Raw genomic sequence first — 57,671 nt, forward strand, 5'->3', positions numbered from 1 at the left:
CATTTACGTACAATGCCAACAATCAGGTATCGACGGCTGTAGAAGTATTAACGTCACCGATGGGCAGTATGACCGAGGAAAGCACTTTTTCCTATGATGTTGCGAATGCGAGGTTGCTCAATGTGCGGGTCACGGCATCGCTTGGCCATAGCACGTTCAAGTCATTCTCCTATGATGAGGACGGTCGCGTCGCTGGTATGGCCTTAGAGTTTTCAGGTCCGGGGAATGCCAATAGAACTGAGGCCCATACTGTCAGCTATGACGACGCAGGTCGCTTAGTCGGCATCGCCGTTACGACAGCAGGGGACACGGGTGGCTACAGCGTGACTTACGACGAAGATGGCAGGCCCGTATCCTTTGTTAAAAAACCTTTGTTCAGCCCAGAGTTCTCTGGGACAGTAACCTACATGCCTGAGGAAATTGTAATAAGGCAATTTGGGGATGTCGGTGGCGCGGAAGAAATCACCACGACTTTTACACCCGGCCCTTGCCGTATTCCAGAGATATCAGATGGTATCGTGATTGATAACTTATTCAAAAGTCCGCTCGGCTTCTATGCCGACGGGGTGTGCCGGAGGTAGTCGTCGGGTGAATTCTTGCTCAGCCTGCCACACTAAAGACTAGTATCACGTTACGCTTTGCAATGATGAAGGAATAGATATGACGCGAAGTCTCAGCAAATCCTTTTTGGTTACTGCCTTCGTCGGTTTCGCGACTTTGGCAACCGCCGAAAACATTGAGAACTTGGAACAGGCGATCGAAATGGTTCGGTCTTCCGATGAAGTCGCACTGAGCGATGCCGCGCGTATCAGCGGCTTGGAAGTGGCGCGTTTTAGCAATGGCAGACAGACGTGGGCCATGAAGGTCTTTGATCAAGAGCAACAACATGGGTATTGAAACATTCCTAGTTATTGCGGCCATAGCCATTGTTATTTGGGCGTTTTGGCTTGATCATCATATGAAGAAGAAGCGCCGGGCAAGCTTACGACGGGACGATACATCAAATGTGTGGCTCTGGGTTGGCTTGGACGGCAAAGAGAAATCGTCTGAAAAGCATCCTGACGAACAAGGCGGCGCTTGGCATACTGGAGGTCTTGGTGGGGATGGTTCAGATGGCGGCGGTGGCGGTGAATAGGCCCAACTGGCCTGCATGTGCATGTGTGGTCGTCTCTTCGAAGCCGCATCATCCGCACACCGATGTATCGTTTGAGGTGGGCAAAGAGCATTTCGACCTGCAAACGACTGGTTTGGCGACATACATTGCGCCGTAGCAATAAACGTGCCGCACGCGCGAAAGGATGCTGCGTAAGCAAAGTGAGAAAATCGCATGACGGCTTTGTCCGCTTTTTTCCAGTTTGTTCGGCCCGCAGCGAAGTTCGGCTATGGCCCTTACGCCAGTCTCATCAATAGAAAATGCTAAGTGATTGTTTTCAAGGTCGGCGCAGTCTCACTGTTAAAGGTTTCCGACAGTTCCGCTCCATCCTACGTGGGCTCCACTCTCCACTCGACCCCCTCGATTGCAAACAAAAAGGGTTGGCGAATGCCAACCCTTTTCATAATTAGTCCACTAGAGGCGCTTCCTTAGCACTTAGGGTTCGGAGTGGTCGTGAGACCTCGTGGAAAACAGCTTTGCTGCTAAAGCTGACGTCGGATGCCATGCTATTGATTACAGCAAACACATGGCACATGCCCTTACGTGCTATCTGCTCTAGACCAATTAACGCCATTTGTCAACATTTAGGCCTGTTCTTCACCGTTCGGCGGGTCAGTTTTATTGATCAACTTGGTGACCAGAGTACCGTGTTGTCGAGCGTTCGTGAACGCTGTTACGACCGAATAAATGAAGCCATGTGTGTGATGATGCCGTGGGCGCATATCCTGCTCACAGGCGAATACAGGTGGAAAAACCGAACCTGACCCGCCTTAACGTACTATTCTGCACTCTCCCGGAATCTACCCCTAGCTGGTCACAGTCGTTCCAAGATAGGGATGTACATCGCTTTTGCAGCCGGTGTGATCGCTGGTGCCTTGACCGTTGGCGCAGGGCTACTGCTGACGATGGCGCGAGATGCAGGATACGTGGCCCTGCCAGAAATCGTTCTTTGGCCCATAACCGGCGCGGCGGTTTTTGGTGCAATATTCTATCTATTTGATCGCTTTGGATGGCACTGGCGTGGCATTCGTTCAGCGGACGGGCATTAGGCTGGCCAAGAACATCAAGAATGATGCCGATATCGCCCTCAGCAGCTATGATATTGGTAGTCTGCTTTATCACTGTCCCAACGATTATATCACACACCTGGTTGCCCGGGACTTGATGATACTCTCGAGTGTAGAGCTTTGGTTTGACGAACTGTCGCGCGACTACACAAAGGCTGCTTCATTAATGACGCCTGATGGTACTCGGCGCATCTTGGATGAACACGATAAATGGGACGGGCTTATCAAGCTGTCGCGCGAGTTGATGGAGCTAGCCCAAACGGTTGAGCGTGAACTAGCAAATCCCTACGATGCTACTCCGGTAGACCGTGACACACTGCGAAAGCGGCTGAATGACAACTCCATTCCTCTGGCACCTGAAATGATTGGTAGCGGTGTCCGCTTTTGAGAATGGGCATGAAGATTGTGACGACTTCTTAGCTCAATTAGTGAGTGGCTGGCTATTTGTTCATCGCTACATACCATTGCTGGGGCCTGGTGGTAGGGTCTTTGGTGCGGGGAGCTTGGACCGGCGACGTTTCATCTCTGCTGCGTACTCATCTGCGATAGTGTCAAACACGGCGGGCTTGTGTCCGTAACGGTTGCGTAGGACATCAGTTAGTGCCGCAAATCCGCGTTCATAGAATTTTTCACGTGTTGAGAGCGGTTCTTTCGCGTGGAACTCGAGTCGGTCTTCACGCTTTTCGAGGGATAGTTCTGATGCTTTTACGAATTGCTCTCTTTCGTTCAGATCAGTTTTTCTCGTTGCGGCGTCTTCCATCAGCGTATTCAACCGTTTGCGTGCCTGTGCCACCTCTTTGGCCCATTCCGAGACTTTATCGAATGCGGTAACAATTGCATTTCGGATTTTCTCAGGCAACGCCAACGGCCCAGACCCATCAGAGTTATTCAAAGCCCAATATCGTGCGCGGAATCCAAGCGTTGGGCGATTGTTTGGTGCCGCATCTTTGAGGACTTGGTATTTATGTTGTTGGTTAGCCATGTCGCTGCTGGATATGTCATTGTCAAACGTCCCAGCGAGGACGCGACTGATCGCCACCTGAAGATTATGAACCGCGCGTTCAACCATGGTCGTCGTCGCCTCCCAATCTATGTGCGCCTTGCGTTTCTCCTGCTCAAAGTTTGACTGATCAGTTTTCAGCTGTTCTCGTTCTGCATCAACATCACGCATGTCGCGAAGGCGTCGTTGCATCGCCTGTTCCAAGCTGTTCAGTCTTGCCTCTTTTTCTTTAATCGCCTCTGTGCGTGCCTCAGCGTCGGACTGTATGTCCAAAGCTTCACTGGCGCGATCCCACTGGTCGTCAGCCAGTTGTTGCGCATTTTTGATGAAGTCTTCTTCTTCGGCAGCCAAGTCTTGCAGACGTTCGATTTCATCCTGCGTTTCCGCTAGTGCTGCCTTCTTTGCTTTTAACCGAAGTTTGTAGGTCTTTAGCAGTTTTTCCTTTTTCGCGGTGAGTTCTTCCAATGCCTCTAGCTTGGCGACGCGCTCAGCTTGCTTCTCAGTTTGTATCTGTAGATCCGCTAGCGTCTCCTTTGCAGCTGCAATCTCAGGAGCTAGGTCGTTGTGCAGTTCAGCAACCGAGCGGTGTACCGTATCGGCATAATCAGCGCCAGCTTTCAGACGTTCGTACTTGCTGTGCCCGCGTTCGACACGCGCCACGAACCGCTTCATCACTTTGGCCGTGATCGTTTGCAGTTCGGAGGTGACGGCGCGTTTGGTTGTCATGCTGAGTGCATTGCCGTCGAGGTCGTAGGCGGGAAGCTGGAAGTGGGCATGGGGCGCTGTTTCGTCACGATGCGCAACAAGACCGGTCAGGGTTGTGTTGAGCCGTTCTGCGATCGCATCCGCAACGGCGCGATATGCCATGTCTTGTCGTTCTATGTTCAGGGCTTCGAAGTCTGCTTGCACGTCTCGGCCGAAGATGATGATGCCTGACATTGCGACGCTGGCGTTGCTCTTCATCGCGCGCTGCGTCTTGCGCTTGGCGCGCCGCAGCTCACATAATTTCCGCAATGCCGCACCGGTCTCTGGCTCAATGATGACAGAGTTAAGATGCATCCTGTCTTGGTTGACATAGCCGGGCAGGGGGGCGTGCCGCAGATCGTGCTTGCGTTGTCCTGCAGCGCGAGCTGCTTGGTCGCTTTGAATGCGGATCGATGCAGCGCGGGGGTTGCTGGCAGAAGGGTCGAACATTTGTTAGCTCCTCGAATCGATTACTTTGTAATCTAACCTACTAGACATAGCGATGCTATATCATAGGCAAAGGGAAGGTAGCATAGCTACCCTCCCTTTTGAAACCCACCCTCTTCGGCGATGCCTGCGCGGCCCTGATAGGACCTTTGCACTCCGATCGTACGCCCCCTCCGATCTAGTCGATCTGCGCAGCAGGGCACTACGTTCCCTACTTTGCCAAGCCGCTGAGGGCGGCTGCAAAACCGATCCTTCCCCTGCCTTGTGGCGGGCGATGTCAGGTTGGGTTTTGCAATTGCTGCCCCGGATGCTGGATGACTGCCAGCGTGCTATGACTGACTAGAAGCCGTGCGCATCAGCGAGCTATCATCGCCAGATTTCTTGCATGGATGTCAGGTCAGCTCGGCACCATGTTCGACGTCACTCCAATGCGCATTTGGTGGCAGTGACTTGGCACGCCGGGCGACATCCTCAAACCGGACGGGCATGTAGTCCCACACATCAACGCCGACGTTCATACTGTTGCGGGTGCCGCGCCAGTTGTTGTGCACGTGACCAAACATTTGGAGTGCCTGTCGTCTGGCATGGTTCCATGTGATCATCGGATAGTGGCATAACGTGTGTGCCTGCTTGTTCGGACCATCCCTGACCTCTGCCAGATGCGAGACACTGTCCCAGGGCAGGGCCAACGTCGGCTCCAGATCATGGTTGCCCACGATCAGATGTTTTTCGGCGCCGGGCAGTTTGGCGAACAGCTTTGTCAGCCAGTCACTGTCTTTAGATTTCGGCCCATGTGCAAAATCCCCGACGATCCAAAGCGCATCCTTGGGACCAACCATCGCCCACAGGTTCTGCATCAGCACCGCGTCCATATGGTTCGCGGACCGGAAGGGGCGATTGCAGAACTTGATGACATTGTCGTGCCCGAAATGGGTGTCTGCGGTGTACCAGTTGGTCATGGGTCTTCTCCGTCGTCGCTTGGTGGTGCGGACGGCTCATGGCGGATGCGGAGATGGGTGATCATCCTCGGCGAACAGCGCAAAGTCGCCCGCCATAGGTGGGGGCGCTAGTGTTGGGTGATATGTTTGCGCGATATGATCATGTGCACGTCATAGTGGGTTCGGTTTGAGCTGGCTATCCATTCTTACAGATCCATGTCCGATGCTTCGACATCCTCGCCGCTGAGCGCTTCATGCCGCTGTTACCTTCTTTGGAAATGAAAACGTTGCGACAGGATCAGCCCTTCCCAGGCGCAGTCCTTGCAGAACCCATTGCACTTCGACAGTCAGCTCAATCACTCCCGCCCAAGCGGCTTGCGCCTCGCGAAACCGGCCATAACCCGGTTGATCGCTTTTACAGGCCAGCGTGGATACAAAGTGCCCAATGTCACCATGAATAATCTGATCGCTGATTGCCTCGCACCAGGGCAGTTCAGTTTGCAACACCGGAATACTGCCGAACACGTCGCGCGTTTCCGCTGCTTCCTCTGTGCCATTTCGGCAGCCGGGTATCAGTCCTGTGACATCATCGGGGTCACCAAGATACTTGTCGATGCCGGCGACAGCATGTTTTGCCTCAAAGACGCCGATGGCAGGTGCCAGGATAAGATCAGCCCGACCCAGTGCTTCGAGTTGTGCCTCAAGTGGCAGGACACGCGTGTCGATCAGGGCGATATCAAAGCCGCGGGCCTTTGCGGATGCCAGCGCATCTTCCACATGGTCACGGGCCCAGCATTGGATCAGCTCTAACCGGTCCTTGTACACGTGGCAGGCAGACATCGCCTTGCGCCACTTTTGCAAGGTCGAAGAAATTTCAGCTTTTGGATCCGTCGTAGCCTGATCGGTGCAATCCATCACCATCACACGCTTACCCAAGGCGAGAAATCCAGTAGCGAGCGCCATCGTCGAGATCGTCCGGCCAGCGCCGCCCTTGGTTGTGAAGAATGTGATCGTGTGCATAGGAGCCCTCTGACGGAATTCATAGAATACTTCATTATTCATAAAATACTTCATGGTGGCAAGCACTCGTTAGTTGCTCACTCTGCTCATGAAAAAAGAAGTTGATGAAGAGCTCTTGGACGCGTTCAGTCAGACGCTGCGGCGGCTACGTACCTCCGCCGGACTGTCTCAAGAAGAATTGGCTCATCGCGCGGGTAAGAGTATTCGCTACGTATCGCTGTTAGAGAGTAGAAAGCATCAGCCCAGCTTGGCGACGCTTAAGAGAATTTGCGATGGGCTGGGGGTTTCGATGACTGATTTTGTGTGTGAACTCGAGGCGAAGTGCGAAGACTGATATGTTGTTCTATTCCAGTCGGTTCTGAATTTCCATCAGCTTGGTCGCGAAGACTTCCGCCGGTGTCCGGTAATTCAAACACTTGCGCGGCGTTGAATTGAGGCGATGGCAAATCGACCTCAAATATCGATTTGTCAGCGCCGTCGGTTCGGTTGATCTGGGGAGATACTTCCGCAACCTGTTGTTCGTGTTCTCGACAGTGCCTTTTTGGTAGGGCGCTTGCGGGTCACAGAACCAAGCATCTGCACCGATCCCAGCTTTGAGGTGCTTCCAGGCCGAAAACTCGGTGCCTCTGTCGAACGTGATTGATTGACGCGCATCGGCGGGCAGGGGAGCCAAGCCTTGGATCAGGGCTTCCATGATCGGTTTGGACTGACGATCTTCATTGCGCATCACGACCGCGTATCGGCTGACGCGCTCGACCAGAGAGGTCACGTTCACCTTTCCATGCTCTTTGCGGAACATCATTAAATCGCACTCCCAGTGGCCGAACTCAGCGCGCGCTGCGATGCTCTTGGGCCTGTGTGAAAGGCTTTGCACATCGAAGATATGCGTTCGGTTGTGCCTGCGGTAACCTCGTGGCCTGCGGCGACGGCGATGTTCAGGCAGGTGGCGATAGAACTGCTCATCGCGACCGTCTTTGGAATAGGCGAACCGATAGATCGTCTCGTGGCTAACGCGGATCGGGTGGCGTTCAAGACGCATCCGCCCCGCGATCTGTTCTGGCGACCAGCCGGCCTTGAGCCGATCCTCAATGGCTGCCTTCAGTTCTGGATGGACGATCATTTTACGATGAACTGCACGACGGCGCTCATACATGTCCTGAGCGTTCAAAGCGTAGTAACCGTTGAGCTGTGGCAGTTCCCGGTCATCATAGTGGTTGCGTCGAACGTCTCGGTAGATCGTTGAGACATCGCGGCTCAGACGATCCGCAATCTCAGACATGGACATTTTGGCTTCACGCCACTTTGCGATCTTACGTCGTTCTTCTAAGCTCAGGTGAGAGTAGTGGGTTCCCATTCAATATCCTCCATGCAACATTCTGTTTTGATACAGAATTTGCACTTCGTTTGTGAATCCACCTAGGTAAGTAATTATGACGTATAATCAGGGTTATGGTAATTACTGAGACTATTGACCAAACGAACATCATTAATTCTGTCAGATACCCAATGTCCGATGAATCTCATCAGGGTCGACGATTTTTCTATCAACAAGTGTATCAGCTTGGTCAGCAATACTAACAAAACCGGATTGTTCAATGCCTGCAAGCAACTCCAAACCGCGCTCACCTCTGCCGATTGCTGCTGAAATATCTGGCGTCATTGTCAACATTTCAGAGATCGCCATGCGCCCGCGCAACCCGGTCTCGCCGCAATCTGCGCAGCCAGCCCCATGACATGTATCGCAATTTGTCCGCACCAATCGTTGTGACAAAACACCCCGCAGTGTGGCCCCCACAAGATAAGGTGCTACGCCAAGGTCGAGCAACCGATCCACGGCGCTGAGCGCATCATTTGTGTGGATTGTCGACAAGACCAGACGCCCGACTAAGGCTGCGCGCACCGCAATCTCGGCGGTTTCTTCGTCCCGTATTTCGCCGACCATCACGACATTAGGATCCTGACGCAGGATTGCGCGCAAAGCCTTTGCAAATGACATATCGATGGCATGGTCTACTTGGACCTGATTGACACCCTCAAGTGCATATTCAATGGGGTCTTCTACAGTCACGATCTTGCGGTCTTCAGAGTTTATCCCCCGCAATGCTGTGTACAAGGTTGTCGTTTTCCCACTGCCGGTAGGACCTGCCACAAGGAATATACCATTGGGGCTGGCCATCAGCTTTTCGATCTCAGCAACTCTATCAACTGGAAATTTTAACGCATCCCAGTCAAGCTGCATGCGGTTGCGATCCAACAGGCGCAGCACGATACTTTCGCCATACTGGGTGGGCATGGTGGACATGCGTATGTCGATACTACGCCCGCGCACCACGATATCTGCCCGGCCATCCTGCGGCCTGCGTTTCTCTGAGATATTGAGGTTCGCCATGATTTTGAGGCGCGAGGCGACCGCATGACGCAGCTCATCGGGAATGACACGGTCTCGTTGGAGCGCACCATCAACCCGGTAGCGGACCCGCGCACCATGTTCTTGGGTTTCGACATGGACGTCTGAGGCACCTAACCCAACCGCCTTGCCGATAATGTCATTCACTAAAGTGATGACTGGCCCGTCATTGGCCAGTGCTTGCAGTCGTTCAACATCGCTGCTGGTGGCCGATTCGGCCTCTGCGCGGTCATCATTCAGCGCTAAATCCAAGGCCGCTTTGATTGTGGTTGGCGATGCCATTGCAGCGGTAACGGTGACGTCGAGCATGTAGGAAATGCCAGCCAACAAATCACGCGCGTCCGGGTCCGTGCAGGCGATTGCATAGACGCCCGCATCTTCTTGCGCGAGGACAGCCAAAGACCGTTTCATGAAATCTGGTCGCAAGAGCCCGCTGCGCAAAAGTTCAAGATTGATCATCTCTAGGGTCAGGTACGGCCGATCAAGGTACGCGGCCAAGGCCCGATAGACCGTTTCTTCGTCGAGCAGTCCAAGCTCTAAAATAGCGCGCTCTACACTTGTGCCTGTCTCGCGCGCGGCTGTGGCGACCCGCCGCAATGTTTGCGCAGGAAGAAGCGCTTGCTCACTTAAATAAGCAAGGTACGCGTCATCGTCAAAAGGTCGAAGATCGTCTGCCATGGGCGATTATGAAACACCTGAATTCACTCGACAGCATGCATACTATAAGTAGTGTACTAAGCGAGAGAAAAACGTATGCGTGAAACGCGCTCTAGGGCAGAAAATGGCATCCAACATCATAGCGCGCTTTGGTGATCTGATAGGGAAAGGGCTTTGGGATGTGACCCCACAATGGGTGCGCAGTCTGTTCTTAGCCGATCCGCCTGCCCGCACCCTGCACTTTGATGACAGCGGAGACCGCAAGACATTGCGCGCGCCTATATCTGCGCTCACCACCAAAGGGACAGCCAAACGCACGCAACTGGCTGATGTTGTTTTGCCGAAGGACCGCTTGCTGGGACGCACGATCCCTATTCCGCCAACGCCTAAGGCCAAGCATTATGCGATTGCTGATCTTGATTTGATGCGCCGGACCCCTTTTGCAAAAGACCAGATTCATTGGACGCTGAGCCCTGGCGCGCACGCCAAGTCTGAAAGGCTCACCCAATGGGTTGCAAAACGGACAGACATCGCACAATTCCGCGAGATGCTAGCGTCACATGGGTATGCCGTCCGGCGATTTATGGTCAGTGACACCGATGGCCCCGTCACGCTGGTTGATTTCACCGCTGATATTGCCCCAAAGGCGGGGCTTTGGCGTAAGCTGAACTTTGCTTTGGTGGCGGCAGCGGTTGTTGCTGCCCTAACGCTTTGGCTGCAACCTGCTTGGGAAGCTCGGGCTGAGACGGCACGGCAAACTGCAGCTATTGACGCACTCCGCCAGGAGGCCTTGACACTGCGCGCAGAAATCGAAGCGCTTGATCAGATCGACAATGAACGCACCGCTTTTGTGAATACCGTGATGCGACGTGACCGCGCGGTTGATGCGTTGCGGCAATTGACGGTTGCGTTGCCGGACAGCGTTTGGATCACTGACCTTCTGTTCACAGCAGATCGGATTACGCTGAATGGAGAGACATCAGGGTCTGCGGCAGAGTTGGTGCTGCAATTGACGCAAGGCAATTTTGGCTATGTTCCTGCCTTGGCGGGGCCAGTTTCGCGGACCGCCGATGGCAAAGAGCGCTTTAGCATGGTCTTTACGTCCAAGGGTGCTGGCCAATGATACAGCAGCGCAGCTTACGACAACTGATCGCTGTTGCAGCACTCGGCCTTGTTGCTGTGCTCATGTATTTGGCGGTATTTCAGCCGTTGTCCAACTGGCGTGCCACTGCTTTGTCGGGCCTGATCAAAGCACAAACGGAAACGGCACAACTTACCGCAAGCATTGCCCGACTGCGCGTCGAAAAGCAGTCCTTTGTGAGCGACGATCTTGCCGGGTTGACATGGGAGGCCGCGCAAATGGCCGAAGCAACCGCAAAGGTGCAATCGGCAGTCAATGATATGGGGCGCAGCGCTGGCATCTTGATGCGGTCCATCGCACCTACAAATGCCGCTGATACCGGCATTGCGAATGCGATCAGCTTTCGGCTGGAGTTTGAAGCACGGCTTGATCAGCTGGTTTCATTCCTGCGCCAGCTGGAGTTTGGTCAACCTGCATTGGTTATTACACGCACGAACTTGCGACGTCTTGCCCGTCCCAATGACAGAGGCGCGCAGCCCGATCTTTTCGTGCAGATCGATGTAGCAGCACCAGTCACGCTGAACGCAGGCACAGACGGATGAACGGTGCAGCAATCCTTCCTTTTGTCGGAACGCTGCTTCTGGCGGGCTGCGCCGGCGGTCTAGGGTATTTGGTTTTCACCAGTGAGCCCGCTGTCAGGTCAGACACTGACATTGGCGCGGTCCTCACCACGACAGACGCACCTGCCGAACAACCGCGCAGACCTGCTTTGCCCTCTGCGCGACCGGATGTGTATTATCAGGCGATTACGCAACGCCCGATCTTTGAACCAACGCGCAGACCCTTCAGCGCCACGCCCGCAGTAGAGACTCTGGTCGAACCTGCACCGGAGGTGCAACCAGAAATCGCCGTCGTGATCCCCGACAATCTAATACTATCTGGCGTGCTGGGTGGTGGCAGCAACAGATCAGCTTTTGTTGCATGGGCCGATGGCCAAGGCGAATGGCTCAGGGTAGATGATACAATTGAAGGTTGGGTTGTGACTGAAATTGAATCTGAGTGGATCACACTCACCGCTGGCGAGAATAGCTTTCGTCTGGAGCTTTTTGAATGAGAAACATTTTCCCCGGTTTCACAATGCGCGCTGTGATGTTGATCCTTTTTGCGATTGGTGTGGGCTGCACCCCGACACCTGACGGGGAACGGACCCGGCTTTTGGCAAATCAGCAGAACGCGGCGGGCACTGGTGGCAGTGCAATTGAACGCTTTCAAAGCCTGTTGAACGGCCCTGCCCCCGAGCGGCGTGTGCTGGGCACCGACGAATTCTTGTCAGATGGGCGTGATACAAACGCTAACCTTGTCGAGACTTCGACAGAGGGTGATTTCACACTAAACCTCATCAATGTGCCAATAGAACAAGCCGCCCGTGCTGTTTTGGGCGAGGCTTTAGGCCGGAACTACACTGTCCAGCCTGACGTGAATGGCACCGTCACTTTGCAAACCACGCGCCCGCTGTCTGAACGCGCCTTGCTTGAGACGTTTCAGACTATTCTGGAACTCAATGGCGCTGTAATGCAGGTGAATGAGAGTTTGATCAGCATTGTTCCTGCAAGCGGCGCAACACAGAGGGTCGGACGTGCCGGTGATGTGCAGTTGCTTGGTGCACGTGTGGTTGCGGTTCCGTTGGAATTCATCGGCACCGCTGAAATGGTCCGGCTTCTTGAACCGATCATCGGCAGTTCCGTGCGTCTGCAGGCTATCCCCCAACGTAACATCCTGCTGATCGCGGGTACCCGGGATGAGATTAACGCCGCAATTGAAGCAGTGAACCTGTTTGACGTCGATGTGCTGGAAGGCAAATCCGTTGGCCTGTTCCGTTTGCGGGCTGCAGAGCCAGAAGCGGTTGTGGAAGAGCTCAACGTGATTTTTGAGACCCGCGAAGGTGGTAGCTTGCAGAACGTGGTTACCTTCGTCCCCTCCACACGGCTGAGCGCTGTGTTGGTCGTGACATCCCGGCAGACCTATCTTGATGACGCAGAACGCTGGATCAGGGATCTGGACCGCACAGCTGGCGGCGCAACACGTCGCCCAGTCGTCTACAATTTACAGAACCGCAGTGCGACAGAACTGGCACCCGTGTTGACCGAAATGCTGCAAGAGGTGTCATCCGAAGAAGGCCCCGCCGTTCAAGGGACAGCCCGGATCGTGGCAGATGACACAAAGAACGCGATTATCGTTTGGGGTAACGACACCGAGCAAGAAAGCCTGGCGCGGCTGATCATCTCGCTCGACAGTACGCCTGTGCAAGTCTTGCTTGAAGCAACGATCGCTGAAGTGTCGCTGAACGACGAACTTGAATTTGGCCTGCGTTGGTTCTTTGAGAACGGCGATCTGAGTGGCACTTTCAGTGACGCAACAAATGGCGCTGTGGCCGCAAATTTCCCCGGCCTTGCGCTTGTGTTCAATGGCGCGGCACCGGGTGCTGCGATCAACGCCCTGAACTCAATCACTGACGTGAATGTGGTTTCCTCGCCCAGCTTGCTGGTGCTCGACAACCAAGAGGCCACGCTGCAAATCGGCGATCAGGTGCCAATTGCCACGCAACAAGTGCGCGATACCACGGCCGTAGATGCGCCAGTGGTGAATACAATTTCCTTCCGCGACACAGGAATTATTCTGAGTGTGAAACCGCGTGTGTCCAGCGGCGGTCAAGTCATCTTGGAGATCGAGCAGGAGGTCAGCAGCGTGTCCAACACAACAACCTCGGGCATCGACAGCCCAACAATTGCGCAACGTAAGATCGAAACCTCTGTGATCGTGGGTGATGGTCAGACCATCGCGCTTGGCGGATTGATCCAAGAAAGCAACAATCGCACCAATTCCCAAGTTCCCGGTGCAGGCGACATTCCGATTGTTGGCGCCCTTTTCCGAAACCGGTCTGATACTGCGGCTAAGACCGAGCTGCTGATCCTGATCACACCACGTGTCATCCGCAATGGCCAAGAGTCGCGTTCTGTCACCGATGAACTTCGCCAGCGCATTGGCGGGGCTGACGGGTTGATCACCAATGGCATCGCGACACCCAGCGTAGGCCACAGGATTGTGCAGTAACGGATATGCCGACATTCGCCTATGATGCTATCGACCAACGCGGCGGCCGCGCAAAAGGCGAAGTAGTGGCGGCTGATCAGGTGGCAGCATTGGATGTGATTGCTGCCAAAGGACTGACCCCGCTAGAGGTTACGCTGGGCGGAAGTGTCGAACCTTGGTGGAATCGCGACATCGCTTTGCTTGGCGGCTCGCAGCTAAAGACTGTGGAGTTGGAAAAGTTGTTTTCCGGCCTCGCGGCGATGCTGGCAGCAAAAACACCGCTTCCGCGTGCGCTGCGGTTTTGTATTGATCTGACCAATGATAAAATGATGAAGGCCAAGCTGCGCACCGCCCTGTCTGGCGTAGAAGACGGCAAACCACTGGCCGATGCGTTTTTGGCCGATGGCGTGCCCTTCCCTGAGCGGCTGATCGCAATGATCCGGCTGGGAGAGACGTCAAACACATTGGCCATTGTCGTCAACCGCACCGCCAAGATGTTAGAAAATGAGGCAAAGCTGCGCCGCGAGATACAGCAAGCCTTGATCTATCCGATTATTTTGCTGTGTATGTCACTGTTCGTTCTCAGCGTTCTTGTGTTTTATCTGGCGCCAACGCTCGCACCTGTTTTTGCCTCAGCCAACGCAAACCCGCCGGCCATCATCGGCGCGATGCTTTGGGTTCAGCGGACACTTACAACGCAGTGGCCCATGCTCGTCGTGGGGTTGGTTTGCGTAATTCTCGCGTTGTTTACCCTGCGCAGCCAGATCGTATCCGCCGCGCAATGGATCTTGCACATGTTGCCCATCACGCGTGGCTATTTGTCCAAACGCGAGACACTGCAATTGTGCCAAACGCTTTACCTGATGCTACAAAGCGGTGGACAGCTTACCGATGCGATCAAGATAGCAGCAGGAACAACAAGCCAAAGCAAGTGGCGGTCCATGCTACTGCAAGCACATAAAGATATCGAAGCGGGTCAAACCATGCGCCAGGCCTTGTTGGAAAACCCAATGATTGACCCAATGGCGCGCACGATCCTGACAACAGGCGAAGAAAGCGACCAATTGATCGCTGTGCTTGAACCTGCTGTTGGTACGCTGCAAGCACAAACATCCCAAACACTGTCCCAAGCGGTAAAGCTGCTGACCCCACTTTTGACGCTGATGATTGGTTTAGCTGTCGGGGCCATCATCTTGTCAACGATTTCAGCGATCATGGACCTGAATGATGTCGTACTCTAGGCGGCGCAATGCCGGGTTCTCGCTCACCGAGGTCTTGGTTGTGCTTGCCATACTGGCGCTGGCAACAGCGGTTTTTGCGGCAGCTCGGCCCGGTCCATCCCCGGCAATCCAACAAGAAGCACGCGTAAGCGCATTGATCGCAGAGGCCGCGCGCGCGCAACAAGACGCTATCATATCGGGCAACACACAGGTCTATACTTTGCCAGATCCGACCTGCGCCCAAGCCCCGCCAAACCTGGTTTTCTATGCAAACGGCACTGCCCAAGCGGCCAAGATCTGTCTGGTTGGCAATCAGCAAGACCAGTGGCTTTCGCTTGACCCTTTTACGGGTCAATTGAAACGTATCCCTGCACCATGAACGCGCGCGCCGGATATTCTCTGTTTGAGGTTCTTATTGCTTTTGTGATCATGAGCATGATTCTGGCGGCCCTCATCCCCGGCCAAGCGCGGCTGTTGGGCAGGGCGATTATGCAAGAAGAACGTCTATTGGCGCATGACTACGCCTTATCACGCATCGCGCAGGTAGGCGTTACTGAGACATTGATCGCCGGCAGCACGCAGGACACCTATCGAAATTGGCAAATCAACACGACAATTGATGCAGGGCAAACCACATTGGATGGTCTTGAGACAGTCATCATCACAGTGACCGTCAGCGACGCACAGGGCCGCAGGCTTGCCAGCGCGAATAGCCTGCAGGCAACCCAATGAACTGGCGTGACCGCAGCGGGCTAAGCCTGATGGAATTGCTGATCGCTTTGGTCCTCGTCTCGGTGATTGCGGGCGGTTTGGCAGCAGCGACCCGTTTCGGTGTGCAGTTGCTTGACCGCACTCAAGGCCTGCAAGACACCAGCCCGCAACTCGCTTTGCGCGGCCGGCTCAGGCATTGGATGACGACGGCAATGCCGCCAACGCAACTGGCCGGTTTCGATACGCGTTTCGACGGCGATACAAATCAGGTCAGTTTCACCACCCTTACCCCTGCTCCATTTGCCCTCGAAAGCGCTGCATTGCGGATGACGATTGACGCTGCACAGGGAAATCTCTTGCTGCGCGTTGATGAGCTTGATGACACCGGTGCGGTACTGTTCGGTCACAACCGAACCCTTGCAACAAGTGTCCAGAATGCAGAAATCAGTTATTTCAGCGACGATCCCGATGCCCCCGGTTGGCGCAGCACATGGGAGGATGCAAACACGCTGCCCATACTGATCCGGATTACGGCCGACCCTGAAAGCACCCCAGACTGGCCTGACTTTGTCGTCAAACCCATCTTTGCACAAAGAAACTAGCGGCCAACGTCGGTATTCTCTCCGGTGCCGCCACGGACGCCATCAAGCCCAAATGACAGAACGCTAAAGTCACTTCCAACCTCTGGTGCCATATAGACATATTCGCGGCCCCAAGGGTCAACTATGGATTCTGGCGTTTCCAGATAGGGACCAAACCAATCCGCCTCGCCTGGCGGGGATGTCAAAAGAACGCTCAGACCTTCTGCATCAGAAGGGTAACGCCCAACATCGACGTAAAATAACTGAACCGCCTGACGCAGTTGCGTTGCTTGTAGATCGGCTGTCTCAGTCTTCGCGCGGTCGAGATAACCGATCAACCTCGGACCAGCGACAGCTGCAATCAAGGCAATGATTGAGAGAACAATCAAAACCTCAAGGATTGTGACCCCAGATTTTGGGGTCCATCGGATCTCATTCAAGCGTCTCACATCAATCCTTTAGAACAACCAAATCACCCAGGTAGAAAGGCAAAGGAACGGGCCAAAAGCAACCGCTGTTGTGCCGATTTGGGAAAATGTCTCGCGCTGCATCAGCTTTGTCACGACTATGACCGCAATGCCGGCCAAAGCGGCTGCAAAGACAACAAGCGTCGTGTCTGCGAGACCAAGCCAGAGGCCAATGCCAACCATCAGTTTCACATCACCAAAGCCAAGCCCCTGCCAGCCGCGGTATTTCGCATAAGCGCCACCAACCGCCCAAAACAGAGCGGGCCACAAAAGCGCCGCGAGAATGTGATCCCACCAGAACAGACCATTCAGATAAGTATGAGCGGCGCCGGTAAGCGCCAAGAGGGCGGCAACCGTATCAGGGATCTCCAGCCGCTGCACATCAACGACACTGATCCAGATCAGCAACGCGGCAAGCACCAATGCGGCGGGTAGAGCAATGGGGAATTGCCAGTATCGCACAATCCCAAAACCGGCATAGAATAGGACATGCAGCGCTATCAGCATAAAGGGCGAGGATCGCGTAACTACCATGAGGATCGCATAAGGTGAGAGCGCCAACAAAACAATCGCGATCAGGTGCGCAAGGCGGCTTTGCCATTGTGGTTGTGCTGGCCTCGTTGATGGTGCTGACAACGCTGTTTGCCATCGCCAGCCAACGCAGCATGGCACATGTGCAAAGCCAAAACGCAGAACAACAGCTCACGGAGCAGCAAGCCGAAAACGCAATGATCCTCAGACTGCTACTCAACCTTGATGTGGAGGCTGTTGCGTCAGGGAACGTGGTGTTGCCCACGCCATTCGATGAGGTCGAGATCAGAGTGCAGGATGTCGGCGGCCTGATTGATCTGAATACTGGATCGCCTGAATTACTGGCACTCTTGTTTGACGCATTAGCGTTCCCCCCGACTCTGCGGCAGATTTTCGACGCTGGAGACAGCAAGGGCAGAGACTTTTGCGTATTGATGACGTGCTTAGAATTACCGGAGCTGATCCGGCGGTGGGGGACAAGCTACGACAGGTCGCAACGGTGCACTCCGGGCGGCGCGGCGTGGCAGCAAGCGTGGCACCTGATGCAGTGCGGCAGATCGCAGGGAACACCCATGAAACACCAGCATCCAACACAAATTTCGCGATTTATCGTTTGCGGGCCGGGTCTGAACTGCTGATGGGTGTGATCAGCATCGCAGGAGGCCAAAATCAGGCGCGTGTTCTTGCATTGAGGTAGGGGGTGGGCAAGAGATGCGATGGGTTGCAGACTAGCAATTTCCTTTGCTGACTTAGTCAGAGCCGCGGACCCACTCTGTCAAAAGACTTACTCGCTCATAATACTCTCCCGCGTTAAGTACCGGCCGGTCCAACAACGCTGGATATGCGGCCTTAATATGGGAAAATGCAATAACGCGGGCGCTTTTGAAATTGCATCCACACCCGACAGCAAAGTCACCTTCGACATCCCGCGACACAGATTTCGCAACTGACAAATCTGCGAACACATGATTGCAGACAAACGTTACAAGGTCATCTGGAACGTTGCGCATCAATGGTTGGTCTGTTTGAGGGTGATCGCCTTTCATCCAATCTCTGAACGAACCAGATTCATAATCTGTTCCTTATCTCCAGTGAAGTAGGTGTGCGTGCTCGGTCGATTTCGATATTGTGTGCCAATTGCGGCGTGGCGTCTAACGGTCAGTCCGGTATATTAGCGTCAGCAGACTTGCCACTTGTGACGTCTCTTTCGTACTTAACTTTGTCAACGTCAAAGAAAGCCGCTTGGGAAAAGCTATTTCCAAATCGGGCGGGGGGCTATAGTCCGAGACGTGAATATGGTCATTTTCATCTTTCTGAAGGAGCATTTCCAACTGCTCGAGAAGTAGCCTACCGCCGTCGGCGTCCACGTATAACGCCACCGAATTGTCACTCTCGTCCATTTCAACTGTTATCAAATCATCATCCTACAATGGCAGCCTAGTCTTTCCGCCGCGGCCAGTTGGTGAGCAAACATCCACGTGGTCGCCCATCTCAGGCAATTCATATCCTGTATTATCTAGAAAGTAAGTGAACCCGGTCCGCGGATTTATCCAGTTTTGCGGAACACCGCCAGGCAAAGATCGCGTCGAACACCGAGTAAACCCTTTACGTCTGAACATATCAGCAATCTACCACCACTTACGTCCTGCAAATGGATTACCTCCCAAGCCAGCATTGTGGGCCCACGCCGCCATATCCCCGGCGAAATACGTATGTGCTCCGCCTATCTCCAGATTGTGCACCAGTTGCGGCGTATCGTCCACTACAATGGCGATCACAGTCAGCGGTTCCATCATGGAATCCACCACGACATCCCCGGCCACCAAATCACCAGCCTGCGTCCAGCCTGCAGCCGCATCATAAAGCGGATGCTCGGCGGTCACACCAAGCTGCGAGGTCTCGCCTGCCCCATTCTCAAGCGTCAGGTAGAGCGCCGCAGCGGTCTGCCGCTGCATGATCGCGGTGACGGGGAAGATGCCGCTAATGCTACGGTCTTCGTCACGGGCGAGGACCATGCCACCTTTGCGCAGCGCTTCAATCGCGAAAGGGCAACACCTACATCTGCATTAGCTTTAACTTGCTACATGGACTTGACGTATGTCGCGACAACTGCACCGCTAAGGCAATTCAAGCTAGCTTTAGAAAAGGTTCAAAAAAGGAAAAATCATCATTGCTCAACCCTAACTCCTCTGAGCACCAAATCAGAGCCTCAGAAATCGATTCAAAGAAAAAGTCGCCACACTCAACCTCGTTTTGTAAATCATAATAGTAGACCACATTCACTGCATTAGGGTCTTCCAAATATTGCGACGTCTCAAAGGTGATATGACGTGGGATTCTGTCATCAGGTTCTCCAGAGAAAGTCTTGCGACTTATCTCTGTTGGATAGTTAGCAACGGCTATTCGATACCAAGACATTTATCGGCCTAGAAGCTTAATGACACCATTAAAGATCACTCGACCATTCCGAACTTCTTCCAAATGGCAATGCAAGTTTTTTGGATTACGCGTCTCATGGTCGCCCAATCGCCCTTGTCTTTGTCCATCTGCTGATCGGTAGCGTCCATTTCCCTCATCTGAGTAACCTGGTCCAAGGAAATTCTCTAACAGGTCCAGGCCGCCGTCAATTGGACAAGAACCAATAACTTTTTCCGGCGCCCGACCGCTACTATTATGCGCCCACGCCGCCATATCACCGGCGAAGTATGTATGTGCACCGACAACTTCGAGATTGTGCACCAGTTGCGGCGTGTCGTCTACCGCGATCGCAAGAACAGTCAGTGGCTCTTGATATTGATCAAGAACAACGTCCCCTGCCTCCAGATCACCCGCTTCGGTCCAGCCTGCAGCCGCATCATAGAGCGGATGCTCCGTCGTAATACCGAGTTGCGAGGTCTCCCCTGCCGCATTCTCTAACGTCAGATACAGCACAGACGCCGTCTGCCGCTGCATAATGGCAGTCACAGGGAATACACCACTGATCCCACCATCTTCATCGCGGGCGATGACCATGTCGCCTTCGCGGAGTGCTTCAATAGCTACCGCACCATTAGGCGTCTGCACCTCTGTCCCACGCACGAAGGACGAACCACCGGCAAAGGCGCCGCGGAACATTGCACCAAAACCATCACCTGGCCCACCCGGTGCGCGACGGCATCCACAGCGCGGCGCACGCACCGCTGTTCGACACCCGATTGTGCGGATTCGAGTACGCTTGTTCACGATGTCCCGTCCCGCCGCAAATTCACGCGCCACACTCGTTAGAAATGTTCCGATCCGACGCGCAACGCATCGCGCACCAACGCCAACCCGGGTTACAACCGCACGGCCCATATTCATCGTCGCAGCTGTTAACTGCGCAAACCGCGCGCTTGGGCTCAATCCGCTCGGATCCGTCCAGTTTGCCGGGTCATTCCATGTATAGGCATAGAGGTTCATATCTCCGCCGCCAAAGCCCAGCGGGTCAGATTGCAGGAACCGTCCTGTCAGCCGATTGTAATGCCGGGCGCCGTAGTCGTTGACTTACCTGTCAAAGTCTTTTACTAGAAACATATGTATCTCGTTTAGCAATTAATTCGGCGTAAAACGAGATCTGGTATGATTTCCTCAAAGTTAGTATCGACACCATCCTTAAAATGGGTATTCTCTAACATTAAAAATTCAAGACTATCTAGCGCTAGGATGGGCTCGACTGTTTCTAACGTACCGCAATTTATCAAATTTAAGGTTCTTAGTGCTGGAAACTGTTCCAAAAAATCTATCCGACCCAATTTAGGACAGTAAGAAATATCTAACTCTATCACATTATAGTTTGGAACACTTAAGGGTAAACCTTCAAGAGTTCTACAAGAGTGCAGCTGTATCCGAGCCAGTTTATCAAATTTTTCTAAGCCACTTAGTGTGCGTAACGGTGAACTAGCGACGGTAACGCTTTCAATTTCATGAAAAGCAAACATCGAGAAATCTATAAACCGTTTCGGAAGCCTTGATGCACCAAACGACCTTAAATTCGAAAATAATTCGTATCTGGGATGCGATTTTTCATAGTCAACAGATAAGTCTTCTATTTCGTAGAGGTTTTCAAAATTCATTCCCTTACGTTGTGCCGCTTTATCCGAAAAAGAACGTAAATTTTTCAAACCTTCTATTCTATTTTGATCGTCAAAATTACCACCAATGTTGATTGCTTCCAAATTTGGATACGAGATCTACAAACGATAAATCCTTTGTAGACCAGCCGTACAATGTATCGAAAGAAAAACGCAAATTAGATAGACCACGTTTCTCAAGGTAAGCATGCTGCTCATCTAATGGCCTAGCACCAACATTCAGCTGATGCCATCCATCGATATAATCAAATGGAAGTTCAATTAGTCTCGTGTAGGCGTCAATCTGTTTCATTATCTTGGCCTCGGTGAAAATATCCTATTCAGCAAATCAGGCACACGGCGTACGCGAGTTTCATCGCCACAGGCACCTTCGATCAAATACCGTTCCCACACCATCTTTGTATATTCGTCTGGCGCAGTCCATTTGAAACCACCAGAAGGCCCTTGTCCGGCTTGGTCTGAGCGTTCCCTGGCACTATCACCTGGTCTACGGCCATCAATATCGCAGGTACTTCCAAAATATTGCTTACGACCAAACAGCCATTGATACACACCCGAAGCATTATGACCCCAAGCCGCCATGTCCCCGGCGAAATACGTGTGTGCTCCGCCTATCTCCAGATTGTGCACCAGTTGTGGCGTGTCGTCCAGCCTTGTGGCGAGGATTGTCAGCGGCTCTTGATATTGATCAAGAAGGACATCCCCTGCCAACAAATCACCCGCTTCGGTCCAGCCTGCAGCCGCATCATAAAGCGGATGCTCCGTCGTAATACCGAGTTGCGAAGTCTCGCCCGCTGCATTCTCCAACGTCAGATACAGCACAGACGCCGTCTGCCGCTGCATGATCGCGATGACGGGGTAGATCTTAAATCGTGGGGATTATAGCATTTTATCTACCGCCCAGACATCCTGATCGCGGAAAAAATAGCCCATGCTACCCGGTGGCACCGTCGGCAATTTTTTGAGATGCGGAAACTGCTCCATCAGATGGCTTGCATGGGTCCAAGTCACGTCACTTCCTCCAACCATGTCATGATCGCGATCACAAACCATACTTATGACACCATCAAAGGAATGATACACGCAGGTAAGATGGCCCGGCTGCGCAATTACGTGCTTGCAAACAATCACCTTGAGGTCTGAGGGAAGTGTTTCTATCCAGGTCATTTGTATCCGTTCATAAACTTCCAAAACTCGAAAGGGGTCATATTCGATTTAGCAAGGTTGCACGGGCGGCAACATCCCCGTCCGTTCTCGAAATTTGTTCTACCACCGTGCGAATGTGAAATGAAATGATCGCCCACCTGCGATGGTGCCCCACAATAGACGCAATTTGGATCGCGCGCAAAAATATCTGCGGCCAAGTTGCCTGTGAAACAACGAGTCGGATCTCTCATACTGTTTGGTATGGTTGGCACCTTTGATCGACCAGCATTATGCGCCCACGCCGCCATGTCCCCGGCGAAATACGTGTGTGCTCCGCCTATCTCCAGATTGTGCACCAGTTGCGGCGTGTCGTCCAGCCTTGTGGCGAGGATTGTCAGCGGCTCTTGATATTGATCAAGAACGACATCCCCTGCCACCAAATCACCCGCTTCGGTCCAGCCTGCCGCCGCATCGTAGAGCGGATGCTCCGTCGTAATACCGAGTTGCGAGGTCTCGGCCGCCCCATTCTCCAACGTCAGATACATCACAGACGCCGTCTGCCGCTGCATGATCGCGGTGTCCTGATAGATATCAATTGGTGAAGGAGACAGCGGCTCCTTTGAAGTGTCAGTAGATATTGCTAGTCGAAGCACTACTCGTAACTAAGAAAGATCTCTCTCGCAATTAAATAGCCATCCCACCAAGACAGAATAAGGTTATCCTGCCGCATACGCTCCTGCTCCACAACCGTATGTTTCACACTCATTTCTTCCAACCTATGAATAACAGCATTGCAGATTGCCAAGGGTCCCTCACAAAGCAAGAAGTTGGAAGACTCAACGGTTTTTATAAACGCTGACATACCATCACCATTATTTAAAAACCGATCAATCGAAAATGGACATTTACTTTCCAACAGTTTCTCTTCCATTGGAGTAAGAATAGACAGTAAATCTGAAATAGGCTCGCTGCAGTATATTTTTACATAGGCTCCCTGATTCCAGGAAACCTCAGACATCTTTCTTAGAGAAAAGCCTTCTAAATCTGTTTCGAACTCATCTGATAAAAACCAGTCTTGCGTAATAAGTGCATCGCAAATACCATGAATTTCTATTTTTGCATACTCAATGCGCTCATGCTTCTCATTTGAGTTCCACCATGGGAGCCCTGAGATCGATATTTCTGCATAATCTTTCGATATTTCTATGCTATTCACAATAGATGGATGTTCGATACGATGGTCTTTAAAAACCTCTATCAGTTTCTTTTTCACGCCAAAGTCGCCTCCTCAGTTGATTATTAACCCATGATATCAAGGCCCATCTGTTCAAGGAATTTCACTTGGAAGAGAAGGCCTTGTCACACCTTGCGAATTGGTATGAGGTGTAGGGATTCCACAGTGAGGTGCGCTGTCTGGGTTTAGATCAACTCTCTTTAGTTGTGTCCACTTTGACGGATTACGCGGATTTATATTAGGTATATATGTCGCGTATTGTATCAAACGGCGACCTCCGCCGGGGCATGGGAGAAATTTCAGAGTAGTATGGGGACCCCATGCATCGTCTATTGGCCCGATCCGTCGTCTGGCATTATGCGCCCACGCGCCCATCTCCCCCGCGAAATACGTGTGTGCCCCGCCGATTTCGAGATTGTGCACCAGTTGTGGCGTGTCGTCCAGTGTGATGGCCAGCACGGTCAGCGGTAGTTGATCGCGGTCGAGGATCACATCCCCGGCCATCAGCTCTCCTGCCTCCGTCCAACCTACAGTTGCGTCGTAGAGCGGATGCTCAGCCGTCACCCCGAGCTGCGAGGTCTCACCTGCCGCATTCTCCAGCGTCAGGTAAAGTGCCGCAGCCGTCTGCCGCTGCATGATCGCGGTGACGGGGAACACACCACTGATCCCGCCGTCTTCGTCACGGGCGATGACCATGTCGCCTTCGCGGAGTTCTTCAATAGCTACCGCACCATTAGGCGTCTGCACCTCTGTCCCACGCACGAAGGACGAACCACCGGCAAAGGCGCCGCGGAACATTGCACCAAAACCATCACCTGGCCCACCCGGTGCGCGACGGCATCCACAGCGCGGCGCACGCACCGCTGTTCGACACCCGATTGTGCGGATTCGAGTACGCTTGTTCACGATGTCCCGTCCCGCCGCAAATTCACGCGCCACACTCGTTAGAAATGTTCCGATCCGACGCGCAACGCATCGCGCACCAACGCCAACCCGGGTTACAACCGCACGGCCCATATTCATCGTCGCAGCTGTCAGCTGCGCAAACCGCGCGCTTGGGCTCAAACCGCTGGGGTCCGTCCAATTGGCCGGGTCGTTCCATGTATAGGCATAGAGGTTCATATCCCCGCCGCCAAAGCCCAGCGGATCCGATTGCAGGAAGCGTCCAGTTGCTGGATCGTAATGCCGCGCCCGATAGTAATAGAGCCCGCTTTCCGCGTCATATTCCCGGCCTGTGAACCCCATGTCCTGGGCGATGGCCGAGACTGTGATTTCACGCCCGCCAAAGGCGTCATAGACATAACGCGCCGCCAGATCGCCCGTCGCCTGATTGGTCACCGCGATGATCGAGCCTTGGCGGTCTGCATGCAGGCTGTAGGCCGTCCCCGCCCCCGGAGTGGTGTCGGTGCTATAGCTTTCGAAAGCCAGTGGCTGGTCAATCTCTTGCCCATGCAGCCAGCGTTTGGTCAGCGTGCCATCCACGAACTCCAGCAAGCGATCATGTGCTGTCACATCACGCATGTTGCCGATGTCATAGACATAAGATGTCGTGACCCCGTCAACGGTCTTGGCGATCCGCCGCCCCAAGGCATCATAGGCATAGGTCGCCGTTGTCCCGTCACTGCTGTCAAAGCCGATCAGCTGGTTGACTGCGTTATAGGTGAAGGTTTCCACCACACCATCCGCCTTGCGCACCCGCTCGACCCGGTTGCCTTTGACATCATAGTCATAACTGTAGCTATCATCTTCAAGCAGCCGGTTATGGTCATCGACCACGTAGAGGTTGCTCAGATGCGTCGCCGTCCGGTTGCCCAATGGATCATAGGCATAGTCCTCGGTCGGGATCGGAGTGCCCCCGTCTACCGCAGGCACCCCTTCGGCCACTTGGGTCAGACGATTTGCTTCGTCATAGAACAGTGTTTCGGTCAGCGACGGATCTTCCAGATCACGCAACAGGCTCAGCGCTCCATCAGGCGCGTAGGCATAGCCTGACCGCGCAACAGTGGCCCCATTCTGCAGGTGTTCCAGGCTGATCAAACGGTCATCATCATAGGCCGCGACTGAGTTCCGCCCGGTAGCATTGGTCAGCACAGTTGGCCGCCCTGCCCGGTCGTAGTCCATGACATGGGTATCTGCCCAAGGCGTGTCGATGCTGGACACACGGCTCTTTTCATCAAAGCTGTAGGCCCAGACACCGCCAAGATCATCTGTCATGGATATCCGCTGGCTGAGCACATCATAGGTGTAGGTCAGCAAGGACGCCGTTTGCGGCCCAACAGTGCCATCCGTCGCCAGCGTTTCCAGCCGGTCTCGGTTGTCGTAGGTCATGGTCAACGCGCTGTCATTGTCAGACGCAGACGTCAGATTGCCAACGGGGTCATAGGCATAAGCAATGGTGTTGTCCGGCGTAACCACGGTCAATCTGCGCGACAGGCTGTCATATGTCGCGGTCTCAATCTGACCGTTTTCACGCGTCATCTGCACCAGATTGTCGCGGCTGTCATAACCCATCGCCATCACCTGGTTGAGCGGGTTTGTCCGCCCCACACGCCGGTCCAAAATGTCATAGGCGAAGGTCGTGACATTCCCACGCGCATCCTCAACCGTGAGCGGCTGATCACTGACGTTGTAGGTATAGTTGGTCACGTTCCCAACTTTGTCGACCATCTGGGTCATCCGACCAACGATGTCGTATTCGTAGGTTGTAGTGTGACCTTCCGGATCCGTTTCCAAAATCAATTCGCCAGCATCGTTGTACGTGTAGCTCGTGCTGCCGAACCCTGGAATGTCATCCATGACCAGTTCGTTCATCGTGTTGAAGAAATAGTCGGTGACCAGCCCTGTCTCATCAATCAAAGATGTGAGGTTGCCGCCGTCATCGTATTCATAAAACGACTTACCATCGACCGAGAGGTCATTGGCATCCAGAACCTCTTCTGATGTGACACGGTTCAACTCGTCAAAGGTACGGACCAGCGTGCGCTGCTGCGGCGTGCCCAACGCCTGGGTAAAGCCAATCATGTTACCCGCAGCATCATAGACCATTCTGTTCTGCGATCCGTCTGGTAGGGTCACCAGTTCGACATTCTGCCTGCTGTCATATGCAAAGGTTGTCATATTGCCACGTTCATCCGTCCTGCTCGTCAAAAGGCCGAAAGCATTATAAGTATAAGTCTCTTCCTCGCCCTCTGTATCCACCATGCGGATCAGTTCACCGAAGTCATCGTACGCGTAGGTTGTGACGTTGCCAGCATAGTCAGTCTGACGCACCAAGCGGTTAAAGATCGGCTCATACTCATAACTCATGACGCGTTCGAGTGGCGTGCCGACGGCAGATCGCATCTGGGTCATATTCCCGCGATCGTCATATTCCATCTGATCCGTGCGCGTATCAAAGCCCTCGGCACTTGTCGGCCGGATCAGCTGTGTCACACGGTTCTGATCATCACGCTCCATAAAGGTGCGCCGCCCAATCGGATCAAAGGTTTGGATGACCGCACCAAACTCGTTCAACAAGGCAAAACTTGTGCCACCTTTGTCGTCAACATGGGTGGTGATCCGGTCCTCAGGTGCCACATAGCTCAGCGGTTGAGGCGCAGTGCCTAAATCCTCAAGACCAAGAGATGCCGCAGCCCGTGTCTGAATATCAGACGCATTTGGGTAAATGCTGCCGGCATAGCGCCCAGCCCCGTTGTATTCATGGGTGGTGACGTTGCCACGCTCATCTGTGACTGCGGTAAGGCGGCCATCGTCATCGTAAGCGTATTGGATTGTTGTTCCATCCGGCTGCGTGATTTCAGCCAGCGCTCCGTCTGCATCGTCATATGTAAATTCAGTTGTGCGCCCATCAGGGTATGTTGTCGAGGCAAGGCGCCCGATAGCATCATAGGCAAACGTCGTTACACCGCCCACCTGATCGGTAACACTCGCCAAGCGGCCACCCTCGCCATAAGCGAATTCACGGCGGTTGCCCTGTGGATCAACCTCGGCTGTTTGCAGACCATTCGCGTCGAAGACCGCGATCAGACCGTCTGTGTAGCGGCGCTCGAATGTGCCGTCAGGCAAGCGCGTGAGTTGAGAGAACTCGCCGTCACCCGCCGCAAAGTCACCACTTGCATTAGGATCAGAAAAATTAACTGTCACGGAAAAGCGCTGCGTCGACAACAAGTCCAGGCTGCCATCTCCGTCTAGGTCAGCAATTGCCGTATCGCCAACGGACTGTGGGATCTGGCCAAATTGCGGCGGCTCAAATGTACCGTCGCCAAGACCGCGATAAACTGCCAATTGACCAGCTGCAGCACTTGATAGACCTGAGTAAAGTAGGTCGAGATTGCCGTCTCCATCCAGATCAATCAGATTGACGGGGCCCGCATCGTCTGCACCAACCGGACGCGTAATCTCGATTGAATCGCTATACTCACGTGGCCCGACGTTCAAAAACAGCTGCAAAATGCCATCATCACTGATCACAATGTCTTTGAAACCATCTCCGTTCAGATCGCCAACCGCGGAGTAGCTGCCAGCCTGTCTTTCAGGAGAGGAGCCCAAACCAAAGTTGGTAAATCCCATTCGACCGCGTGTGCCGCTGATGTAGGCGATCGCAATCCCAGAGCGGGCACGATAGACGATGTCAGTGAAACCATCATTGTCCATGTCAGCAGTGATGGACTGAAGCGGTGGACCTCCACTATATGAAAAGCCACTAAACGATCCCGTTCTGATAAAGTCGTAATCGGTACCATTACCGTAATAGTAGCCAGGCGTCAGGGAACCCCTCCCATTAAAGAAAAAGCCAGACGGAACGATAAAGTCGGTAAACCCATCATTGTCAAAATCAGCAATCGAGACAACAGAATTGCTTGAAGGGATTGTGGCATCCGGTGTGAAACTAGCATCGCCGTCATTCACGAGAGGAATGATATTGTCCACATCTTGATCAATAACAAGAAGGTCTGGCACCCCATCCTGATTGTAGTCCAGCTGATTCAAATTGATAAATGGGGGCGTGTAAAAACCGGTCTGGGGCACTGTGTCAGGCGCAGTAACTGGTTCGCCCTTCACGATCTCGAACTGACGGTCTCCAAAATTCAGGGCAACATTTGCACGACCAAACCCTGCTTCACCAAAGGCAAAGTCGGGAAGGCCATTGCCATCAAAATCACCGGTCACAACCCGAACAGTTCCTTCGTTCGGGAAGACTAATGGTTCAGGGTCGAACTCAGTAAAGGTTGGTTTTGGGTCGAACGTCACAACACCGTCATCGTCGATGATTGCTACGCTGCCGTCTGGGTTTTGTGTCAGTCTTTGCAGCCCGTCGATCGACCAGCCTTTGCCGTAAGGGCTGTCGGTTTGGTTTTGCACGTAAAGGTCCGCTTGGTGCCGGGCGGAGACGGTTGAGCAGTCGTAGTTTGCCGTCGCCACAAAGTCATACGGATAGCGCCCGGATGTCAGGCCTGTGGCATCTACCGGCATGGATTGGCGCAGGTTCACCGCCTCGCCGATCAGTGCGGGCGTGCTGCCGTCCGCCCCTTGCCGCGGGGTCCATTGTGCGTCGGATGCGATGGACAGACCGCCAACTTTGATCCGCGTGCTCATGGTCACGGGGAGTGATGCATCATCGGCGATGGTCACGTCGCCCGCCACGATGATTGTCGGATCGGCAGCGGCAGAGTGATAGCTCAAGCCCACTTGCTGTTGCCGATTAAAGGCAAAGTAACCGGGCAGCGTGTAGGTCTCGCTGAGGTCTCCCTCGAACACGCTCAGCTGACGGTTACCGGTGGCCTGATCAGCCGATGGGATCGTCTGCGGCGCCTGGGGCAGGAAGGTAAAGAGTGTCTCAGACGTGATGTTCGCGCCTGTGCTTCGCACACTGGCGACACCCGGATCAACAAAGGCACTTGCGGTACGGCGGAATCTCGGGGCCAGCACAGTTAGATTTGTAGTGTTTGGCGGAACGTATCGCGAGGCGCCGAGCTCAGCAATCAGCAGATAGTTGTTGCTATGCTCTACCGCGACGTACCGGCCAAGGACTGGGACATCTATAGGAAAGTCGAAGACTTTGCCTGGTGCCACACCAACAATGGGCTCTGACCGAAACTGCTCTTCTCGTGCATCATTGTAAACGACGACAGTTGCGCCATTTAGGCCCCTAGCAAATGAACCAGTTTCTCGACGACTGGTCACACTCACCTCGGACAAAAGGATATCCGCGCCTAAATCGACCTGAACAAACTCACTTGGACCATTCGACGTCCAAGCAAGAGTATTTATGTCTCCATCAAAAACAGCCTCAGGTTCGTCACCCGTACCTCTCCATCTAGAACTTACTGTTGCAGCAACCGGCATAAGCGGGTCTTGGGGTCCGCGAACAAATGTCCTTTTGTTTTCGGACTGTTGCCACAAGGTAAGATTTGTACCGACAGGCAGATTGTCAAAGTTGGGGGCAGATATGTCGATACCGGTACTAAAATTAGCCCCTGGCGCGCTAAACGCATACATCTGGCAGGCCAGCGTATCCTCTTGCAGCCCTTCTACAGGTGTCTTTTGTGGCAACGATCCAAGGCAAACCTGGCCTGTATAAGGTGTGCCATCAGCATTCAGGATCGTATCTGCGTTCACGGTGACTGACACACCAGTAACTGCACCAACCAAGGATGTAACTTGCCCTGCGACGACATCCACACACCCTTCGTTCAGCGGTGTCAGCAAAAAGTCATCGAGGTCACGATTTTGATTGGCCGTTACGGATATCTCGCGCTGTGTTGCGATATAACCGCCAGGACCGCTGTTGGTGCCCGGTTGCACAAGAATATTATCCACCCCAGCTGCAAGGCTCCCGAATGAGAACGTCCCTGTTGCATCTGTGACTGTTTGCAGTGCTGCGTTTTCGAGGCGAACGGGGATGCCGACCAGTGGGGTCTCCACCCCTGCGCCAAAGTCCACCGCGTCCAGTACGCGTCCAAAGACAGACGTATCACTTGCTGTCCCGGGCACGACTTCGATTGTAATTGTGGCATCATCGGTCAGCGCCCCATCAGAGACACCTAATGTCAGCGTATAGGTCCCCTCCTGCCCCGCTTCGGGCCGGAAGCGAACTTCACCGCTGGCCGTATCAAGGCTGAGGCCCGCCGCCAGCGGCAACGGGTTGGCATAGAACGTCGTCACATCACCGTCAGGGTCCATAGCGGTCAGATCAAGGGCAAATTCCAGACCAAGCTCAACCGTATAGGTCTCGCGCAGCGCACCGAGTACCGGGGCCGCATTGGTAGTCCCCGCTGTCAGCACGGTGGTTGAGGTCTCTGTCACTTCGCCATCTGAGGCAGAGATAGTCACCGTGTACTCGCCAGCAACATCCGGCGTGACGCCAAAAATACCACTCGGCAGCTCTTCTATCAGCGGGGTAGAGCCCGCAGGGGTTGTCACGTCAATGCTGAAGGTCAGTGCATCACCATCGGGGTCCACAGACGCGGAAGCATCCCAGATCGCCACATCGCCAATCGTCAGTGCATCGGGTGCATCAATCGAGAGGACCGGCGCTTGGTTCGGCACGGTCAGTGTGGTCGTGGCTGGGGCTGAGCTCAGAGCAAAATCCGATACGGTCAGCGCAAATGCGTAGCTACCCTTCATATCGGGCACAAAGCTTGCCAGCGCCAATGTAGGGTTTGCAATTTCAGCCGTGCTGCCTGCGGGGCGAGCAGTGATCGCCCACTGGTAGCTCAGCGCATTGCTGTCAGGATCAAACGAGCCAGTGCCATCCAAAGTGACGGATGTGCCCACGGGAGTATCTGCAACTGCAGCTATAACAGCTGTGGGTGTTGCATTCTCGACTGTGACTGTGATCACCGCAGGCTGTGCCGCAAGCAGGCCATCATCGGCCGCCAATTGGATCAGGAAGGTGCCTGTGGCATCGGGGGTAAAGGCAAAGCTGGGGCCTGTGACGATCTGCTGCGCAGGGTCGGCGGCATCCACGGTCACACTGCTGCCCGCCGGGCGCGACAGGATCGACCAGCGATAGCTCAACGGATCACCATTCACATCACCAGCGTAGTCGGTGGCCGTCAGTGTGGTCAGCGTGCCACCTGTGGTCGTAACTGCGGTACCGCGGCCCAAAACAGGGCGGATATTGCCCGCGCCCACAAAAGCCGCATCTGGCAAAGACACACCATTGGCATTGGCAACAACCAGTTGCACAGCAGCAGGGGCAAAGCCCCCTGCCCCGTCATTGATCAATGTCACTGTGGTGCTGACGGCATCCGGTGTTGCGATGACACCATCTACACCCGTCACACCTGTCGCAGACCACGCATAGGTCAGCGCATCACCCACAGAGAGCGCTCCATCTACGACTGCCACACCACTGGCATCAGCCAGGCGGTCGGGCCCTGCATCAGCGACGGGCTGGGCGGCAAGCGTATCAATCACAAGAGTTTGTGGCACAGACGCCAGCGCACCATCACGCACGATCAGCTGCGCAATATATGTGCCATCCACATCAGCCGTGAACTGGGCTGTTGGGTTGGCGGAATCCAACGTGGCCAAACTGCCCGCAGGGCGCGATAAAAGCGCCCAATCATAGCTCAACAAATCACCGTTGAGGTCATAGCTTTGAGTGCCGTTCAAGCTAATGACATCACCGTCAATACCGGGCACATCCACAACCGCACGCGGGCGCAGGGGGGCACCGGCAGGTGCAATCACAATCTGATCGGTACTAGCACGCAACCCATCACTGACGCTGGCTGCAATCAGCGCATCGCCGGTGAGGCTGGCAGGATCAATCGCCAAGCCACCCTGACCATCATCCACCACCGACACATCGCCAAGCAGCACATCAAAGGCCGCCGTCAGCGGATCACCGTCCAGATCGGTACTGCCCACCGCACTTAGGTTGGGCTGGGACGCCCCATCAATCTGGTCAAAAAACAAAGTGGCAACCGGCGCAAGATTGCGCGTCTCGGTTGTATCCATGCCTGCAGGCACAGCCCCCAGCCAGCCAGTTTGGCGCAGCGGGCCATTCGTCAGACGTACATCATCAGCAATAACAGTGCCGTTGGTTCCACCCGAGAAACCACGAAGCTGCGCGTAAGGGGCCAGCACATGGCCTGCAATCTTGGCGTTAATGTCCAGCGATGTGGCCTCGTAAAAGTTCCACAGCACCTTGGACGCCCAATCACCACTGCCCAGCGGGTTCATCTGGAAACGCCCAGAGGTGCCAGAGACATTGATGATGACCGTATCAACACCACTTACATCAATCGAGTAACCGCCGGTCTGCAAATCCTGCAGGCTGGTCTGCACAATGCGCGTGTTGGCGCCAAAGACAGCCTCATCCAGCGTGGCATTGGCGGGACCCCCAAAACGCTTGTTGTTCTGATCGGCGATGTCAGGTGCGGCCCCTGTCAGACTGGCCAAAAAGGCGGAATCTGCCTTGAACTGATCAAAGTCAAAGACCGGCAGACCGGTCGCATTCTGCACCAAAATCCCGTTGTTAAAGTTTGACTGTACACGCACACCTGTGATCAGCGCCTGCGCACCCTGCACCATATTGATATTAGAGTTGCGCAGATCACCATCGACAGCCAAAGCAGGCAGATCGGCTCCATCGGAGGGCAGGTTCGTGCCAAACTGGCCCGAGACCTGGGTCAAGGTTGACCCAATATAACTACGGCCCTGCACCGTCTGACGGCTTTCCACCCTGTTGGTGACCAGATTGAACGTGCCCAATGTCTCGGCCAGACCAAAGCCCTGGCTTTCTTCGCCGGTCAGATCAATGGCGAACAGCTGTGGTGCAGACACCCGGCCGGTCGCATCCTGCACGGTCAGTGCAATCTCATATGTGCCCGCCTGCCCCAGCGTGAGCGCCGACAAAGGTGCAGCGGCATCTGAAAGCACCGCAGCACCCGCCGCAGGTTCGGTGACAACAGCCCAAGCATAGCTTAGCGCATCACCATCCACATCATAGCTGCCCGTGCCATCCAGCACGATCGGCGCATCGACACCCGCCAGACTACGCGCCGCAACTCGTGCCACAGGGGTCAGGTTTTCTGTGCTGATCTCCACGGTCGTAGAATAAAGGGGCTCCGTCGCCGCAGGGTCCGCTGCATCAAACAAATCAAGGCGCGCCACATAAGTGCCCGCCACATCTACAACAACCGTAGGCCGCAGCGCGGTCGCATCGGAAAACGTCGCCACACTCACTGCAGGACGCGCATCCCAGTCCCACTGCGCGCGCAATGGTGTACTATCCTGCGCTGCAAACCCATCCGCAGGATCCAGCACAACAGACCGGCCGAGCTCAGCCTTCAGCGGTGCCCCAACACCGTCACCTGCAAAAGCAGCACCCGCCGTAAGCAATGAAAATGTAAAGAGAATAACGCGAAATAAAAACGCCGCCGCAGTTGCAGCGTGCTGAAATGAATAAAGCAAAGTAGTCCCCGTACAGATAAAGATTAGGTTAGTGTTAAACACCGATAACAAACCGTTCAACAAAAAGTTTGCAACCCAGAAGCGATTCAAATCATCGAGAAACAATGGTAAGAAAAGGGAGGCTTTTGTTGAGGAAAATGACCCTTGCCAGGCCACGCCTCGGCTAGACGCAAATGACCCAGCCCCCTGATCCGGGCTGTTCAGGTGTAGAATCCGTTCTTGTTTCTTTCTGTTGATATGGTTGCGGTCACGTCAGGCGTCAATAATTTTTTGTCGCGAGATCCTTCAGTGCCGCGTTGTCCAGCATCGCATCGGCCAGCATCCACTTCAGGCGTTTATTCTCGTCCTCAAGCGCCCGCAACTTCTTCGCATCAGACACGTTCATGCGGCCAGCGGCATCGTAATTGTAGCCATAGCCCGGCCCGTTGCGGTTGTCGAAAGTGATATTGCCTGCGGCGTCATAGGTCAGCTGGCGCGCACCGCTGCCGCCAAAGACGATCTGGTCCAGACGGTTGGAGGTGGTGGGATAGCTGTAGACATTTGTCGTCGTGGACCCACCCGCATAAGACATCTGCTGGGTGCGATTGCCTTGAAGTTTGCGCACCAGCCTCACTGTACAAACGAAAACAAAGCGGACGTTAGCCTTCCGGACCAGAGCTGCAGTCAATGCCCAGTTCCGCACCAGACCGTGACAGGAGTGCAAGGTGCCTAGACGAAAAATTAAGGCTTTCGGAATTGGCCTGCCCGGCTTCTACTATAGACGAGCTAAAGACTGCTACGCGAACTCTTTCGACACCAGGGACAAGCTCACGTAAGTCGTTGGTCATCGGTATTGCAAGCAATAAAGCATCCATCAAAGTCGATAAGTCACTGTCTTCACCATCTATGACAAATGCAAAGCCGCCAGTCTTCCTCTTACTTGCCTCTTTGCGGGTACTAGTTCTTTCACCTTTTCGCCAAGATTTTCGCGGGCGAACACCAAGCACTTCCGCTACTACGGGCGGATCCAATTCGTCGCCAAAGAGAAAAATGGAAACTGATTTGAAGTTGCTTGCCTTCGACATATCAATCTTCATCAAATAGGTTCCCTACACTTTCGTCGTCTTGGTCGATTACATCTCCCGTATCCGGATTGACAGAGTAATCATCGTCACCTCGAGAACCACCTGCAGCTTGTTTAATCCCATGGAAGCGGTTCTTGCTCTCTCTTGGGCCAACCCCATTGTTGCGGCCCCATTCTATAGCGCCACTATCGCCGGACCAATATCCGGGCGGCCTTGATGCTGACGAAATAATTGGTGGTGTGAACAAATCGTCGATCAACATCCCACATGCTTCTATGAAGTCATTTACAGGCTTCTCACAGTAAAAATAGCACCAAATGAAAGCAGCGCCCGCAAATGCCGCTGGTATTATGACCTGAGCAAACTCCCCCCTCGGATCCACATACCTTCCCGGGTTCTGCAACGCATATCCATACACGCTCGCCCCATCCACCAGCCCCAGCGGGTCCGCCTGCATGTACCTCCCTGTGGTGGGATCGTAGTCCCGCATCCAGTTCTGGTGCAGCCCGGTCTCGGTCTGGAACCATTGTCCGGGGAAGCGCAGCGCGGGGTTGGGTCCGGAGGATGCCTGCACCCCGCCGAAGGGCAGGTAGCTCGCCTCCCAGACCTTTGTCCCCGCATCATCCGTCGCAAACACAGGCCGTCCGATGTGGTCGGTCCGTACGTAGTAGAGCGTGCCGTTCTCGTAAACGCCCACGACCAACCCATTCGCCCAGATGTATTCGCGGATCAGGCTACTGGTGCCGGTACTCTCATTATAGAGATACTCCGCAATCCGGTTGCCCGCGCCGTCGTGGATGGAATGGATCGTCTGCCCGGCCTGCGTCTGCCGCCCCGGGGCTCCGCCCGTTCAGCGCTCAGACACGTCCACTGGACGTGCCTGCAAAACGCACTTCACCCTGCTGGCCGAGGGCGTTGTATGCATGCTCTGCCTGAATGACCCCGTTGATCGCAAAGGCGGACATGCGGCCTACTGCGTCGTAGTTATAGCCATGGCCCGGCCCGTTGCGGTTGTCGAAAGTGACATTGCCTGCCGCGTCATAGGTCAACTGGCGGACACCGCCGCCGTCAAAGACGATCTGGTCAAGGCGGTTGCAGGTAGAATTTACTCAATCACTTGTGGGTTTTGGTTTCCCGTTTTGTCACCGGTAATACTGCTACGAGTGCTAAAAAGCAGACGGTTGCACCGAGCAGTCCAAGAAAAAAAGATATATGTCCAGCAAAAAAACCGAAAACACAAAAATGAGAACAAGAACAGTAGAAAAACAGATAGCAACGAATGACGACAACCCGTCACTCAACTGAAAAGCTTCACCACACTTTCGACAATGAACTGAACTAAGCATTAACAACGACATCCTTTGTGTCATTGACGGCTTACATTCTTGTTCGGTTTTCTTACCATTTTCCATCTACATACCAAATTCTTGACATGAACATGGCAGCTCCGAGATATCATAGATTGGATCTCCCAACAACCCAGCACCCATCAAAGCCAACGGACTAGCGTCCGGTGAATTCTGAAGCATATGCCCGATATCACCTATGCTTGCGTAGGTCTGAAGATTCAGTCCAGTGGCTCCCGATCCGGCTGCCTTCGTGCCCGCACCTCTTCCTCTAGTGGCCAGCAACGTAAGTGCCCCTAGCGATTGTCCACCAATCGTTCGCCCAAGCAAGCGGACCTTATTATTCAATGCATAATCTCTCATCAGATCTCTTAGACATTGGTGCATTTCTTGATGTTCATTCAAATATTCACTAAGTCTTCGGTACTCGTCGTTGTTTCCGAAGCAATACCCACTGATACAGCGATACAGGCCACGATAGAATGAACCATATCCTCTAGCGAAGTCCTGTCCAGTTGGAGAGCTTCCAACTCCCCAGTCTGAGCCGGTTGGCAACGGCATGGTACTCTGTTCCCCTCTCAGATCCACATACCGTCCCGGGTTTTGCCGCACATACCCATAGACACTCGCCCCATCCACCAGCCCCAGCGGGTCGGCTTGCATGTACCGCCCTGTCGTGGGGTCATAGTCCCGCATCCAGTTCTGGTGCAGCCCGGTTTCGCTTTGGAACCATTGCCCGGGGAAGCGGAGTTCTGGGTTGGGTCCGGATGACGCCTGCACACCGCCGAAGGGCAGGTAGCTGGCCTCCCAGACCTTCGTACCCGCGCCATCGGTCGCAAACACCGGCCGTCCGATGTGATCGGTCCGCACGTAGTAGAGCCTTAATCTCTCCATTTTTGGCAGAAGCGAAAGTCACTCTAAGCCTGTAGAATACTTCCAGGCTGCCTCGACTTCCCTCCTTGCTATCTGCAAATATGATTTCCCCAATCGCGAGCGCAACCTTGTCAATCGTTTCATCATAACCTTCTGAAAAAAGCGATCTGACGTCGATTTCGGCAAGAAGTACCGGCCGACCGGACATAAGTCGGAAAATTGTGTACTTCATGGTATCACTGTCATACTCGATATGATGAAGTCTCTTCATCTTAGTGCCAAACACTTAATGGAGTTTGTGGTGCACCCAAGTTTTCGCATTCCCATCTCCTCTTTTCCGCAAGTCCGTAGCAAATTGCAGCCTTGTCGCGACGATTAGTTGTTCTACCAAGCGCGCGACATACATCTAGGTCGTCCTCGTAGAGTTGTTCACAGTCAACACCATCTTCATCATCGTCCGCCAGGCACCATTGAAAAAAGAGATCTATCGGATTGTATCGATGACTCAGTTCACGGACTAGGCCACCTGTATCCACCATGGACTGTCCAATATCCTCGGCGGCGCTTCCTGGACCGAAGATTGGTGCAGAGGTTGATCCCCCGCCCAGCAGACTTTTGCCTTGCTCCCCCCTAGGATCAATGTGCACGCTTGGATTGTTTGATACATAAATGTACACACTCGCCCCATCCACCAACCCAAGTGGATCAGCCTGCATGTACCGTCCAGTCGTGGGATCATAGTCCCGCATCCAGTTCTGGTGCAGCCCGGTTTCAGTTTGGAACCATTGGCCGGGGAAGCGCAGCTCCGGGTTGGGGCCGGAGGAGGCCTCGAGCCCACCGAAGGGCAGGTAGCTGGCCTCCCAAACCTTGGCCCCTGTGCCGTCCGTCGCGAACACGGGCCGTCCGATGTGATCGGTCCGTACGTAGTAGAGCGTGCCGTTCTCGACCACCCCAACGACCCGCCCATTCGCCCAGATATACTCGCGGATCAGGCTGCTGGTGCCTGCGGTCTCATCATAGAGATACTCCGCAATCCGGTTGCCCGCGCCGTCGTGGAGGGAATGGATCGTCTGGCCTGCCTGCGTCAGACGCCGGATGACCTGCTGGCCGAGGGCGTTGTATTCATACTCCGCCTGAATGACCCCGTTGATCGCAAAGGAAGACATGCGGCCTGCTGCGTCATAGTTATAGCCATAGCCCGGCCCGTTCCGGTTGTCGAAGGTGACATTGCCTGCTGCGTCATTGGTCGGCGTATGCTCGGGGTAACCATCTATCTCTGACTGGACAGGAGCGAGGTCACCTTACTGCACGTCAATATTTCTTCACCGCGCAAGCCTACCATGCATATAACTGATGACTCTTTCCGCGAGTAGAAAGGACATAATCGCTGGCACCCATACGCCAGTTACAAAATACAGCAGTTGACCGTCAAAGAATTGCCTAAGAGTTGCGACTGACATCCCGCTAAATGCTAGAACGCCCCAGTCAAAGAACAGTGGGTTGAGGAGGACCAGTGCTAAAATGGCGAAGTACCATCTTGGCCTCAGGATCGCGAGCAAGACGGCCTGAAAAACCACAATAACAACAAACGAATTGCTGACATGGCTGAAAGGGGCAAGTGCTGACATAACGGTCATCCAAATCACGCCAAAAATGCCCGCTAAAAAGGCAGCAGCAACGATCAATGAAAATTTAAGAAACAAATCTGAGTCGCTTGATTTCATCGTCTAACCTTCTTGAATTGGAGTTAATTACGGGACCACGTATTCGTACCCACCAATATCCTCTAGGCGATTACGAAGCCTAGTGGGCCATCGGGTAGGCTGTAGATCCCCAAATGGACCGACTCCTGACAGCACGTTCGAAACAGCGCTTGCGCAACCTAGCAAAGCGCCTCCGCCGAAACGTTCGATACGTTCGCGAATCATCTGTTCCTGTGCCGGAGTTGTCGGAAAGACAAAAGCCTGCGTTCGGAAGTCAGCTGGATTTGAAAATTGATAACTGAAAAACGCTCGATCCGTTTGCCTATTTCTAAAGTAACTATCTCCAGATCCTTGCCAATAAGGGCCGTTGCCATCATCTTCGAATTGACAACTACAGCTACCACTTGGATCGTAAATCATGTCGGGCAATACAATGCTTGCGTGACCAAATCCTAGTCCTCTCGGCGTCGAAATGAGAACTGTGGTTTCTTCCCCTCTCGGATCGATATACCGTCCTGGGTTCTGCAGCGCATAACCATAGACGGACGCCCCATCCACGAGCCCCAGCGGGTCCGCCTGCATGTACCGTCCTGTTGTCGGATCATAGTCCCGCATCCAGTTCTGGTGCAGCCCGGTCTCGGTCTGGAACCATTGTCCGGGCAAGCGGAGTTCGGGGTTTGGTCCTGATGATGCCTGCACGCCGCCGAAGGGCAGATAGCTCGCCTCCCAGACCGTGGTGCCCGCGCCGTCCGTCGCCAACACAGGCCGCCCGATGTGATCCGTCCGCACGTAGTAGAGCGTGCCGTTCTCGTAGACCCCAACCACCTGCCTATTCGCCCAGATGTATTCACGGATCAGGCTGCTGGTGCCCGCACTCTCATCATAGAGATACTCCGCAATCCGGTTGCCTGCGCCATCGTGGACGGAATGGATCGTCTGGCCCGCCTGCGTCAGCCTGCGGATGACCTGCTGGCCGAGGGCGTTGTATTCATACTCCGCCTGGATGACCCCGTTGATCGCAAAGGAGGACATGCGGTTCGCGGCATCGTAGTTATAGCCATAACCCGGCCCGTTGCGGTTGTCGAAGGTGACATTGCCTGCGGCATCGTAAGTGAGTTCGCGCAACCCACCCGCACTAAAGGCGATGTTGTCCAAACGGTTGCTGTCCAGCGGGTAGCTGTAAACATCCGTGGTGGTGGCCCCACCGGCATAAGACATCTGCTGGGTGCGGTTGCCGACACCATCATAAAGCCAATCCAGCTCACCCCATCCGCCATCCGCGGACGAGAGGAACTCGCGCGGGGAATAAGCAAAGCTTTGGGTCTGCGCCGGGGCGAGGTTGTCCGTCACCCCCGCCAGATTGTCGCGCGTGGTCCAGCTGTAGGTCTCATCGCGCAAGGCCAGGCCGCTGCGCATGTCCACCAGCCCGGTCAGCCGGTAAGAGCTGTCGTAGGATGCCGTATGGGTGCCGCCATCGCCATATTGCGCCGCGGTCATCGGGCCCATGGGCAGATAGGCCATGCTGCCGATCACATTCACAGCAGTTCCAAGCGTGCCGTTCACCGGATCATAGGCCTGCCACTGCACATCCGTCAGGTCGCCATCGCTGTCGTAGCTGAGCAGGACCTGCGATCCGCTGGGATAACCAACCTGGGTGGTCTGCCCTACCCCGTCAGTGTCATAGGTCACGCTGTAGCTGACACCGTCGATCTGCCGCAGGTCCTGATAGAAGGTGCCGCGTGCGGAGTCATTGCTGTAGCTGCTTTGCCCGGTTTGATCCGTCACCGTGGCCAGCGTGCCGATGTTATGCGGGATCGCCGGGTCATTGTGATAGGTGAAGGTCTGATCCAGCGTTGCGTCCGAGGGGAAGGTCTTTGATAGCAGCCGCCCCCCGTTGTCATAACTGTAGTTTGTTGCGACCCCTCGCCCGTCCGTCATGGACGTCACCAGCCCACGCCTGTTGTAGGTGTAGGTCATGGTCCCGCGATCCGCACTTGTCTCGTTCACCAACTCCCCAAAGCCGTTATAGGCGAAGGTGGTCGCGATCCCGCGTGGGTCGATGAAGCTGGTCATCTGATCGCTCTCATCGTGATCCATCTGGGTGGTGAAACTCGCTCGGTCCACCAGATCCGTCATCCGGTTCAGTGGGTCATAGGACAGCGTCGTGGTTAGGCTGGTCGCGTCGGTGACTGCGGCCAGATTGTCTTCGACATCGTGGCTGAAGCTAGTGGCTTGCCCGTTGGACCCAAGGCTTTGCAGGGTCCGTCCCAGCTCATCATATTGCGTTTCCGCCAGATAGCGGGTGACCGCTGCTGCATCCGCATATTCTGTGCGGGTGACGTTGCCCATGGCATCATGATCAAAGCTGATCGTTTCGCCTGACGGAGCGGTGATCGCAACCAGGCGTTTGGCCTCGTCATAGGTGTAACCCCATGTGCGCCCCAGCGCATCGGTGGACGATGTCATCTGCCCGATGATGTCATAGGTGTAGGTCGTAATGTCATTTACGCCGTTTGGTTCGAACGTGGATTGGGTCAGCTGTCCTTCAAGGTCATACTCTAGTGCCCACTCAAACCCCTGATGATCACGGATCAGCGTCGGCTGCCCGGTGACACCATAGGCCAACACCTCTTGCGTCAGCCCGTTGGGGTCCGTCGCCGTCAGAAGCTGACCGCGCGCGTTGTAGGTGTAGGTTGTGACGTCATTCACGCCGTCAGCTATCAGGCCCGGACCATCAAGCGAAGTGAGCACCTTCAGACCGGAGGCTAAGGCGGTGTAGGTATATGTCCACGTGCGAATGTCGCCAAAGTTCGGGTTCCCTACAAGCACGTCTTGCTGCGTGTAGGAGGTCAACAAACCATCCATATCGTAAGTGAAGGTCTCGGACAGCTCAGACGTCACGCGCGTCAATGGCTTGCGCAGATCACCCATCGGCCATGTGTAAGTTGTGACCCGTGGAGCCACACCGTCAGCATCCTCGGTGCGCGTCAGGATCCGACCGATGCTATCGCGGGTCATTGCTGTCCGCGCGCCATTTCTTTCGATCCGTTCGATAACGCGTCCGCTAGCATTGTAGGACAAGGTCGTGTCCGACGGGAGGCAGTTGGCCGTAGAAATCCCTTCCACGCCAACAATCCGATCCTGGCCTGCAATCTCCTCAAAGGAATAGACCGTCTCTTTGCCCAATGGGTTGGTCGCCGTGATCGAGAAGCCATTCGGTGTATCAACAGGCATGCCAACGTTGTACGTATCTACAGCACCGAAATGGCCGGTTGTGATAGCGCGAGGCTTAGATGTGCTAGACGCACTATCGTACTCAAACGCAGCGTAGTTGAACATTTTTTGGCCTGCTGGAACATAGCTAAACGCATGAATTTCGGAAACATGAAGCCACTGATTGCTATGCTGGACGGAGACGTACCGCGCACCTTGCAGGCCGCTCAGGTCAAACGAATGTACACTTGCTCGAGCAGCTCCCGTTATCGGATTAGATCGGTATAACTCATTGCGCAAAGCGTCATAGACAACGGCAACCGCGCCATTCAACCTTCTGGCGTCACCTCCACTGCGGTTGCGATTAGTGACCGAAACTTTCGCAAGCGCAAAATCTGCGCCAAGATCGATTTCAATGAATTCGCTCGGTCCGTTGAGTGTATGCGGAAATGTGCCAATCGAACCGTCAATGACAGTTTCTGGCGGGCCACCCCAACCAGACAGTCGCGAACTAACGGATGCGCCAACCGGTTCAATCACCTTTTCCGATGCGCTAGCCCACCTTAGGCGACCATCTGAAATATTGACAAGAAGATCACCACCGACAGAGCCCACGATATTGTCATAGGCGAACGCCTTGTCTGCCATAGTCAGACTCGCACTCAGGTCTGTGACAGTGGTGGAGGTCATCAGCAGTCGGTTGGTAAATAGGCCAGCGGTTTGATAACCCAGATCGATCGAGACATCCGCAGATATCGCAACACCATCGTAGTCAGTATCAATGTTAATCTCAGAGACGACGGGCACAGTAGCGCTGGGATTTAGTGTCTCATCCCAGATGAATTCGGCATATTGTCCGCGATTGTCAGCAACAGAGGAAACGCGATTGTTGCCATCGCGGTTTATGGTGATCAAGTAACCATCCGGCCACCGCATTTCCGAAAGCAACGATAAGTCCGAGTTTACATCAAGATAGAGATCTTCTCGACCCGACCCATGGCTTAGAACGTGACGCCCGCCTTCCGCTGCCACCGACGGGGTGAGCGTGTAATTGTGGTCACCACTGACGGGTGTTGCACCTGAGCCCGTAAAATGCAGGATCGTCCCATCAGCAAGGTGAACCACACGCGTGTTTGATCCATACACCTCGATGCGCTGCGACCATTTGGAAAACCAGTTTTGGCCCCATCCGTCGGTTGACATATTGACGCTTGTAAAACCATCGGTGCGGTAGAAACGTCTAAATTCGAATCTGGGATCAAGAGAAGACACCCAGTCTGTGACTGTCTCGCTCTTTTGTCCGGACGTCAGATATATCGGGTTTCCGACGCCGCACTCCATGCGATCTTCGGGTGGAGTACATGCCCCGAGCCTAAAGTTAGACGCAATGTGCACGTCCGGATCCAAATCGCAGTATTCATCACCGGCAACACTGAAGGTTCCAGACGGAATCACATTCCTATATCCGTCGTGAGCCGCATGGCAGATGTATTCAGTGCCGGTACGAACACCTTGGGCCGAATAATTTTCAAAAATCTCTATTGCAGTTATACGAGTGTTTTGAGCGGACGGCGGGTCATACACCTTTGCATTAATCAGACATTGAGTAGGAATGTCGGCTGCATGGAAGCTTGAAATTGTGCTTCTCGAGAAGAACGTCTCTTCACCTTCGTTGTGATGTGAAGACGCCTGAGTCGCGATGGAAAAAGCAAAGAGGGAAGAAACAACGATAAGTTGCTTATGGAAGCTTTGTTGAGTGAGGCAAGAAAACTGTTTGCTAACGGTCTGACAAATACCCACCGAAAAAGCTCCATTAAATTTAATGCCCTAAGCATCAAATACGCTGATCAGAAAATGCGCTTAGGTGTCTTCAATAACTACGATTTTGAAACCACATGAGGCAATCTATTGCAACCCTGAAATGTGTAGCTCACCAATCGTCAAGTCAAGTGTTGGCGAATACGGCACTCGATCTGCATCATCTTGTTGCGGTAACTGATACCGGTACCGCAGCAACTAATAGGAAAGGCGCGGTAACCGCGCCTTTGTCATGCAACTCAATGTGCCACGATCTTATCCTTCAAGCACCGGGACAATCTGGAATGTGATGGCTGCATTGGCAGCCAGCTGCCCCACCATCATCACCGCAATCCACATGATCAGCTTGCGGATAGTTTCCTAGACGCCTGCCTCGTTCATTTTCTTCTGTTCTTTTTCATAGTCAATCGGTGACAGCATGCCGTTGTTGGTGTGCTTGCGTGTTGGGTTGTAGAACATCTCAATGTAATCGAACACATCCTGCCTTGCAGCATTGCGCGTCAGGTACGTCCGCCGCCTGATCCGTTCTCGTTTCAAGAGCTGGAAGAAGCTTTCTGCCACGGCGTTGTCATGACAATTCCCACGGCGGCTCATGCTGGCATCTAGGTTGTGTTTGCTGAGAAACGATTGCCAATCCTTTCCGGTGAATTGTGACCCTTGATCTGAGTGGATCAGGACTCTGTGCTCTGGTTTGCGCCGCCAAACAGCACTCAGCAACGCTTGCAGTGCCAGGCCTGATGTCATGCGTGACTGCATCGACCATCCGACCACACGTCTTGAGAATAGATCAATCACAACGGCTAGATATGACCAGCCCTCATGCGTCTTGATGTACGTGATGTCTGTCACCCAAACCGTATCGGGCGCATCAACTTCGAATTGGCGATCTAATGTGTTGTCCGCGACAACCGATGGCTTGCCACCATAACGACCAAGGCGGCGTCTGTAACCGATCTGTGCTGTGATGCCCGCTAGACTGGCCAAACGTGCAACGCGGTTCTCAGAACAGGTCTCGCCAGCATCGCGTAGGTCGTCTGTCAGCTTCCGATATCCATAGACCTTACCGCTGTCGGTCCATGCTTGGCGGATCAGTTCCGTCTGCCGTGCATCTTCGAGCGCACGCTGGCTTAAAGGTCTTTAACCCATGCGTAGAACCTTGACGTTTAGAGTTTTTGCTGCGGGTTGACCCCTGCCTTTCTGCGCGGGTTCACGTGTTTGAGGGACTCTGTTAACACCTGTTAACTCGTGGGGGCATGTCCTACATCTTGCGCATTACTCTCCGAAACGAGCCAGCTGTAGATATTCTTCTTGACTTGGCATGGTGAATCGCATCCTAACTGGTGCCAAGTTGCGCAAATAAGCAACATTGAGCGGGAAAAGAGCAACCATGTTTCAGACAGCACCGATAGCGGCGGCGTCTCAATCCGAAGTCACCGATCAAATGGCGGCGCGGTTAAAGACGGCTTTGACCACACATCTAGAGCAAGTCTATGCACCAGATCAACGCAAGTCTTTGCGTCTGTTCAGTGCGACCGAAACGGCCGAGCTGTTGGGTGTGTCGGGGCAGTTCTTAAGGAAATGCCACAGCGACGGGTCTTTGGCTGAACCTGCGGTCAACAAAGGCGGGCGCAGGTCCTATTCTGGCGATGAAATCTGGGCGATGCGGCAAGCGTTAGAGGCTGGATCGCGCAGCCCAGGCAAATATGTGCCCGGTCGCCGTGAAGGTGACAAGCTACAGGTCATCCAACTGATGAATTTCAAAGGTGGATCAGCCAAATCGACGGCGACCATCCACCTGTGTCACTACCTTGCTTTGAATGGCTACCGTGTTCTGGCAGTGGATCTGGACCCTCAGGGCAGCCTGACAGGGTTTTGTGGTCTGCAGACCGAATTGGAATTTGATGGGCCGACCATCTATGACGCACTGCGTTACGAAGACCCCCTGCCCTTGTCAGATGTTATTGTTGATACGTATTTCCCCGGCCTTGATCTGGCCCCTGCCCGCCTGATCCTGAGCGAGTTTGAGACGGAAACGGCCGTGAATGCGGGGCGTGGTGCCGCGTTTTTCGAACGCCTGTCAAATGCACTCGCCCCTGTTGAAGCCAACTATGACATCGTCATCATCGACAGCCCCCCTGCCCTAGGCTTTTTGACGCTGACGGGTTTGTTTGCGGCGACGTCGGTGTTGGTGCCGATGACGCCCAGTATGCTGGACCTTGCATCGACTCAGCAGTTTATCGAAATGACCTCTGCCTATCTGGGTGTGATTGAGGACACGGGCGTGAGCATGGACCATGACTTTTTCAGTTTTCTGATCACGCGTGACGATCCCAGCGACATCCCGAGCCAGCAGATTGTATCGTTGATGCGGGCCTTGTTTCAGGAACGGATCATACCCTCGACCGCGCTGCGCAGTACTGCAATTGCGGATGCGTCGATGCTGAAAATGTCGATTTACGAAGTCGCCCGCGCAGACATGACTCGCAGCACGTATGACCGCGCACGGTCCAGTATGGATTCAGTAGGATCTGATATTGCAAACTTGGTGCAGCAAGCATGGGGGCGTAGCTGATGGCACTGAACAAGAACAAGACCGGGATTATGGCCGCGATTTCTGCCGCGACTGACGGCAAGGCACCGATTGGGCAAAACCGTGCTCACAGGTCGTTGCCAAAAGGCACTGTGGGATCTGTGCGCGCCGGATTGGGTGGCATTCAAGAGATTGATACCGCGTTGATCCTGCCTTGGGGTCCGCAGGACCGGCTGGAGTTAACAGCTGTTAACAGTGCCGAAGAAGATGTGTTGGACCTTGTGGAAAGCATCAAGCAAAGCGGCCAACAAGTGCCTGTTTTGTTGCGGCCTGCAGGCAACCATGACGGCAAGTTCGAGGTTGTTTATGGGCGACGCCGTATTCTGGCATGCCAACAACTTGACGTACCTGTCAAAGCGCTGATCCGCACCCTGGACGACAGTGAAGCCTTGATCGCTAAAGGGCTTGAAAATGCCAGCCGTCAGGACCTGAGCTTTTATGAACGCGCACGCTTTGCGCAGGCCATTCTGGATCAGGGGCATTCGCGCGAACATGCGCAGCAGGCTTTGTCGATCAGCAAGAATACTTTGTCCCAATTGGAACGTGTCGCGCGGTTGATTCCGGACCGCGTAGGTGAGGCAATCGGTCCGGCACATGGGGCAGGGCGCCCGAAGTGGATGACCCTTGCGGCGGCATTTGAAAGTGGCGCGCTGACAAACACGGACGCGATGAAGGTGTTGCATGGGATACCAGATGGCGCGGGTTCCGATGCGCGGTTGCACGCGGTTCTGGCCAGTTTGGGCAAACGCGGGGCCAAAGAAACACGTCCTGCTCAACGCGAGCCTGTGGATGGCGCGGTGGTGAAATCGACAAAGTCATCCGTCACCGTGACCGTCAAGCGGGCAGGGGAAACGACAGCATTTGCAGATTGGTTTGATGAAAACATCGACCGTCTGATCACAGAATCCTATCGATCATTTCAAAACGGGTCGGAGGGTAAGGGCAGTTAACACCTGTTAACGGCTTCATTGAGGACATGAGCAGACAAGGAGGATAACGCAAAAGAAACCCTCGAAACCGGAGTTCCGAGGGCTGCAACGCCCGGATGATATCCAAGGCGCAGATTGTCTTCGCACTTCAATCTTAGCAGTCCGCGAGATCACCGCACAACAAAAAACGCCTTTGGGCGAACGGGTATCTGCGGCGTTCTAACAAATATGGATGAATTTATGGAAATGCCCCACGGGGCAACTGGGCCTTATGGGTTCCGGACCGATCTTGCTGTGCCAAACGGATGGCGGCGGGTTTCACCTGCGTTGTTGCAGGCCGATGTCTTGGCGGACAAAGGTGCCAGTCTTGCCGTTGAAAAGGGCAGGGCCTTTGTCGCGGTCAAACGCGTTGGCGCTCATATCGGTCTGAAGGCGGGTGATATGATGCTGTTGGACACGCTAGGGGCCTTTACGCAGTCCCAAGACTGGGAAGAGGGCGCACGGCCCATCGTCTGGGCCTCAAACGCCTATCTGATGGAACAGACGGGGTTTTCGCTCTCTGCGCTGAAACGTCATGCGCGCCGCTTGGCCGAAGCAGGCGTTATTGCATTCAAGGACAGCCCCAATGGCAAGCGCTGGGGTCATAGGGACGCTGAGGGTGTCATTGTAGAGGCTTACGGCTTTGATTTGTCGCCATTGTCGGCCCGTGCCGAAGAGTTTGAGCAGCTACACGCCCTGTTGCAGGCCGAGCGCGCGCTGTGTCAGCGCCTCAAGCGTCAGATCACGGTGTCACGCCGTATGATCCGCGCACGCATCGAGGGGGCGCTGAGCGGGGCTCTCAGCGGCCCTTGGAGGCAGTTCATGGGACTGTTCGACGACCTTCTGGACCGTCTGCCGCGCCAAAACACGGCCTCTGAGCACCTGATGACCCTTTTGGGATGGTTCAAAGAGCTGCAGGACCGCGTTGAAGCGGCCTTTCTCAAAGCATCTCAGCCTGATGAGGTTGTGGACAACACTTCTGAAAACACCAGGGACGATCCGTTTATAGATAAAGAAGTGAACCCCAGCGGGGTCAATTCTGACCCTCATATACTAATTACAAAACAACCCTTTCCTGTAACCTGTAATTCCTCTGAAAAAGAGGACGCAGCGGCCGTCGTTCCAAATAATCAGCAGGAGAGCCAAGTTGATACGGAGCTCGAGAACTGGGTTGCTGACTTGCGCAAAAAGCGTGCTGCTCTTGATTTACCTGTGGTGATGCAAGCCTGTCCCGAATTTGCGTCATGGGCGCGCAATATGGGTGGATACCTCAAGGATTGGGGCGATCTGCACCGTGTGGCAGGGCAGTTGCGGCCGATGATCGGGATTTCTGAGCATGCGTGGAACGTGGCGCAGGAACAAATGGGCAAACAGGTGGCCACCGCAGCCTTGGTGCTTGTGTTCGAGAAACATGCAGCGGGCGAAGTTACTTCACCTGGTGGCTATTTGCGCGGTATGGTTCAAAAAGCCGGGGCAGGGGAGCTGCATCTGGAACGCAGTTTCTTTGGACGACTGAACGGAGTTGCTGCATGATGCGGAGAATAATTCACTTAATCACCGCTTTATGTGCGGAGATTAATATTGCCTCTGCGGAGAATAATATCTATTATCTCCGCAGATGGTGCAGAGATAAATGACTTACATACATGAATTGCCGGATTGGCCATACTTTACCTGGGATCAGGCTGCGCTCTCTGCGCAGCTTGCGGCTGTGCGCCACCGGCAAGGTAGGTTGCTCGGCCGGATGGAGGGGCTGGGCTTTGATCTGCGTAATGAGGCGATGCTGCAGACCCTGACCAGCGATGTAGTAAAAACCAGCGAGATTGAGGGCGAGACGCTCGACAAGAACCAAGTCCGATCCTCGATTGCGCGACGGTTAGGGATGGATATTGGCGGGCTGATTCCATCGGACAGGCACGTTGATGGCGTGGTTGAGATGATGCTGGATGCAACGCAAGGCTACGATCAGTCGCTTGATGCGGACCGCCTGTTTGGCTGGCATGCGGCGCTGTTCCCCACAGGGCGCAGTGGTATGACACGGATCACAGTTGGGGATTGGCGCAGCGCTGAGGTTGGACCGATGCAGGTAGTATCCGGCACGATTGGTCGTGAACGTATTCACTTTGAAGCGCCGTCTGCTGACAGGCTGCACTCTGAGATGGCGCAGTTTCTGGATTGGTTCGCAGACCAGCCAGAGATGGACCCAGTCTTTGCCGCCGCCATTGCGCATCTTTGGTTTGTGACGATCCACCCGTTTGAAGATGGCAATGGCCGTATCGCGCGTGCCATCGCAGATATGGCACTGGCGCGATCTGAAAACAGCCCGCAAAGATTCTACAGCATGTCGACCCAGATCCGACGGGAACGCAAAGCCTACTATGATATCCTTGAGACGACACAGAAAGCGGAACTGGATATCACCCGCTGGCTGATTTGGTTTCTGGAATGTCTAGACCGGGCTTTTGACGGGGCCGAGGACATTCTGGCGAATGTCTTTGCAAAGGCGCGGTTCTGGGAAATCCATGCGGGTGCTGATTTGAATGCGCGGCAACGCGATATCCTGAACCGGCTTTTGGATGGGTTTGAAGGCAAGCTGACATCTTCGAAGTATGCCAAGATCGAAAAGTGCTCTCAGGATACGGCCAACCGTGACATTAACGGACTGATCGAGATTGGCGCATTGCAGAAAGACGACGCGGGCGGGCGAAGCACAAGCTACTCGCTGGTCGTGGTGTAGGGTTTTCGTGACCAGTGAACTGACAAATAATCTTCTTTGAGTTGAATAAAATATTGATAATAACCAAATGAAGTATCGATGTTGGTTCACAGTACAATATGGGCCACGCTTAAGGGGTCTATTTTGTCTGAGCATGAATATTCTGTAGCTGGGGTCGATTCCGGCTGAGTGCAGAATAGGGCGCTAAGGATTTTCTCATTCAGGTTTGTGGGATAGCGATCCTTCGCTGCGTCGTGCACGAACTGGTAAGATGCGGGACAGAGCCGACATTGAGTTTTTGCACTTCGCTGACGCAGCAAGTTCTCGCATTTGCGGCACGCTCATCGTTGCAGCGCGGCGCAAGTCGTCATTCCGGTCATTCATAGGTGTCGATTTCGCCAGAACCGAGACTGCACTTTCGCTGCAGCGAAACCAATGACCGCTCCCGAGAACGTACCGCCGAAAAACTCACCCAAAGAAGTTGACTGTTGAAACATTACATTGCTCTGAAAGTTTCATGTAGGCTGCAGTAAACCCCTGCATAGACGCGATATAGTAATAAGGTTCACCGTCAAACGTGAAGGCGAGTTCACTACTCCTGTGCATTGCTTGCAACAGCTGCTGGCTATCGCTTTGATTTGGGCTGGCATGTGCCCAAAATAATCCTCCATCAACACCGCCCATGACCGTTGCTTCGACAGTATGGCCATCGTCAGGAACAAATAGCACGTTTTGTCCTGGCTGAAGCACTGTTTCATATCCGCGATGTGCACTTTCTTTCAGGATTGGCGTCGGGTAGCCGGCTGGAGGAGTGTTTTCATCTTCCGATATCGCTATCTCGAGCAAAGGAAAACCGTCGCTCCCAGTAAAGGCAGTGCACAATACTATCTCCCCGTTGTCTGACGCATTGCGTTCTACCGAAACGCGCCAATCCATAAAGGTCCAGTATTGAGGCTCAGCCCATGCTGACGTGACTGTTGTCAGAGTTAGAAATACTGTGAGTTTAAGCATGAATGTTGGTCCATATTCGATCGAGCGCCGCAGTAGCCGGCACCTTGATTTCTTGCATACAGCAAGTTTGTCAAAAAAGCTGCCGTTCATCTTGTGAATGTAAGATGGAACAATGGGCTCGACATCTGACAGTTTTGATCGGTTGACCGATGCCAAGAACAAACCTATCCAGAGATGGAATCACAATTCTCTGAAATGCCGTCCCTTGCTGCATCGGCCATCACGCTGCCTCGATACCATCCAAGCATTATCGGCTGATCATCAGATCCAGTTCGCCAAACGATTGTAAATTCCCAATCCTCCCAAGAGAGGTGAGAATTACTGACAGAAGCCCCCAATGGAATCTGGCCCAACACCTCGGCCGTCTCACTTGGTGCGGCATACAGATTTATAGGCGCACCACGATACCCAATACACACTGACGAACCACCATCAGTTGCGGGTTGAAATTTCAGCCGCCGCCGCAATTCGAGGTATCGCACGTCAGTCAGGCTGGTTTGGTTTGTATCTACATTGCACACACCGTCTGGAACGTAAGGCGCGCTCAACTCCAGCGCTTGTATCCGCGCGATCTGTTCCGCCACTTCGGGACTGACCTGCGGGGCCTGCGTGGTGCAGTCTGCATTATCAAACAAACTGCGACCCAATGGGGACGAAAAACAATACCCGGCATCATCCAACATCGCATTTCGCGAAAACCACAACTCCTCACAAGTTGGTTCAATATCGGCCAGCGCCAGAGTTGGCATGACTGCCGCTAGGCAGAGCAAGTAAAGAGGTTTCAAAAGATCACCTAATGCTAGAGTTTTACGCGAACTAAGTAAGCATAACGCAAAAATTCACTAATCCAAACCACGCTTCCTGTTCGATTTTATCCTTCGCACCAAGCTCTACCTGCGACCTGCCCCGAAGCCCCCTCATTTTCTTCGAGGGCTTGGTATCCGTATTTTTTCATCGTCAGTTTGGGCAAGCTTGTCGTGCACAGATAAATCTCTGCGCCCTTTGATTGAATTCTTCAATTATAGGTTGATAGCAGTAGGTGCAGATGCCTATATGGATACTGTAACGTCAAGTTTATAAAGAGTTTTAGGACTTGTTCGCAACAAAGGGGATCAAGGGACATGAGCATGATCGAACGTTTTGCAATTCTTGCCGGTCTGATCTGCAGCTTGGCAGCTTGTGAGGGTCGTTCTGGCGATAGCGACCAGATCACGGATGGTGGTCTGGATGGCGGCGCCCTCAAGGATGGGCTGGCAAATATCTGGGTGTCACCAGACGGGTGCCAATATTGGTACATCGATGATGGCATCGAAGGATATATGGCGCCGCGTCTGAACCAAGATGGCACCCCTGTTTGTCGCGGCCAGGAAACAAGCCGGGGCCCAATTCGAACGAAGGATGGAACGGTCATCCAGGTCGAACCTGAACCGCAGCTTTAATTCGACGATCGCAAGGCTTGCAGGGATTTAACGGTAACCAAGACGGGGTTTGAACATACGATGGATCAGTCACGGACCGGACTACGAGGAAACATGGTTGGGTATTCCCGCGTGCTGCCGTTACAGGATGTTCAAGTTGTCGACGGGTTGATGTTATGCTGTGAGTTGAGGCAGTCAGACTGCCTCCAACTCGGCGATACCTATGTGTTTCCGGCACCTGCACCAACCAGCTTTGCGCCGTTTGTTTTTGATGGTCAATCTTTTCGACTCATTGAAACAGCTGAACCACTCCTTTGCCCGATCGAACAGTTGTCGTTTATGAGCGATCATGCAGCGCTTGTCACAGCGTTCACTCTGTCGTCGATCAGCGCGGAGGCGCCAGATCCTTACTTCGGCTTGCCCCAGTTAATCGATCCAGTCAGGCGATACACCCTGATTGATCGACAGGTCTTTGAGAACCGATACAAGGCCAGCCAGCATTTCTTAGATCAACCAGTCTAGCAGAAGGGGGGCATCATTCCAGATAGGTTAGTTCTCCTCTATTCATTGTTTCGGCTGCCATCTTGACATTCACCCTCCTGATGATGGGTTGAATTTGTCGGTAATTGCGCTGCACTCTGATACCATACCGACTTCAAGCGGAAACCAGGGCTTTCGCATTTTTTTGGTGCCTTGCAACAAGCCTCTTTTGTTGCTTCCCCTTCGGTATCGCGCGCGCCGCCGTCTGAGTGTCTCGAGCATGTCGAAGTTCTGGAAACAGATAGAATAACTCGGTTTGTTGCTCGTCTGAAAGAGCCGCGATTGCCATGTCGCCACAATAAAAGCTTTCTGTTGGCGCTCCTTCAGCGATAATCACTTCATGCTGATCTAGCACGAGATGAAAATACTCCAAAGGGTGCGGACGTTCATCAATTTGGATTCCATTGATGCAGACTAGCTTCTTGGCCGCAATAAGCACCTCTTTGGTGTCGAACATACGTTTTGCAATGGGTGAAGACACCAACATCCGATGTTGCGGTGAGACCAGCAGGTCGCGACGCGGCATTTCTTGTCCCATTGCACCAGCTTTGATCCTAATGGGACGCATGTTCGGAGCTGCTTCTAACTGAGCGGCAGTCATCTTTCGTTTTAAGATCAACCTTATTGGCTGCAACCTACCATCACTCGTTAGGACTTTTTGACCGATTTCCAAATCTTCGACCGGTACTTGCCCTTGTTGAGTCTCAATATGCGTTCCATTGACAAAACAAGTAAACTGAGCGTAGGGACGCCCGCCGCCACCGACGTTCCCTTCACTGGTAAAGATGTACACCTGTCCAGGGACCATTGGGCTATTTGTAATAAACGCTGTCGTTGTATTGCCGCCAGTGTTGCCTGCGCCAATGGTGATCGAATACCCTTCGAAACCGCTGTCAGTTGTTATGACGTAATTCAGGATGATCGAAGATCCCGCAGTGTAGGTTATGCCGTCAATCACGACATCATTCGTCAACACTTGGCCAGTATTATTGACCTCCCCGAAGTTGTCATTGGGATCTGTCACAGTCACTTGCTGTGGGGCAGCACCCGCGTCTAGCTGTAGCTGAAATGGGGGAGAACCTGCCGCTTGCGCGCCACCCTCATTTGGCACCGCGTCATTGCCGCCCGAAGTGTCAAAGTCCGTTAGTTGGTATACATATTGCAGTACGAAGTCTGGCATCCAGTCCTCCTTCAGCCAATGGTTATATCAAGTATGCAGGTCGCAACTCTAGGTGTAAAGATACCGCCTATCCATAGGACGTTTTTAATGCAGACGCGACGGGCGGCGCCAAAACAACAGGGACAAACAGTGCGTCTTCATTGGCGGCCAAAACCAACTTGTCCTCGGTGGATTCACAAGCGCAAAGCTAAAATGTCACCCATCTGCAATTCAGGAATGTCACTCCCGCCCACAACGATAACAGGCAGAGAGATCGGGTAAGCCGATCCAGATATACCCGGGGTCACCCTGGGAGAACCCGACCGAAAGCGTCACTTGTTCGCAATCTGGTGAACGTCGGCTTTCACGTCGCGCCTTCAGATAGAACCAAATTATCTGGCCTAGGCAGCCGAGCGATAACGCTCCCTGAACTCTGCCATATTCACCGCAGTTTGAAGATCGCCGAATGGGGCGCCACTTTGGACGTCATGTAGCGCTTTCACGACTTGCCAACCGGGGAGCACAATATCGTTTGCAAAGACCGTCGCTGAAGATCGTTGGCCCCAAATGTCGGCTTCACTCAGTCCGCGTGACGTCAGACACGCATCCGATTGAAGACAGATATGTGCAAAACCTGGTCGGGACAGAACAAGCGGATCCGGTGCGAAGACGCAAGACACCATTGGTCCAGCCTGCCACCCACCGCCCCACAATCGTGTGGCGGCGAATGTCATACCCTCTTGGGGCACCATGATTTCGATCGTTTCCAGATCATTCAGCGCGGGGTTCCCCGCCGCATGCCACAGCAAGTTACCATGAAGAAAGAACGGCAGATGCATATCGCTGAGTTGCTTCGACAAGATCCCAAATTCGCGAAGCGATGACACAGCGCGCGCCCAAAGTTGGCGTTCGATCCTGCTCAACAATCGTTTGTGAGGTTTCAACGCAGGTCGCCCCCCGAGCCGGCGCGAGATACCCGCAAGCAATCTGTGATGGGAATAGTTGATAGCATCTTCATCGTTGTGATTGAGCCATGCAACTGCGGCATTCTCGGCAGTCAAGTCGTCGACATCAAAGACGGCTGTCCACAAGACCGGATCAAATCTAGGACGTTCCTGTTTGAACCGATGAAGCCGCTTCATTCTGCGCTTTCATCACGCTTGGCTTGACGCCGTCGCATGATTGCTTGGCGTGCGGCGGATAAATAGCCATCGGAAGGATTTTCTGTACGTCGCGTGAGGCTGTCTGGATGAAGTCTGCGGCGGGCCAGTACATCATCAGATTTTGCCAAATCGACACCGGCCTCTTTTGCATGGCCAAACCATGCAACCATCTCTCCGATCTTGTTTGGCATATCAACAAATGGACCAACCCGATCAAAGGTGGTGCGTTTGAGAACCATTGTGGTTCTGCTCCATCCGGCATGCTGCTCATCCACTGTTAGCGCTGAGTCAGGATCGTCATGAAATGCCTCCAACCGTCCAAAGTGCGCTGTCTGCTTTTGTTCATCCGCGAGCCGCTCCAGCTGGTGCGCCATCTTGTGCGGCAACCAAAGATCGTCGGCATCAATGAATGCCAATACCGGCGCAGCGCTGTTGGAGATCGCCGTCATACAGGCAGCACCAGGCCCTGCATTCTCTTGCGAGAACACGTCGCCCTGAGGCAACAGCTGCTTTAACACCGCAAGCGTGTGGTCAGTCGACCCATCATCCACGGCGATAATGCGTTGTGCCGCTACGCTCTGCCCTTGGATGGATTGTATCGCTTCGACAATAAAATTTGCGGCGTTAAAGCACGGAATGATGACGTCATATTTCATTCAACGCTCTCCGTTCGCTGTCATAGGCTGCCCGCAAACGGTCCATCTCAAATATGCCATCGACCCGGCTTCTGGCAGCATCCTTACGGCATCGTCTGGCATGTTGCAGCAATGCTTGCATCACTCCACGCGTGAGCGCGTCAATGTCGGATGTTGCCGTATCTGCTTCGGTGCGGCGATATAGGACGGAAACATCGTTCAATAGATGGTAGCGATCAGAGACCTCGAAAAACCGTAGTAAGAAGTCCAAGTCCTCTGCATGTGTCATACGCGTTTCGAAGTCACCGATCGACCTCAGTATATCTGCACGGAAGGTTGCCGTTGTGACGCTCACGCCCCTGAGACACACACCGCTTCCAATTGCGACATCTGCCAAACGTCCTGTCACCTCGCTAACGAGTTGGAGGCGGCCATAGATCAATTCGAGATCAGGGTTGTCTCGTAACAGCGTTGTGTCGCGTGCGATGCGCCCGGGCGCCATCGCATCATCTGCATCCAAAAACGTAACAAAGTCTGTATCGCCGGGTGTCAGCGACATCAGGCGGTTACGTGTCCGCGAAACGCCAATGTTTTCATGCGCGACCACCTGAAGTCTTTCATATGTACGCTCAAGCCCAGCAAGAATCGCGGCGGTCTCGTCTGTTGACCCATCGTTTGCGACAATGACTTTGGTCTGAGCGTCCATGTCTTGATCAAAGACGGATGCAATAGCCTCTTCAATAAACCGCGCAGCGTTATAGGCGGGAATGAGGACAACTAAACTCATGCGGACAACGCGTCCATAAACTCAACAAGCATCGCGTTGTTACGTTCAAGGTCAGGTGAAAGCGTCACGTCCAAAACGGGAATCCCGGCAAAAAGTTGGCCAATCACCTTGAGCAGCTTGTTAGATCTGGCAGGAACCTGGATTTCGGTGGAACGGTATAGATCAGAGAATACCGACCGTTTGTTTGCAGGCTCGATACTTGGCGCATCGCCAAGTCTGACCCGTGCAACACAGGAAACCAGTAACCGACCAGCCATGGCGCCGGGCCGTAGGTCATCAATGTCAAAACACCGTTTTGCGTTCCAGTTCAGAGGGCCATCCACAACATGCGCAGCGGCCTTGCCAAGACGCGCCAAACCTTCGGTCGATTGCTTTGCCAGCCTGCTGCAAGGATGAGCCGAAAACGTACCTTCGGGGCCACACGCCACAAGCACGTAATCGTCGCCAACCGTCTGCAGGCCAAAGGTCGTGGCGGCAAGGGCCGCCAGTGACTTACCGCTGCCGGACACACCGCACAACAGCATGCCTGCGCTGCTGGTTCCAATCGCAGCGGCATGCAGCAGCGAAGCGCCATAGGCCTCGTTCGACCAAGCTAAGAAGTTGGTTAAAGGGGCAGTGCTTTCCCAAATGGGCAGGTCT

The 57,671-nt window shown here is 53.9% G+C and carries 50 protein-coding genes and 3 pseudogenes (1 of these 53 running past the window's edge); 20 read left to right on the forward strand and 33 right to left on the reverse strand.

All coding sequences use genetic code 11. The features are described 5' to 3' along the window. The 4 genes from ACZ1G5_RS18565 to ACZ1G5_RS18580 all read left to right on the forward strand — a co-directional run. On the forward strand, positions 1-581 hold a 581-nt coding region (locus tag ACZ1G5_RS18565), incomplete at its 5' end, for a hypothetical protein (protein ID WP_472734384.1). Positions 582-660: 79 nt separating this feature from the next. Further along, a complete protein-coding gene (locus ACZ1G5_RS18570) occupies positions 661-897 on the forward strand; it encodes a hypothetical protein (protein ID WP_472734385.1) in 237 nt (78 codons plus the stop codon). Further along, positions 869-1,135 carry a hypothetical protein gene (locus ACZ1G5_RS18575; RefSeq protein WP_472734386.1) on the forward strand — a complete coding sequence of 89 codons (267 nt, stop codon included), beginning with the start codon at positions 869-871 and terminating at the stop codon, positions 1,133-1,135. The genes ACZ1G5_RS18570 and ACZ1G5_RS18575 overlap by 29 nt, the downstream gene beginning before the upstream one ends. 996 nt (positions 1,136-2,131) lie before the next feature. Then, on the forward strand, positions 2,132-2,608 hold the full coding sequence (locus ACZ1G5_RS18580) for a nucleotidyltransferase-like protein (RefSeq protein WP_472734387.1): 477 nt from the start codon (positions 2,132-2,134) through the stop codon (positions 2,606-2,608). A gap of 66 nt (positions 2,609-2,674) precedes the next feature. Here ACZ1G5_RS18580 and ACZ1G5_RS18585 read toward each other — a convergent pair whose 3' ends face one another. The 3 genes from ACZ1G5_RS18585 to ACZ1G5_RS18595 form a co-directional block, all read right to left on the reverse strand. Beyond that, the gene (locus tag ACZ1G5_RS18585; RefSeq protein WP_472734388.1) at positions 2,675-4,414 is read right to left on the reverse strand and encodes a plasmid recombination protein; all 1,740 of its coding nucleotides are present in this window, start codon (positions 4,412-4,414) and stop codon (positions 2,675-2,677) included. 389 nt (positions 4,415-4,803) lie between these two features. After that, entirely contained in the window at positions 4,804-5,370 is a 567-nt protein-coding gene (locus ACZ1G5_RS18590; protein WP_472734389.1) for a metallophosphoesterase, read from the reverse strand. Positions 5,371-5,601: 231 nt separating this feature from the next. Beyond that, positions 5,602-6,411 (reverse strand): AAA family ATPase, encoded by an 810-nt coding sequence (locus ACZ1G5_RS18595; protein WP_472734390.1) that lies wholly within the window; start codon positions 6,409-6,411, stop codon positions 5,602-5,604. A gap of 46 nt (positions 6,412-6,457) precedes the next feature. Between ACZ1G5_RS18595 and ACZ1G5_RS18600 the strand changes: the two genes are divergently transcribed. Next, a complete protein-coding gene (locus ACZ1G5_RS18600) occupies positions 6,458-6,703 on the forward strand; it encodes a helix-turn-helix domain-containing protein (protein WP_472734391.1) in 246 nt (81 codons plus the stop codon). Positions 6,704-6,712: 9 nt separating this feature from the next. Here ACZ1G5_RS18600 and ACZ1G5_RS18605 read toward each other — a convergent pair whose 3' ends face one another. Both ACZ1G5_RS18605 and ACZ1G5_RS18610 read right to left on the reverse strand, forming a co-directional pair. Beyond that, positions 6,713-7,723 carry an IS30 family transposase gene (locus ACZ1G5_RS18605; RefSeq protein WP_472732923.1) on the reverse strand — a complete coding sequence of 337 codons (1,011 nt, stop codon included), beginning with the start codon at positions 7,721-7,723 and terminating at the stop codon, positions 6,713-6,715. 141 nt (positions 7,724-7,864) lie between these two features. Next, entirely contained in the window at positions 7,865-9,454 is a 1,590-nt protein-coding gene (locus ACZ1G5_RS18610; protein WP_472734392.1) for a GspE/PulE family protein, read from the reverse strand. Positions 9,455-9,557: 103 nt separating this feature from the next. Between ACZ1G5_RS18610 and ACZ1G5_RS18615 the strand changes: the two genes are divergently transcribed. Genes ACZ1G5_RS18615 through ACZ1G5_RS18650 form a run of 8 tightly spaced genes read left to right on the forward strand, consistent with a single transcriptional unit; the run spans position 9,558 to position 16,137 of the window. Further along, the gene (locus ACZ1G5_RS18615; RefSeq protein ID WP_472734393.1) at positions 9,558-10,556 is read left to right on the forward strand and encodes a PilN domain-containing protein; all 999 of its coding nucleotides are present in this window, start codon (positions 9,558-9,560) and stop codon (positions 10,554-10,556) included. Further along, positions 10,553-11,116 (forward strand): type II secretion system protein GspM, encoded by a 564-nt coding sequence (gene gspM, locus ACZ1G5_RS18620; RefSeq protein WP_472734394.1) that lies wholly within the window; start codon positions 10,553-10,555, stop codon positions 11,114-11,116. The genes ACZ1G5_RS18615 and gspM overlap by 4 nt, the downstream gene beginning before the upstream one ends. Next, positions 11,113-11,628, forward strand: coding sequence for a hypothetical protein (locus tag ACZ1G5_RS18625; protein ID WP_472734395.1), 516 nt, complete (start codon positions 11,113-11,115; stop codon positions 11,626-11,628). The genes gspM and ACZ1G5_RS18625 overlap by 4 nt, the downstream gene beginning before the upstream one ends. Next, positions 11,625-13,625, forward strand: coding sequence for a type II secretion system secretin GspD (gene gspD / locus ACZ1G5_RS18630; RefSeq protein WP_472734396.1), 2,001 nt, complete (start codon positions 11,625-11,627; stop codon positions 13,623-13,625). Before ACZ1G5_RS18625 ends, gspD begins: the two co-directional genes overlap by 4 nt. Before the next feature lie 5 nt (positions 13,626-13,630). After that, a complete protein-coding gene (locus ACZ1G5_RS18635; protein ID WP_472734397.1) occupies positions 13,631-14,845 on the forward strand; it encodes a type II secretion system F family protein in 1,215 nt (404 codons plus the stop codon). After that, positions 14,832-15,203 (forward strand): pilus assembly FimT family protein, encoded by a 372-nt coding sequence (locus ACZ1G5_RS18640; RefSeq protein WP_472734398.1) that lies wholly within the window; start codon positions 14,832-14,834, stop codon positions 15,201-15,203. The genes ACZ1G5_RS18635 and ACZ1G5_RS18640 overlap by 14 nt, the downstream gene beginning before the upstream one ends. After that, the gene (locus tag ACZ1G5_RS18645; RefSeq protein WP_472734399.1) at positions 15,200-15,556 is read left to right on the forward strand and encodes a prepilin-type N-terminal cleavage/methylation domain-containing protein; all 357 of its coding nucleotides are present in this window, start codon (positions 15,200-15,202) and stop codon (positions 15,554-15,556) included. Before ACZ1G5_RS18640 ends, ACZ1G5_RS18645 begins: the two co-directional genes overlap by 4 nt. Beyond that, positions 15,553-16,137 carry a prepilin-type N-terminal cleavage/methylation domain-containing protein gene (locus ACZ1G5_RS18650; RefSeq protein WP_472734400.1) on the forward strand — a complete coding sequence of 195 codons (585 nt, stop codon included), beginning with the start codon at positions 15,553-15,555 and terminating at the stop codon, positions 16,135-16,137. The genes ACZ1G5_RS18645 and ACZ1G5_RS18650 overlap by 4 nt, the downstream gene beginning before the upstream one ends. Here ACZ1G5_RS18650 and gspG read toward each other — a convergent pair. Both gspG and ACZ1G5_RS18660 read right to left on the reverse strand, forming a co-directional pair. Beyond that, positions 16,134-16,556, reverse strand: a complete 423-nt coding sequence (gene gspG / locus ACZ1G5_RS18655; protein WP_472734401.1) for a type II secretion system major pseudopilin GspG — start codon at positions 16,554-16,556, stop codon at positions 16,134-16,136. The two genes, ACZ1G5_RS18650 and gspG, sit on opposite strands and share 4 nt — an antisense overlap. 18 nt (positions 16,557-16,574) lie before the next feature. Beyond that, positions 16,575-17,117 (reverse strand): prepilin peptidase, encoded by a 543-nt coding sequence (locus tag ACZ1G5_RS18660; protein ID WP_472734402.1) that lies wholly within the window; start codon positions 17,115-17,117, stop codon positions 16,575-16,577. 14 nt (positions 17,118-17,131) lie between these two features. Here ACZ1G5_RS18660 and ACZ1G5_RS18665 point away from each other — a divergent pair, with 14 nt between their 5' ends. Then, entirely contained in the window at positions 17,132-17,752 is a 621-nt protein-coding gene (locus ACZ1G5_RS18665; protein WP_472734403.1) for a hypothetical protein, read from the forward strand. Positions 17,753-18,742: 990 nt separating this feature from the next. Here ACZ1G5_RS18665 and ACZ1G5_RS18670 read toward each other — a convergent pair. The 19 genes and pseudogenes from ACZ1G5_RS18670 to ACZ1G5_RS18760 all read right to left on the reverse strand — a co-directional run. Next, the gene (locus ACZ1G5_RS18670; RefSeq protein ID WP_472734434.1) at positions 18,743-19,153 is read right to left on the reverse strand and encodes a polymorphic toxin-type HINT domain-containing protein; all 411 of its coding nucleotides are present in this window, start codon (positions 19,151-19,153) and stop codon (positions 18,743-18,745) included. A 379-nt stretch (positions 19,154-19,532) separates the two neighbouring features. Continuing rightward, positions 19,533-20,453 carry a polymorphic toxin-type HINT domain-containing protein gene (locus tag ACZ1G5_RS18675; RefSeq protein ID WP_472734435.1) on the reverse strand — a complete coding sequence of 307 codons (921 nt, stop codon included), beginning with the start codon at positions 20,451-20,453 and terminating at the stop codon, positions 19,533-19,535. 51 nt (positions 20,454-20,504) lie between these two features. Beyond that, a pseudogene (locus ACZ1G5_RS18680) lies at positions 20,505-20,618 on the reverse strand (RHS repeat-associated core domain-containing protein); the annotation flags it as partial. Between the two features lie 59 nt (positions 20,619-20,677). After that, positions 20,678-21,307: a hypothetical protein gene (locus tag ACZ1G5_RS18685; RefSeq protein ID WP_472734404.1), complete on the reverse strand. Its 630-nt coding sequence runs from the start codon at positions 21,305-21,307 to the stop codon at positions 20,678-20,680. Next, positions 21,282-21,515 carry a hypothetical protein gene (locus ACZ1G5_RS18690; RefSeq protein WP_472734405.1) on the reverse strand — a complete coding sequence of 78 codons (234 nt, stop codon included), beginning with the start codon at positions 21,513-21,515 and terminating at the stop codon, positions 21,282-21,284. Before ACZ1G5_RS18690 ends, ACZ1G5_RS18685 begins: the two co-directional genes overlap by 26 nt. Then, a complete protein-coding gene (locus ACZ1G5_RS18695) occupies positions 21,515-22,087 on the reverse strand; it encodes a polymorphic toxin-type HINT domain-containing protein (RefSeq protein WP_472734436.1) in 573 nt (190 codons plus the stop codon). Before ACZ1G5_RS18695 ends, ACZ1G5_RS18690 begins: the two co-directional genes overlap by 1 nt. Positions 22,088-22,102: 15 nt before the next feature. Further along, positions 22,103-22,390, reverse strand: a complete 288-nt coding sequence (locus tag ACZ1G5_RS18700) for a hypothetical protein (RefSeq protein WP_472734406.1) — start codon at positions 22,388-22,390, stop codon at positions 22,103-22,105. Then, positions 22,387-23,022 (reverse strand): polymorphic toxin-type HINT domain-containing protein, encoded by a 636-nt coding sequence (locus ACZ1G5_RS18705; protein ID WP_472734407.1) that lies wholly within the window; start codon positions 23,020-23,022, stop codon positions 22,387-22,389. Before ACZ1G5_RS18705 ends, ACZ1G5_RS18700 begins: the two co-directional genes overlap by 4 nt. Continuing rightward, a complete protein-coding gene (locus ACZ1G5_RS18710) occupies positions 23,022-23,642 on the reverse strand; it encodes a hypothetical protein (RefSeq protein ID WP_472734408.1) in 621 nt (206 codons plus the stop codon). The genes ACZ1G5_RS18705 and ACZ1G5_RS18710 overlap by 1 nt, the downstream gene beginning before the upstream one ends. 54 nt (positions 23,643-23,696) lie before the next feature. After that, the gene (locus tag ACZ1G5_RS18715) at positions 23,697-34,028 is read right to left on the reverse strand and encodes a PKD domain-containing protein (RefSeq protein ID WP_472734409.1); all 10,332 of its coding nucleotides are present in this window, start codon (positions 34,026-34,028) and stop codon (positions 23,697-23,699) included. 268 nt (positions 34,029-34,296) lie between these two features. After that, positions 34,297-34,419, reverse strand: a pseudogene (locus ACZ1G5_RS18720) (IS3 family transposase); the annotation flags it as partial. A gap of 247 nt (positions 34,420-34,666) precedes the next feature. Continuing rightward, complete coding sequence (locus ACZ1G5_RS18725) at positions 34,667-35,104, reverse strand: DUF4279 domain-containing protein (protein WP_472734410.1); 438 nt, start codon at positions 35,102-35,104, stop codon at positions 34,667-34,669. Then, complete coding sequence (locus ACZ1G5_RS18730) at positions 35,094-35,900, reverse strand: RHS repeat-associated core domain-containing protein (protein ID WP_472734437.1); 807 nt, start codon at positions 35,898-35,900, stop codon at positions 35,094-35,096. Before ACZ1G5_RS18730 ends, ACZ1G5_RS18725 begins: the two co-directional genes overlap by 11 nt. A gap of 49 nt (positions 35,901-35,949) precedes the next feature. After that, positions 35,950-36,141, reverse strand: a complete 192-nt coding sequence (locus ACZ1G5_RS18735) for a hypothetical protein (RefSeq protein WP_472734411.1) — start codon at positions 36,139-36,141, stop codon at positions 35,950-35,952. 363 nt (positions 36,142-36,504) lie between these two features. Continuing rightward, positions 36,505-37,332: an RHS repeat domain-containing protein gene (locus tag ACZ1G5_RS18740; protein WP_472734412.1), complete on the reverse strand. Its 828-nt coding sequence runs from the start codon at positions 37,330-37,332 to the stop codon at positions 36,505-36,507. A 251-nt stretch (positions 37,333-37,583) separates the two neighbouring features. Further along, entirely contained in the window at positions 37,584-38,585 is a 1,002-nt protein-coding gene (locus tag ACZ1G5_RS18745; RefSeq protein WP_472734438.1) for an RHS repeat domain-containing protein, read from the reverse strand. Positions 38,586-38,633: 48 nt separating this feature from the next. Then, a complete protein-coding gene (locus tag ACZ1G5_RS18750) occupies positions 38,634-39,035 on the reverse strand; it encodes a hypothetical protein (RefSeq protein ID WP_472734413.1) in 402 nt (133 codons plus the stop codon). A 27-nt stretch (positions 39,036-39,062) separates the two neighbouring features. Beyond that, a complete protein-coding gene (locus ACZ1G5_RS18755) occupies positions 39,063-43,568 on the reverse strand; it encodes an RHS repeat-associated core domain-containing protein (protein WP_472734439.1) in 4,506 nt (1,501 codons plus the stop codon). 837 nt (positions 43,569-44,405) lie between these two features. Continuing rightward, positions 44,406-45,205: pseudogene (locus ACZ1G5_RS18760) on the reverse strand (IS3 family transposase); the annotation flags it as partial. Between the two features lie 227 nt (positions 45,206-45,432). Here ACZ1G5_RS18760 and repA point away from each other — a divergent pair. The 4 genes from repA to ACZ1G5_RS18780 all read left to right on the forward strand — a co-directional run bounded on the left by repA (position 45,433) and on the right by ACZ1G5_RS18780 (position 50,340). After that, entirely contained in the window at positions 45,433-46,617 is a 1,185-nt protein-coding gene (gene repA, locus ACZ1G5_RS18765; RefSeq protein ID WP_472734414.1) for a plasmid partitioning protein RepA, read from the forward strand. Further along, positions 46,617-47,585 carry a plasmid partitioning protein RepB gene (repB, locus tag ACZ1G5_RS18770; RefSeq protein ID WP_472734415.1) on the forward strand — a complete coding sequence of 323 codons (969 nt, stop codon included), beginning with the start codon at positions 46,617-46,619 and terminating at the stop codon, positions 47,583-47,585. Before repA ends, repB begins: the two co-directional genes overlap by 1 nt. A gap of 225 nt (positions 47,586-47,810) precedes the next feature. Then, positions 47,811-49,136: a plasmid replication protein RepC gene (repC, locus tag ACZ1G5_RS18775; RefSeq protein WP_472734440.1), complete on the forward strand. Its 1,326-nt coding sequence runs from the start codon at positions 47,811-47,813 to the stop codon at positions 49,134-49,136. Positions 49,137-49,236: 100 nt separating this feature from the next. Then, entirely contained in the window at positions 49,237-50,340 is a 1,104-nt protein-coding gene (locus tag ACZ1G5_RS18780; RefSeq protein ID WP_472734416.1) for a Fic family protein, read from the forward strand. A 447-nt stretch (positions 50,341-50,787) separates the two neighbouring features. Here ACZ1G5_RS18780 and ACZ1G5_RS18785 read toward each other — a convergent pair whose 3' ends face one another. Beyond that, the gene (locus tag ACZ1G5_RS18785; protein WP_472734417.1) at positions 50,788-51,330 is read right to left on the reverse strand and encodes a hypothetical protein; all 543 of its coding nucleotides are present in this window, start codon (positions 51,328-51,330) and stop codon (positions 50,788-50,790) included. A gap of 164 nt (positions 51,331-51,494) precedes the next feature. Further along, positions 51,495-52,079 (reverse strand): DUF4453 domain-containing protein, encoded by a 585-nt coding sequence (locus tag ACZ1G5_RS18790; protein WP_472734418.1) that lies wholly within the window; start codon positions 52,077-52,079, stop codon positions 51,495-51,497. Positions 52,080-52,457: 378 nt separating this feature from the next. On the opposite strand from ACZ1G5_RS18790, the gene ACZ1G5_RS18795 reads away from it, so the two are divergent. Both ACZ1G5_RS18795 and ACZ1G5_RS18800 read left to right on the forward strand, forming a co-directional pair. Then, complete coding sequence (locus ACZ1G5_RS18795; RefSeq protein ID WP_472734419.1) at positions 52,458-52,769, forward strand: hypothetical protein; 312 nt, start codon at positions 52,458-52,460, stop codon at positions 52,767-52,769. A 60-nt stretch (positions 52,770-52,829) separates the two neighbouring features. Continuing rightward, on the forward strand, positions 52,830-53,270 hold the full coding sequence (locus ACZ1G5_RS18800; protein WP_472734420.1) for a hypothetical protein: 441 nt from the start codon (positions 52,830-52,832) through the stop codon (positions 53,268-53,270). A 133-nt stretch (positions 53,271-53,403) separates the two neighbouring features. On the opposite strand, the gene ACZ1G5_RS18805 is transcribed toward ACZ1G5_RS18800, so the two are convergent. The 5 genes from ACZ1G5_RS18805 to ACZ1G5_RS18825 all read right to left on the reverse strand — a co-directional run. Continuing rightward, the gene (locus ACZ1G5_RS18805) at positions 53,404-54,468 is read right to left on the reverse strand and encodes a Hint domain-containing protein (protein ID WP_472734421.1); all 1,065 of its coding nucleotides are present in this window, start codon (positions 54,466-54,468) and stop codon (positions 53,404-53,406) included. Between the two features lie 380 nt (positions 54,469-54,848). Then, positions 54,849-55,589, reverse strand: a complete 741-nt coding sequence (locus ACZ1G5_RS18810; protein ID WP_472734422.1) for a hypothetical protein — start codon at positions 55,587-55,589, stop codon at positions 54,849-54,851. Continuing rightward, the gene (locus ACZ1G5_RS18815; protein WP_472734423.1) at positions 55,586-56,266 is read right to left on the reverse strand and encodes a glycosyltransferase family 2 protein; all 681 of its coding nucleotides are present in this window, start codon (positions 56,264-56,266) and stop codon (positions 55,586-55,588) included. The genes ACZ1G5_RS18810 and ACZ1G5_RS18815 overlap by 4 nt, the downstream gene beginning before the upstream one ends. Further along, positions 56,256-57,032 (reverse strand): glycosyltransferase family 2 protein, encoded by a 777-nt coding sequence (locus tag ACZ1G5_RS18820; protein WP_472734424.1) that lies wholly within the window; start codon positions 57,030-57,032, stop codon positions 56,256-56,258. The genes ACZ1G5_RS18815 and ACZ1G5_RS18820 overlap by 11 nt, the downstream gene beginning before the upstream one ends. Next, on the reverse strand, positions 57,029-57,671 hold the 3' portion of the coding sequence (locus ACZ1G5_RS18825; protein ID WP_472734425.1) for a hypothetical protein. Its footprint extends 380 nt past the window's final position; the window shows 643 of its 1,023 coding nt (coding positions 381-1,023); its start codon lies beyond the right edge, outside the window; the stop codon is at positions 57,029-57,031. Before ACZ1G5_RS18825 ends, ACZ1G5_RS18820 begins: the two co-directional genes overlap by 4 nt.

It is taken from the genome of Yoonia sp. JB2-21 (genome assembly GCF_055693545.1).

Excerpts from the sequence above, each read along its gene's own strand:
- ACZ1G5_RS18570 (WP_472734385.1), top strand. The coding sequence starts at position 661 with ATGACGCGAAGTCTCAGCAAATCCTTTTTGGTTACTGCCTTCGTCGGT.
- ACZ1G5_RS18585 (WP_472734388.1), bottom strand. The coding sequence starts at position 4,414 with ATGTTCGACCCTTCTGCCAGCAACCCCCGCGCTGCATCGATCCGCATT.
- ACZ1G5_RS18590 (WP_472734389.1), bottom strand. The coding sequence starts at position 5,370 with ATGACCAACTGGTACACCGCAGACACCCATTTCGGGCACGACAATGTC.
- ACZ1G5_RS18595 (WP_472734390.1), bottom strand. The coding sequence starts at position 6,411 with ATGAATAATGAAGTATTCTATGAATTCCGTCAGAGGGCTCCTATGCAC.
- ACZ1G5_RS18600 (WP_472734391.1), top strand. The coding sequence starts at position 6,458 with ATGAAAAAAGAAGTTGATGAAGAGCTCTTGGACGCGTTCAGTCAGACG.
- ACZ1G5_RS18605 (WP_472732923.1), bottom strand. The coding sequence starts at position 7,723 with ATGGGAACCCACTACTCTCACCTGAGCTTAGAAGAACGACGTAAGATC.
- ACZ1G5_RS18610 (WP_472734392.1), bottom strand. The coding sequence starts at position 9,454 with ATGGCAGACGATCTTCGACCTTTTGACGATGACGCGTACCTTGCTTAT.
- ACZ1G5_RS18615 (WP_472734393.1), top strand. The coding sequence starts at position 9,558 with ATGGCATCCAACATCATAGCGCGCTTTGGTGATCTGATAGGGAAAGGG.
- gspM (WP_472734394.1), top strand. The coding sequence starts at position 10,553 with ATGATACAGCAGCGCAGCTTACGACAACTGATCGCTGTTGCAGCACTC.
- ACZ1G5_RS18625 (WP_472734395.1), top strand. The coding sequence starts at position 11,113 with ATGAACGGTGCAGCAATCCTTCCTTTTGTCGGAACGCTGCTTCTGGCG.
- gspD (WP_472734396.1), top strand. The coding sequence starts at position 11,625 with ATGAGAAACATTTTCCCCGGTTTCACAATGCGCGCTGTGATGTTGATC.
- ACZ1G5_RS18635 (WP_472734397.1), top strand. The coding sequence starts at position 13,631 with ATGCCGACATTCGCCTATGATGCTATCGACCAACGCGGCGGCCGCGCA.
- ACZ1G5_RS18640 (WP_472734398.1), top strand. The coding sequence starts at position 14,832 with ATGTCGTACTCTAGGCGGCGCAATGCCGGGTTCTCGCTCACCGAGGTC.
- ACZ1G5_RS18645 (WP_472734399.1), top strand. The coding sequence starts at position 15,200 with ATGAACGCGCGCGCCGGATATTCTCTGTTTGAGGTTCTTATTGCTTTT.
- ACZ1G5_RS18650 (WP_472734400.1), top strand. The coding sequence starts at position 15,553 with ATGAACTGGCGTGACCGCAGCGGGCTAAGCCTGATGGAATTGCTGATC.
- ACZ1G5_RS18660 (WP_472734402.1), bottom strand. The coding sequence starts at position 17,117 with ATGGTAGTTACGCGATCCTCGCCCTTTATGCTGATAGCGCTGCATGTC.
- ACZ1G5_RS18675 (WP_472734435.1), bottom strand. The coding sequence starts at position 20,453 with ATGAATATGGGCCGTGCGGTTGTAACCCGGGTTGGCGTTGGTGCGCGA.
- ACZ1G5_RS18690 (WP_472734405.1), bottom strand. The coding sequence starts at position 21,515 with ATGAAACAGATTGACGCCTACACGAGACTAATTGAACTTCCATTTGAT.
- ACZ1G5_RS18700 (WP_472734406.1), bottom strand. The coding sequence starts at position 22,390 with ATGACCTGGATAGAAACACTTCCCTCAGACCTCAAGGTGATTGTTTGC.
- ACZ1G5_RS18725 (WP_472734410.1), bottom strand. The coding sequence starts at position 35,104 with ATGAAGATTGATATGTCGAAGGCAAGCAACTTCAAATCAGTTTCCATT.
- ACZ1G5_RS18740 (WP_472734412.1), bottom strand. The coding sequence starts at position 37,332 with ATGGAGAGATTAAGGCTCTACTACGTGCGGACCGATCACATCGGACGG.
- ACZ1G5_RS18750 (WP_472734413.1), bottom strand. The coding sequence starts at position 39,035 with ATGAAATCAAGCGACTCAGATTTGTTTCTTAAATTTTCATTGATCGTT.
- ACZ1G5_RS18755 (WP_472734439.1), bottom strand. The coding sequence starts at position 43,568 with ATGGAGTGCGGCGTCGGAAACCCGATATATCTGACGTCCGGACAAAAG.
- repA (WP_472734414.1), top strand. The coding sequence starts at position 45,433 with ATGTTTCAGACAGCACCGATAGCGGCGGCGTCTCAATCCGAAGTCACC.
- repB (WP_472734415.1), top strand. The coding sequence starts at position 46,617 with ATGGCACTGAACAAGAACAAGACCGGGATTATGGCCGCGATTTCTGCC.
- repC (WP_472734440.1), top strand. The coding sequence starts at position 47,811 with ATGCCCCACGGGGCAACTGGGCCTTATGGGTTCCGGACCGATCTTGCT.
- ACZ1G5_RS18780 (WP_472734416.1), top strand. The coding sequence starts at position 49,237 with ATGACTTACATACATGAATTGCCGGATTGGCCATACTTTACCTGGGAT.
- ACZ1G5_RS18785 (WP_472734417.1), bottom strand. The coding sequence starts at position 51,330 with ATGCTTAAACTCACAGTATTTCTAACTCTGACAACAGTCACGTCAGCA.
- ACZ1G5_RS18790 (WP_472734418.1), bottom strand. The coding sequence starts at position 52,079 with ATGCCAACTCTGGCGCTGGCCGATATTGAACCAACTTGTGAGGAGTTG.
- ACZ1G5_RS18795 (WP_472734419.1), top strand. The coding sequence starts at position 52,458 with ATGATCGAACGTTTTGCAATTCTTGCCGGTCTGATCTGCAGCTTGGCA.
- ACZ1G5_RS18800 (WP_472734420.1), top strand. The coding sequence starts at position 52,830 with ATGGATCAGTCACGGACCGGACTACGAGGAAACATGGTTGGGTATTCC.
- ACZ1G5_RS18805 (WP_472734421.1), bottom strand. The coding sequence starts at position 54,468 with ATGCCAGACTTCGTACTGCAATATGTATACCAACTAACGGACTTTGAC.
- ACZ1G5_RS18810 (WP_472734422.1), bottom strand. The coding sequence starts at position 55,589 with ATGAAGCGGCTTCATCGGTTCAAACAGGAACGTCCTAGATTTGATCCG.
- ACZ1G5_RS18815 (WP_472734423.1), bottom strand. The coding sequence starts at position 56,266 with ATGAAATATGACGTCATCATTCCGTGCTTTAACGCCGCAAATTTTATT.
- ACZ1G5_RS18820 (WP_472734424.1), bottom strand. The coding sequence starts at position 57,032 with ATGAGTTTAGTTGTCCTCATTCCCGCCTATAACGCTGCGCGGTTTATT.